Here is a 57,671-nt window from a genome sequence, read left to right as displayed (position 1 = left end):
TCCCCAAGATGCGGGACTAGGCGCATGAAGGCCTGGTCGTTCAGCACCGAAAGCCACCCCCGTGCCGAGCGGGCGGAAGCCTGGCGCGAGGCCATGGGGCGGCTGGGCCTTCCGATCGAAGGCCTTTCGGACGGCGAGCCGGCGGCGGCCTCGGTGGTTTGCCTGACCTCGCCGCTGGGGATCGAATTCGCCTTGGTCGAGGCTGGCGCCCAGACGATCTCGGGGCGCCTCTCGGGGCAGCCGGCGGCGGTCTGGCTGGCGGTGCTGCTTCACGGCGAGGCGACCCTGGTCACCGAGGACCTGGCCGCCAGCATATCGCCGGGCGACATCGCCTTTGGCCCGACCGGACACGCCGCGGCCCTCCGCCTTGAGACGCGCTCGCGCCTGCTGTTCGTGCGCGCGCCGCGCGTTGCGCTGGATCACCGCTTGATCAAGCCGTTCAATTTGCGTGTGGGTTGGCTTGAGGGCTCCCAAGGCGTGCCGCGCATTCTGTCCGACCTGTTGCGGGCGACGGCGGAGGAGCTGGAGAACCTTTCGGTCGATCAGCTGCGGCCGGTCGACCTGGCCCTGACCGAGTTCCTGGCGCAGTGCCTGCTGGAGCGCGGCGCGGCCAGCGCGGACGCCGCCGACGCCTCGACGCCGACGGCGCACCTGCAGCGGCTGTGCCAGACCATCGAGACCCTGTTGCCCGACCCGGACCTCTCCCTGCGCCGCGTCGCGGACGAGGAGGGCGTCTCGCCGCGTTACGTGCAGAAGCTGTTCGCCTCGGCCAACGAGACGTTCAGCCATTATCTGCGGTCGCGTCGGCTGGATCGCTGCCGCATCGACCTGGCCAGTCCGCAACACGCGCGGCTGTCGATCTCGGAGATCTGCTTCCGCTGGGGCTTCAACGGCTCGGCCCATTTCAGCCGGGCCTTCCGCGAGCAGTACGGCCAGTCGCCGAGGGAGTTTCGGCAGGGCCGAGAAATCCCCCGCGCCAGCGACGGCGCGCCTCGGCTTCCGCCTGAAATCTATTCGAGTCCGGCCTGACCGAGACGCCTCGAACCTGTGTTCTCTAGGCGCGTTGGGCGCGACCAAAGCGCCAGATCAAGGCCGGCAGCAGAACCAGGCTGGCCAGGGTCGAGCTGACCAGGCCGCCCAGGATGACGATGGCCATCGGTCCTTGGATCTCGCGCCCGGCCTGGCCCGTCTGGACCGCCAGCGGCAGCACGCCCAGGGCGGTGACCAGGGCGGTCATCAGGATCGGCGTGACGCGCTCGCGGGTCGCGCGGATCAGGGTCGCCAGCGACCAGGTCTGTCCCTCGGCGGTGATCAGGTGATCCAGGTGCGAGACCAGCAGGATCGCGTTGCGGGCCGCCACCCCGAACAAGGTGACGAAGCCAACCAGCGAGCCCAGCGAGAGACTGGCGCCGGTCAGGGCCACGGCTACTACCCCGCCCACGAGGGCGAAGGGCGCGGCGGCGACGATCAGCGCCACGGCCCGGCCGTCGCCGAACGCGATCAGCAGCACCGCGACGATGGCGCCCAGGGCGATGGCGATATTGAAGGCCAGTTCCCGTTGCGCCGCCCGCGCGCCCGCGGCCGCGCCGCCATAGTCAAGATAGACGCCGGGGGGCAGGACGACCTGCTTGGCGATCGCCTTCTGGACCGCGTCGGTGACCTTCTGGGCGTCCTTGGGCGCCGGATTGGCGGTGACGACCTGACGCTGGCGTCCGCCTTCGTGCGAGACGCTGGTTCGACCCTCGGCGAGGGCGACACGGGCGACCGATTTCAGCGGAACGACCATGCCCGAACTGGACCGCAGCAGCAGATCGCCGACGCTTTCGGGATCTTGGCGCAGCTCGGGCCGGGTGGTCACGGCGATGTCGATCGCCCGGGTCTCTTCGTAGATCTGAGCGGCGGTCGCGCCCTGATAGGCGGTCTGCACGGCTTGCAAGGCTTCTGCGGGCGTCAGGCCGTAGCGCGCCAGGGCGGGCAGGTCGAGATCGACGCGCACCACGGGCGTGCCGGGCGGGGTCTGGACCTTGACGTCGACCGCGCCCGGGACCTTTTCCATCACCGCCGCGATCTGGGCGGCCGTCCTGTCCAGGATGTCGAGGTCGGCGCCGTAGACGCCCACGCTGAGCGCGGCCGTTTCACCGGTCAGAGACTCGCCGATGCGGTCGCCCAGGAAGGTCATCACCTCGCTGCGCAAGCCTGGATAGGCGTCGAGCGTTTCGTGGATGGCCTTCTGAATGCGGTCCTGGTCCTTGCCCGACAGGTGCGGCTTCAGTTCGACGTGGAACTCGCTGCGCTCGGGGCCGAAGGTGTCTTCACCGCCCGGCGACCGGCCAATCTGTTGTTCGACGGTGGCGACGCCAGGAATGGCCAGCAGATCGCGGGTGACCCCCTCGCCGTATCGCCGCATGACATTCAGCGAGGTTCCTGGCGGCGTGGAGACGACCAGGACGAAATGTCCCTCGCGAAAGCTGGGCAGAAGCTCCGAATTGAACAGTAACAGACCGCCGGCGGTGAGCAGGGTCGCGACCACGGCGGCGATAAGAGCCCAGGTGGAGCGATCGCAGACGCGGGTCAGCACCCCTTCGTGCCAGGCCTTGGCGCGGGTCAGGAAGGCGGGTTCCTCGGGCAAGCGCGCCCTGTCCAGCATCAGCAGGGCCAGCGGCGGCGTGACCACGATGGCGACGGCCAAAGACGCCGCCGTCGCCACGATGAAGGCGGCGGCCAGCGGCGCGAAGAACGCGCCTTGCAGGCCATGCAGCAGCAGCACCGGGACCAGCACCAGGGCCACGACGAGCGTCGCGTAGATCACCGGCGCGCGCACCTCCAGCGAGGCGGCCAAAACGATGTCGGCGGCGGCTTCCTCGCCCCGCAGCCGCAAGCGGCGCACGATGTTCTCGACATCGATCACGGCGTCGTCGACCACCACGCCCAGGGCGACGGCCAGGCCGCCGAGGGTCATGGTGTTGATGGTCCAGCCCAGGCGGTCCAGCACGATCACGGCGGTCAGCAGCGACAGCGGGATCGAGACGAAGGACACCGCCACCGCGCGGAGACCTCGCATGAAGACGAGCAGGACCAACGCGATCAGCACCGCCCCGATCACCAGGTCCTCGGTGATGCCGGAAAGGGCGGTCCCAATGAAGTTGGCCGGACGGTGCAGCCCTGCCTCCATTCTGACGCCCTGGGCGTCCAGCGCGGGCCTCAGCTCGGCGAGCGAGGCCTCGACCGCGCGCGTGGCGTTCAGGGTGTTGGCTCCATATTGGCTGGAGAGGCTGACCAGCACGCCGGGCTTGCCCATGATCAGGGCTTCGCCGACATCGGGCGCCGGCGCGGAGACCACATCGGCGACGTCGCCGATCCGGACGGGCGCGCCCGATTGGCCCCCGACATTGATCGGCGCGGCGGCGATGTCGGAAGGCGAGCGCGCCTGGCCGCGCGCCTCGATCAGGATGCGCTGTTCGGGGGTGTCGATGAAGCCGCCGCCGCTGACGCCGGTGGCGGTCTTCACGGCGGCGACGAGATCACCGAGGGAAAGGTCGCGGGCCGCCAGATCGGCGGGACGGGCGCGAACCTCGAAACGGCGCACCTCGCCGCCATAGACCGTGGCGCGGGCCACGCCGGGCGTCGCCAGCAGGCGCGGCCGCACCGTCCATTGCACCAGATCGCGCAGCGCCATCGGGCTCAGCTTATCGGAGGTGAAGCCGATCTTCAGCAGGTCCATGGTCGATGAGGTCAGCGGGGCGACCTTGGGGGCGTCGACGCCCGCCGGCAGGGTTCCGTTGATCTCGCCCAGCGCCTCGGCCACGACCTGGCGGGCGCGATACGGATCTGAGCCTTCCGCGAACACCACATTGACCACCGACAGGCCCTGGATGGACTCCGAGCGCACGGCCGCGACGCCGGCGGCGCCGTTGACCGCTTGCTCGACCGGTCGCGTGACCAGCTGCTCGACCTGTTCGGCGGTGAGGCCCGGGGCCTCTGTCTGGACCTCGGCCTGGGCGGGTACGAAATCGGGGAAGACGTCGAACTTGGCGCGCGACAGGGTCAGGCCGCCGTACACCAGCAGCACCAGCGCCGTGACGGCGACCAGGCGAGGCCGATCCAGCGACCAGCGGACGATGGCGGAGAGCACGGTCTAGTCCTCGTCCTTCTTGGCGTCCGACTTGGGCGGCGCGGTTTCGGCCGCCAGAAGCGCCGCCGCGCCTTCGACGACGACGAGCTCGCCAGGCCTGAAGCCGGTCGGCGCGAACAGGCCGTCCATCTGGGGCGCGCCGCCGACCACTGGCCGGCGCTCGAACTGGTCGGCGCCCTTGCGGACATAGGCGAAGGTGAGTCCGCCGACGCGCACAAGGCCCGCGCGCGGCAGAACAGCCCCCGCCGCGCCATCGGCGCGATCCAGGATGGCGGTGGCGGTCATGCCGACCGAGAGCAAAGCGGCCTTGGGACCGGAGACCAGGCCGATCAGTCCGGCGGATTGGAGGCGTGGGTCGGCGACGCGGGCGACGCCGAGGACCGTGGCCCCCGCGCTGCCTTGCGGGCCGAGGTCCAGGCGCATGGTACGAACGCCTTCCAGGCTGGCGGCGGCGTCGACGCGCACCAGCGCCGCCCGCCCGGACGCGACGTCCGCGATCACGCGCGCGCGGCGAGCATCGGCGGCGAAAGCGGGGCCCCACTCCAGGGCCACCCGACGGCGCAACAGGGCCAGCTTGATAGCGTCGGCCCGCGCTTGCGCCCGAGCGGCCTCGGCCGCCTTGCGAGACACGGTGGCGTCTTCGGCGGCCAGGGCCTGGGTCCGAGCGGCTTCGGCCGACGAGGCGGCGGCGGCGGCGGCGGCCGTGGCCAGATCGGCGTCTAGCGTCGCCAGGGGGCTGACGTCCAGAACGCGGGCGAAGCCGGTCGCGGCGCCGGAGCGATGCGCGGCGGCGAGGGGGGCCACGACGACGCCGATGCGCTTCTGGGCGGCTGGGTCCAGCTTGATCGCCGGCTCCGCTTGAGCGGCCAGGGGCGCGACCAGCAGGGCGAGCGCCAAAAGGGCGGGCTTCATGGATGGACTTCCAGGGCTTTGATCGATTGATCGAGGATGGGCGTCTCGGCCGGATCGAAGGGCGCGCGCAGGGCGTCTTCCAGGTCGATGACGGCGAGGGCCGAGGCCTTGCGGGCGTTGCCGTCCGCGAGGCGCGCCTCGACGACGGCGGCCTCGGCTTGCAAGGCCTCGACCCGATCGGTCTCGCCAGCCTTGGCCGCGCGGTCGGCGGATGCGGCTTGGCGCAGAGCGTTGGGCAAGTCCCGCTGGACCGTCGCTTCCGAGGCTCGGGCGGCCTTCAGCGCCGCTGCGGCCTGATCCACGGCGCTCAGCGCGGCGGCTTGCACCGCTTCCAGCGTTCGGGCCGCCTCGGCGCGCTTGGCCTCGGCCTGGGCGATCGCGGCGCGGTTCATGTCCCAGGGCGGCAGCGCGAGGTTGAGGTTGAACGGCAGCTTGGTGAGGCCGCGTTCCCAGGTGTAGCCGGGCCCGAGGCGAACCTCCGGATACTGTTTGGCGACTTCCAGCCGCAGCGCGTTTTCGGCGATGTCGTAGTCGATGATCGCCTTGAGGACGTCGCGGCGGGAGAGGGCGGCGGACCGACGGCGGCCGGAGAGGTCGGACGGGTCTGGCGCCGCCGACCGTGGCGCGATGACCAGGCCCGTTACGGCGGCGGGCGTGACGCCCAAGGCCTGGGCCAGCGCCGCGTCGGCGGCCTGGCGTCGACCGGAGGCCTCGGTTTCTCGACGATGCGCCGCGTTGAGATCGGCCCGCGCGGCAAGCGCCAGAGCGCGGTCGTCGGCGCCGGCGGCGACACGGCGCTCCAGCCGGTCAAGCCGCTGTTGTCGAAGCGTGGTCCATTCGCTCGCCAGCACGCGCTCCGCGTCGGCCGCCGCGCGTTCCGCGACGGCCCGTTGCAGGGCGGTTCGAACGTTCCAGACCGTTTCGGCGTAGTCGTGCAGCGCCTGGACGGCGGCGAGATCCGCCATGCCGGTCCGCGTGGACCGCCGCGCGCCGACGTCCAGAGGGATGTCGGATCCTCCGCCCAACAGCCACGGCGAGGATGTGCTAGGATCGTTGGCGTATTCGGCTGTCAGCGTCAGGGACGCGCCCGGCGCGACGCGCGCGGCCTTCGCGGCCGCCAGCGCGGTGCGATATTTGGCGGCGGCCTCGGTGACGTTAGCATTGCGGGCGAGCGCGACGGCCAATAGGTCGGCCATCGTCCAGGCCGCCCCCGGCGGCTTCTGGTCCAGGCGCGCGGCCTCCAGGCGATCGGGCAGGGCCTCGGCGTGGATTGGCGCGGGCGCGTAGTGGGCGCAGCCCGCGACCAGACACGCGGCGGTCAGCAGGATGGCTTGGGCCGTGGGTCGTTTCATCGGCCGACGACGAGCAGATGGAACGTGCCCGGCGCGACGGCGCGCTTTCCGTCGCGCGTCGTCACCTCGGCCGAGGGCAACAGCACGTGGCCGCTGGCCGGATCGAAGGCGATCGTGCGGGCGCCGACCTCGGTCGGAACGGTCTCCTCTAGAGCCAGGACGCCGCCGGCGAAGCCGAACACGGCCAGCTGGCCAGTCTCGCCCGCCGGAACGAAGACGCGCTTGCCGGCCGGATCATAGGCGAGGCCGTCCGCGCCGCCGCCCGTCTTGACGGTTTGCAGTTGACGGCCGGTCTTGGCGTCGACGACGACGACGGAGCCATCGCAGGCCGCGACCAGACGCCCCTGGGCGTGGACGATGCCCGTCGGTCCGTCGCAGTCGGCCAGGGCGTAGTGGGCGATCGTCTTGCGTGCGGCGATATCCAAGGCGACGATCTCGTTCTTGTTCTCGACATTGACGAAGGCGCGCCCCTCGCCATCGACCGCCGCGGCCTCCAGGGCGCCGCCGATCGGGATCGCGCCCACGGCCTTGTGGGCCTTGGGATCGATCAGGGTCACGTCGCCGCCGGCATGGTCCATGACCAGGACGAGGCCCGAACGCGGATCGAAGGTCGCCGCGTCCGGCTTTTTGCCGGTGGCCACGGAGGCGATCGGCGCGCCCGAGATCGCGTCGACGAAGGTGACGGTGTCGGTTCCTCCGTTGGTGATCAAGACCTCCTTGCCGTCGTTCACGACCAAGGCCGCGTGACCTTTGGTCGCGGGGGCGAAAGCGGGGGTCACGGCGCGGGACTTGAGGTCCATAGCCGTGACGGCCGCGTTGCGGGCGATCAGGGCCCGACCAGCCTCAACGCTGACATAGTCCCAGCCGCCGTCAGGGCCGGCGATACGGTCGATGACGTGGAAGCCGGGCGTGGCGGCCTGGACGGCGCTGGACGCCAGAAGGGCGGCGAAGGCGAGGGGGGCGAGGCGCATGGTCGTCTCCTTGAAGGAGATTGCCCTAGGGGCGCTCGGCTGGCCGCCACATGGCTGGGGGATTGTGAAATGCCAATGTTCCGGTCGCGAAGCCGTCACAAAGCGGGGAATGAAACCCGGGCCTCAAGGCCCGGCCCCGCGTCGCGCAGGGTTGCTTCGCCGCCATGCAGCCTCGCGACGGCGGCCACCAGCGCCAGGCCAAGGCCGCTGCCGGGTGTCGAACGGCTGGCCTCCAGGCGGTGGAAGCGGTCGAAGACCCGCTCGCGCTCGGCCTCTGGAACGCCGGGACCATCGTCGATGACCGCCAAGGTCGGCTGGCCGTTTCGCCGCGAGGTCTGGACCACGATCCGCGCGCCGGCGGGGGTGTGGCGTAGCGCGTTCTCGACCAGATTGACCACCATCTGAGTCAGAAGTTCGGGGTCGCCCTCGATCAGCAAGGGGGAGGGAGCGTCGAGGACGATAATCCGCTGGACGTCCTCGGCGGAGGGCATGAAGGCGTCGGCGACATTGCCGGCGATCGCCGAGAGGTCGGTCGGCCGGAAGCCCGCGCGCCGCGCGCCGCCCTCGATCTGGGCGATGCGCAGCAGGGCGGCGAAGGTGTCGAGGATGGCGTCCAGGTCGGCCAGGGCGCCTTCGATGGCCGCGCCGCGCTCGGCCTCGGAGCCGAGGCTCATCTCCAGCCGTTGGCGGAGGCGCGTCAGGGGCGTGCGCAGGTCGTGGGCGACATCATTGGAAACCTGGCGCAGGCTCTCCATCAACTGGGCGATGCGGTCGAGCATCCGGTTGATGGTGATGGCCAAGCGGTCCAGGTCGTCGTCCGAGCCGCGCACCGGAACGCGACGGGCCAGATCGCCGTCGATGATGGCTTCCGCCGTGCCGGAGATCGCCGCCAGACGCCGGTGGACGTCTCGGCTCAGCGCGAATCCGCCCAGCACGCCCAGCACCACCAAGCCGACAAAGGCCCCGCCGAAGCCGCGCAGCACCGCGCCGTCGACCGCCTCGATCCGCTGCTCGTCGTCGCCGACTAGCAGCCAATGACCATCCGGAAGCCGGGTGGTCAGAATGCGGACCGGTTCGCGCCGGCCCTCGGTCGAGGGGAGGACCACGGTCGACCAGCCCGGGGGCGCGTCTGACTTGGCCAGGCTGCCGGCCAGCGGCTCGCCGCGCGGACCCCGCAGGCCATAGTCCAGGGCGCCCGGCGTGCGGTCGCGTTCCTGGATCGCCTGAAGGACGCCCGCGAAGCCCTCTGTCAGATATTCCTGCGCCAACGCCGCGGACTCGGACGCAATGCGCGCTTCGAACTGCTCGGATAGCGCCGCCCGCGTCGCGAACAGCGTCAAGGCCCCTAGCGCCGCCACGGAGACGGCGAAGACCGTGGTGTAGAGGGCGGCCAGGCGCAGGCTGGTCGAGCGGAACACCTCAGTCCGGCTCGCGCAGGCAGTATCCGGCGCCGCGCACCGTATGGATCAGTTCGTGCTTGTGGCCGCGATCGACCTTGCCGCGCAGGCGGCTCATATGGGTCTCGACGATGTTGGTCTTGGGGTCGAAGTGGAAGTCCCAAACGCTTTCAAGCAGCATGGTCCGGGTCACCACCCGGCCGGCGTGGCGCATCAGATATTCCAGCAGCTGGAACTCTCGCGGCTGCAGCTCGATGCGCTGGCCCGCGCGCGTGACCGAGCGCTTGAGAAGGTTCAGGGTGAGGTCCGAGACCCGCAGCACCGACGGAGTCTCCTGCGGCGGCGGCCGGCGAGCCAGGGCGTTCACCCGGGCCAGCAGTTCCGCGACGGCGTAGGGCTTGACCAGATAGTCGTCGCCGCCAGCCTCCAGGCCTTCGACCCGATCGTCGATGCCGCCCAGGGCTGTCAGGAGCAGAACCGGCGTCTTCACGCCCGCCGCCCGGATCGTCCGCAGAATCGCCAGACCGTCCAGCTGGGGCAACATCCGATCCAGCAGGATGACGTCATAGGGCTCGCCGGCCGCCAGCATCAGCCCTTCGCGACCGTCGGCGGCGAGATCAACCGTATGACCGGCCTCCGAAAGGGCGCGACGCAGATAGGCGCCGCCTTCCTTGTCGTCTTCGACAACCAAGAGCTTCATGCGGCGAGGGTGTCCCGATTTTTCAGACTTGTCAGGGCTCTTTAAGGCGTTCGCCGCCCTGGGATCGAGCCGAAAAGCAGGCGATCGCGCTCAATCCGCCAAGCTGTCGAGAACGAGTCTCACCTGGATGGGGAGGGCGCAAGACTTCTATAAAACCATCTCGCGATTTGCCCCATCGTGGCGAAAAGATTGATTTCCCCCAATGTGGATACTGTAAAAAAACAGACACTTAACTGTCACCAAAGCTTGGTTTGCCCCTAGCCGCGCCGCGCGGTTTCTCACCCGCCAACTGTCGAACACGGACCAAGCAACGGCCGGTCGATCAGGTCTAGGGGATCAATCATGCAAGCTTCTTTGTCGCGCTTTCGCGCTCGTAGGGCCGTCTGGCTGGCGGGTTCCATCCTGGCGGCGAGCGTCGTCGCCACCGGCGCCTTGGCCGCCGCGTCCGGCGACCCCGCCGACAGCACCCACCCCGTGAAGATCGACCCCGAAAACGCCGACTTCGGCACCCGGGTCGATGAGTTGGTCATCACGGCCGGCAGCAAGGCCGTTGACGCCGCGCCGACCAAGACCTCGCTGAACGCGACCCAGCCCCAGGCGATCATCGACCGCAAGACCATCGACCAGTTCGTGCCGACCACGGCCGACTACAACCAGATCATCAATCTCGCGCCCAGCATGTCGGGCACGTCATTCAACGGCCCGGGTCTGGGCGAGGCCAAGACCGTGCTGCGCGGCTTCAAGGACGGCGAATACAACATCACCTATGACGGCATCCCCTGGGGGGACGCCAACGGCCCGACCCACCACTCGACCTCGTTCTTCCCGTCGTCGACGGTCGGCGCGGTCGTGGTCGATCGCGGTCCGGGCGAAGCCAGCCAACTGGGCGTGGCGTCGTTCGGCGGCTCGGTCAACCTGTTCTCGCCGGAAGTGAGCGACGATCGCGGCGGCTCGCAGCTGATCACGGGCGGTTCGTGGAACACCTGGATGGCGGTGACCAAGCTGAGCACCGGCAAGATCGATCAGCTGAACGGCGCCAAGTTCCTGTTCAACTTCCAGGAACTGAGCACCGACGGCTATCTGAGCTACAACAAGGCCAAAGCCTACAACCAGTTGGTCCGCGGCGTGATCCCGCTGAAGGGCGACTGGGCCCTGACGTTGCTGGGCACCTGGAACTACACCAAGATCTATCAGAGCGACAACGCGGGCGCGACGCTGACCCAGGTGGCGCTGTACGGCAAGAACTACGCCCTGAACAATGATCCCACGACGCCGAACTACTACGGGTACAACGTCGTCAACAAGCACACCTATTTCAACTACGCGCGTCTCGCGGGCAGCATCACCGACACTCTGAAGCTCGAGAACACGCTCTACTCCTACTACTACAAGAACGATACGGAGTCGGCGCTGGACGTCACCCTGTCGCCGGCGGACATCGCCGCCAGCAAGGGTCTGCAGATCACCTACACGCCGGGCGGCAAACCCACGGTCAACGGTCACATTCCCGGCTACACCAAGCTGAACGTCTACAAGATCTACGGTGACGTCCTGCACCTGAACCAGCAGGTTCCGTTCGGCGAGATCAAGGCGGGCCTCTGGCTCGAACACGCCGACACCGGCCCCCGTTTCCGGTCGGACTATGACGCCACCCTGGGCATCGGCGCCAACGGCGGCCGCACGCCAGACTATCGTCAGAAGGTGCTGGCGGGCGTGCCCCAGTACCTGGAGTACAACCAGTTCTCGGGCTGGGATCAGTACGAGCCGTTCGTCGATGTCGTCTGGAAGGTCACGCCGGCGCTGACCATCACGCCGGGCGTCAAGTACGTGAACGAGAAGATCTTCGTCGACGCCGACGTCAATCAGAAGTCGCGTCTGCCGTTCCACGACTCCAAGCGCTTCGAGAAGACGCTCTATTTCCTGACCGCGAACTACAAGATCGCCGACAACCTGGCGGCCTATGCCCAGTATGCGACGGGCTTCCTGCTGCCGGACATCAGCGTCACCCAGGTGGTCAACCCGAACCTGTCGCAGCTGAAGCCGCAGGAATCCACCAACTATCAGGCTGGCGTTATCTATCACGGCGGCCGCGTCACCGTGGACGCCGACGTCTACTACATCGATTTCACCAACAAGCTGCAGACCACGACGGTCGGCACCGAGACGGTGAACTTCAACCTGGGCGGCGCCACCTACAAGGGCCTCGAGGGTTCGGTGACCTACGCGGCGCTGAACCACCTGTTCGTGTTCGCCAACGGTTCGTTGAACTCGGCCAAGGCTCAGGGCGCCTCGACCACGATCGCCGGGACGCCGGTCACCATCACCGGCGGCAAGCAGATCTCCGGCGCGCCGAAGTCTACGGCGGCGGTCGGCCTGCTGTACCGCCAGGGCGGATGGTCGGTGTCGCTGGCCGACAAGTACACCGGCGAGCAGTGGTCCGCGGAAGGCGAACCGGCGGCCTACCGGATCAAGCCCTATCAATCGGCTGACCTGAAGGTGGTCTACACCGTGGGGCGCTACCGTCTCGAGGGCGCGGTCTACAATCTGTTCGACAGCCAGCAGGCCACGAACATCAAGCAGGGCAAGACGACCGACTACGACCAATATTACTTCCAGCCCGAGCGGAATTTCCAGATTTCCGTCAAGGCCAACTTCTAGGCGAGAGAGATCATGACCAAGCCGCGCATCATTCTCTGCTCGCTCCTGCTGGCTACCGTCGCGGTCGGCGGCGCGCACGCTCAGGACGCCAAGCTCAAGGCCCATCTGCTGTCGTCCGCCGAACTGGACGCCAGCCGCATCCTGCCGCCGCCGCCGGCGGAAGGCTCGGCCGCCGCCGCTTCGGAGCTCTCCGAGCTGCGCGCGGTGGTCGCCGCGCGCACGCCGGCGACCCTGGCCCAGGCCAAGAGCGACGACGAGACCAAGAACGCCTCGATCTTCTCCGACGCCATGGGCGCGGGATTCGACCTTAAGGCCCTTCCGGCCACGGCCAAGCTGATGGCCGAGGTCCGGGCCGAGGAGAAGGCCGCCGCCGACGCCGCCAAGAACCGCTTCCAGCGCAAGCGGCCTTGGCTGATCGACAACAGCCTGGCCAGCTGCAGCCGCGAGGACGAGCCGCTGAGCTCCTATCCGAGCGGCCACGCCACCATGGGCTATTCCATGGCTGTCGTGCTGGCCGACATCGCCCCCAGCCACGCGCCGGCGCTGCTGGCGCGGGCCAAGACCTACGCCGAAAGCCGCCTGGTTTGCGGGATGCACTTCCGCGCCGACATCGTCGGCGGCCAGGTGCTGGGGACGGCGGTGGCCTTGGAGCTGCTGCGCAATCCGGCCTTCAAGGCCGATCGCGACGCGGCGGCGGCCGAACTGGCGGCGGCCAAGCTGGCCCCCTGAGCGTTCCGATCCGAAGGTCGTTCTCGTCAGGCCGGGAGAGGCTCATCCTCTTCCGGCCTCGACTTTTTGGCCCTATGCCGTCAACGGACCTGAAGACTTCGCTGACCTTCAATCGCGTGTCACCAAGGCGCCCGATAGTAAAGGATGGCGGCGCATGGCGGACGAGTTCACAAAGCTCTGGACGCGCGGCGCGTCATGCTCCGTTTGGGCGACCCTGAATTCCATTTTCTAGGCCGCTTCCGCCGTACAGGGTCATTGGATCCTCTCGACGTCGCGGGGTTGTCTTAGCAAGGGATCTAGGCCGTCGCGGCGGTAAGGAATGACGGATTTGGAACAGAAGTTCGATCTGGCCGTGGTCGGCGCGGGCATCGTGGGCTTGGCTCACGCTCTGGCGGCGGCGCGGCTTGGCAAACGAGTCCTCGTCCTGGACCGAGACGCCCAGGCCAATGGCGCCTCGGTGCGCAATTTTGGTTTCGTGACGGTGACGGGCCAGGCTCGGGGCGAGGTCTGGCGGCGCGCCCGTCGGTCGGCCCAGGTGTGGAGCGAGATCGCGCCCGCCGCCGGGATCGAGGTCTTGCAACGCGGCCTCACGATGGTCGCGCGTCGGCCAGAGGCCAAGACCCTTCTGAAGGCCTTTCTCGAGACCGAGATGGCGCAAGGGTGCCAATGGCTTGACGCCGGCGATCTCGGCGAGCGGCTGCCGGGCGGGGGGCGCGTGTTGGGAGCCCTGGCCAGCACGGTCGATCTGCGCGTCGAGTCGCGCACCGCCATCCCGCGTCTCGCCGCTTGGCTGGAGACCGCGCATGGGGTGACCTTCCGGCGCGGCGTCGCGGTGCGGAGCGTCGAGACCGGGCGTCTGGAGACTTCGGACGGGCCCGTCCGCGCCGAGAACATCATCGCTTGCCCAGGCGACGACCTGATCACCCTGTTTCCCGAGCACTTCGCGCGCGCCGAGGTGACGCGTTGCAAGCTGCAGATGCTGAGGCTGGCGGATCCGGGCTGGCGGCTGCCGGCGCCGGTGATGTCCGACCTCGGCCTGATCCGTTATCTCGGCTATGCCGATCTGCCACAGGCCGAACCGTTGCGCGCCCGGCTGGAGGCCGAACAGGCCGCTCATCTGGAGCACGGAATCCACCTGATCGTCGTGCAGAGCGCCGATGGTTCGCTGGTGGTCGGCGACAGCCACCACTATGCGCCGACGCCCGATCCCTTCGCCCGCGACGACGTCGACGCCCTGATCCTCGATGAGTTCGTCAAGGTGTTCGGCCAGGCGCCGCCGCCGGTGCTGGAGCGTTGGACCGGCACCTACGCCTCGGCCCGGGGGCATAGCCTGGTGGAAGCGCCGATGCCGCGCGTGCGGTTGGTCACCGTGACCAGCGGCACGGGCGCCTCGACCGCGTTCGGCCTGGCCGAGGAGGTCATCGCCGGCCTCTATGACCTGCCAAAACAAGGAACCGCCGCGTGAGCCAGAGCGCCATCCGGGCTGTCGTGTTCGACTGGGCCGGCACCATGATCGACTTCGGATGCCGAGCGCCCGTCGTGGCGCTCCGCGAGGTGTTCGCCGAGGCTGGGGTCGAGATCTCGAAGGCCGAGGCTCGCATGGACATGGGCAAGGCGAAGCGCGACCACGTTCGGGCTCTACTGGCCATGCCGCGCATCGCCGCCGTTTGGCGCGAGCGCCATGGCGCCGCCGCGACCGAGGCCGATGTCGACCGTCTGCATGACGCCGTCGAGCCGAAGATGCGGGCCGCCGCCCGCGACTGCGCCAAGCTGATTCCTGGCGCCGCCCGGGTCGTCGCCGACCTGCGAGCGCGGGGTGTCGGGATCGGCTCGACCACCGGCTACACCCGCCCGATGATGGCCGACATCTTGCCGCTGGCGGCGGAGCAGGGTTACGCGCCCGACGTCGTGGTTTGCGCCGGCGAGACGGCGGCGGGCCGGCCGTCGCCGCTGATGATGTGGAAGGCTTTGGTCGAACTCGGCGCCTGGCCCGCGCGGGCTTGCGTCAAGGTCGATGACGCCACGGTCGGCATAGGGGAGGGGCTGGAGGTCGGCGCCTGGACCATCGGACTGTCGGCCTCGGGCAATGGGGTCGGCCTGGAAGAGAGCGCCCTGGCCCTGCTGCCCAAGGTCGAGCGCGCCGCGCGGATCGAGGCGTCCGCCGAAGCCCTGCGCGCCGCCGGGGCGCACTATGTCGTCGAGACCGTCGCCGACCTGCCGCCCGTGCTGGCCGAAATCGAGGATCGGATCGCGCGTTGCGAGCGTCCTGACGACCGGCGCTAAAAAGGGCGCTCGCCGCTTGACGAGCGCCCTTGATCGGATGTCGCCGGCTAGATCCCAGAATGGGGCCTCAGGTCAAAGCGATCGGCGTTCATGACCTTGTTCCAGGCCGCCACGAAGTCGGTCGCGAACTTCTGTCGCGCGTCCGAGCTGCCATAGACCTCGGCGAAGGCGCGCAACTCGGCGTGCGAGCCGAAGATCAGATCGACGCGGGTGGCCGTCCAGCGCGCCTCGCCCGTGACGCGATCGCGACCGATGAACGCGTTGGCGGCCGTCGCGGTCCAGGTCACGCCCATGTCGAGCAGGTTGACGAAGAAGTCGTTCGTCAGCACGCCGGGACGATCGGTGAAGACGCCGTCCTTCGAGCCGCCGCTATTGGCGCCCAGGACCCGCAGGCCGCCGAGCAGAACCGTCATTTCGGGGCCCGACAGACCCAACAGTTGAGCCTTGTCGACCAAGGCCTCTTCGGGCGCCATGAATTGGGGACCGCCGCGACGATAGTTACGGAAGCCATCCGAAAGCGGCTCCAGCGGCTCGAACGACGCCGCGTCGGTCTGTTCGGCCGTGGCGTCGGCGCGACCCGGCGCGAAGGGAACCTGCACGGGCGCGCCCGCGTCCAGGGCGGCCTTCTCGATCGCCGCGGCGCCGCCCAGTACGATCAGGTCGGCCAGTGACACCTTTTTGCCGCCTCCCGCCGAAGCGTTGAACGCGGTCTGGACGGCCTCCAGCGCGCTCAGAACCTTGGCCAGAACGGGCGGATCGTTGACCTCCCAGTCCTTCTGCGGGGCCAGACGGACCCGCGCGCCGTTCGCGCCGCCGCGCTTGTCCGACTTGCGGTAGGTCGAGGCCGAGGCCCAGGCGGTCGAAACCAACTCCGAGACCGAAAGGCCCGTCGCCAAAATCCGCTCCTTCAGCGCCTTGACGTCTTCGGCGTCGACCAGCGGGTGGTCCACGGCGGGGATCGGATCCTGCCAGATCAGGGTTTCCTTCGGCGCCAGCGGGCCGAGATAGCGCTGAACCGGCCCCATGTCGCGGTGGGTCAGCTTGAACCAGGCGCGGGCGAAGGCGTCGGCGAACTGGTCGGGGTTCTCATAAAAGCGGCGCGAGATCTTCTCGTAGGCCGGGTCGAAGCGCAGGGCCAGGTCCGAGGTCAGCATCCTCGGCACGTGCTTTTTGGACGGGTCATAGGCGTCCGGAATGTCGGCCGCCGCGTTCTTGGCCCGCCATTGCTTGGCGCCGGCCGGGCTCTCGTCCAGCTCCCACTCGTATTTGAACAGGTTGTCGAAGAAGTGGTTGCTCCATCGGGTCGGCGTCTGGGTCCAGATCACCTCGGGACCGCCGGTGATGGCGTCGGCCCCGACGCCAGAGCCGTACTGGCTCTTCCAGCCCAGGCCCTGGTCCTCGATCGCGCCCGCTTCGGGTTCTGGGCCAATCAGCGAAGGATCGCCCGCGCCGTGGGTCTTGCCGAAGGTATGGCCGCCCGCGATCAGGGCGACGGTTTCCTCGTCGTTCATCGCCATCCGGGCGAAGGTCTCACGGATGTCGCGAGCCGAGGCCAGCGGGTCGGGATTGCCGTTGGGGCCTTCCGGATTGACGTAGATCAGCCCCATCTGCACCGCGCCCAAGGCGGGATGCAGCTGACGTTCGCCGCTATAGCGTTCATCGCCCAGCCAAGAGCCTTCCGGCCCCCAGTAGAGCTCCTCGGGCTCCCATTGATCGGCGCGACCGCCGGCGAAGCCGAACGTCTTGAAGCCCATGGACTCCAGGGCGACGTTGCCGGCCAGCACGTAGAGATCGGCCCAGGAAATCTTTTGGCCGTACTTCTGCTTGATGGGCCACAGCAGGCGGCGCGCCTTATCGAGGTTGGCGTTGTCCGGCCAGCTGTTCAAAGGCGCGAAGCGCTGTTGCCCGCCGCCCGCTCCGCCGCGGCCGTCGCTGACGCGATAGGTGCCGGCGCTATGCCAGGCCAGGCGAATGAAAAGACCGCCATAATGGCCGAAATCGGCCGGCCACCACGGCTGGCTGTCGGTCATCAGCGCGTGCAGATCCGCGATCACCGCGTCCAGGTCCAGGGCCTTGAACGCCTCGGCGTAATCGAAATCCTCGCCCATCGGGTTGGAGCGGGGCGCATGTTGATTGAGAGCGTCCAGCCGCAGATTTTGCGGCCACCAGTCTCGATTTCCCCGGCCGCCACGTCCGTGCCCCATCGGGCATTGGCCTCCGGCGCTGTCCTCGACCTTCGTCGTCATCGTCGTCTTTCTCCGCTTTTGGCGTCCGCCGGCTGTCGTTTCCCGACGGGACTAGAAAGCGCCTTCAACGCGTATAGGTAAAACTGATTGTTCTTATCGAAACCATAGAGGAAGTCTTGGTGTGATCGCGCTCGGATTGAATGGCCTTGTCCGCCGCGTCCGTGCTCGGTCGCGCGATTTGGCTACGGCGACGACATGATCCTGCAAACTAAGCGTCATAGAGCATCGTCCGCGATGGCGCTTTGGGGCAATTCGGTGGCGCGCGGCGCATGGCCGATGCCCTGGGACCGGGGAGGATTCGGCGGCTATAAGGCCGTCGTCGGTTCGGTCCGGACGTCATGAAAAACAAAGAGGTCGTCTTGTTTCATCACCGTCGGGTTGCGTCATACCGCGCCGCGTCCATATGCACGGCGCTCCTTCTCATGACGGCTCTCGCGGCCTGCGCGCCCAAGGGAGACGCCAAGAAGGGCGGGCCCGGCAAGGGACCGACGACGGTGGGCTATATCGTGGTTCAACCGACGGGCGTGCCGCTGACGACCGAACTGACCGGCCGCGCCGTGGCCTACCAGAGCTCGGAGGTGCGTCCGCAGATCTCGGGCGTGATCGAAAAGCGCCTGTTCACCGAAGGCGCCTTCGTCAAGCAGGGGCAGCCGCTATACCAGATCGATCCCAGCCTTTATCGCGCCTCGGTCAATCAGGCGCAGGCCGACGTCGATAACGCGCGCGCCAATCGCGAGGCGGCCGACGCCCTGGCCGAGCGCTACAAGCCGCTGGTCGCCATAGAGGCGGTGAGCAAGCAGGATTACACCAACGCCGTGGCCTCGGCCCGTCAAGCCGGCGCGGCCCTGGCTCAGAAGCAGGCCGCGCTGGAAACGGCCAAGATCAATTTGCGCTTCACGACCGTGCCGGCGCCGATCAGCGGACGCATCGGCCGGTCGCTCTATACGGTCGGCGCGCTGGTCAGCGCCAACCAGGCCAATCCGCTGGCGACCATCCAGCAACTGGATCCGATGTATGTCGACATCCAGCAATCGAGCGCCGACATGCTGGCCCTTCGTCGGGCCTTGGCGGCCGGCGGCGCGACCCCGGCCAGCGCCAAGGTCAGCCTGACCCTGGAAGACGGCAGTGACTATGGCCAGACGGGCGTGGTCGAATTTTCGGAAGTCGTCGTTGACCCGAGCACCGGCACGGTGACGCTTCGCGCCCGGATGCCCAATCCGCGGGGGCTGCTTCTGCCTGGCATGTTCGTGCGCGCCAGGTTCGCCCAGGCGGTCGACAACAGCGCCTTCCTGGTCCCGCAATCGGCGGTCTCGCGGGATCCGAAGGGCAACGCCACGGTCTTCGTCGTCGGCCAGAACAATACCGCCGAGGCGCGCAAGATCGTCGCCAGTCGCACCCAGGACAGCTTCTGGGTGGTGACCAAGGGCCTCAACCCAGGCGACAAGATCATCACCCAGGGGCTGGGCAAGATCAAACCGCACGCGCCCATCAAGCCGGTGCCGGCCGATGCGCCGCAGAAGATCAAGCCGCGCAAGGACGGCGACGGCAAGGGCGGCGAAAAGTCCGGCGCGAAGGGCGGCTGACGGATCATGCTGTCTCGCGTCTTCATCGACCGGCCGATCTTCGCCTGGGTCATCGCCATCATCGTCATGCTGGCCGGCGCCGGCGCGATCACGCGTCTGCCGATCGCCCAATATCCCGACGTGGCGCCGCCACAGGTCTCGGTGCGCGCCACCTATCCGGGGGCCTCGGCCGAGGCGATCCAGAACAGCGTCACCCAGGTCATCGAGCAGTCGCTGACCGGGATCGACGGGATGCTGTACTTCAGCTCGTCCTCGACCTCACGCGGGCAGGTGACGATCACCGTCACCTTCGAGAAGGGCGTCAATCCCGACATCGCCCAGGTCCAGGTTCAGAACCAGGTGCAACAGGCCGTCTCGCGCCTGCCGTCCCAGGTGCAGCAGCAGGGCCTGGTCGTTCGCAAGTCCAACCCCGACAACCTGTTGCTGGTCGGGGTCTACGACTCCACCGACAAGCTGACCAATCAGGACGTCTCCGACTACCTGGTCTCGCATCTGCAAGATGATCTGGCGCGGACGCCGGGCGTGGGCGACATCAACGTCTATGGCGCGCAGTACGCCATGCGCGTTTGGCTGAACCCGCAGAAGCTGGCCAGCTTTGGCCTGACGCCGGGCGACGTCGTCACGGCCATCCAGAACCAGAATACCGAGGTCGCCGCCGGCGAGTTGGGTGGTCAGCCCGTGCCCGACACCCAACTGTTGAACGCCACCGTCACGGCCCAGTCTCGCCTTCAGACACCCGACCAGTTCGCCAAGATCGTGCTGAAAGCCAACAGCAACGGCGCCAATGTCCGCCTCGCCGACGTCGCCCGCGTCGAGCTGGGGGCCGAGAACTACAATGCGCGCAGCCGCGTGAACCAGCATCCCGGCGCCGGCATCGCCGTGCTGCTGGCGCCCGGGGCGGACGCCCTGAAAACCGCGGAGCTGGTCAAGGCTCAGGTCGAGAAGGCGTCCAAGAGCTTCCCGCCGGGCCTCAAATTCGCCTACGCCAACGACACCACCGACTTCATCAAGCTCTCGATCGAGGAAGTGGTGAAGACGCTGATCGAAGCCATCGTGCTGGTCGTGGTGGTGATGTTCGTCTTCCTGCAGAGCTGGCGCGCCACCCTGGTGCCGGCCATCGCCGTGCCGGTGGTTCTGCTCGGCACCTTCGCCGTCTTCTACGTCGCGGGCTTCTCGATCAATACGCTGACGCTGTTTGGCCTGGTGCTGGCCATCGGCCTTCTGGTCGACGACGCCATCGTCGTGGTCGAGAACGTCGAGCGGCTGATGGAAGAGAACCCGGGCATGACCGCGCGGGAGGCCACCGTCCAGTCGATGAAGGAGATCAGCGTCGCCCTGGTCGCCATCGCCCTGGTGCTGTCCGCGGTGTTCCTGCCCATGGCCTTTTTCGGCGGCTCGACGGGCGTGATTTACCGGCAGTTCTCGCTGACCATCGTTTCGGCCATGGTGTTGTCGGTGCTGGTGGCCCTGATCCTCAGCCCGGCCCTGACCACGACGCTTCTGAAGCCTCGCAAGGAGCTGGAGGCGCACGAGGACGACCATTGGCTGGCGCGGACCTTCCCTGGTCCGACGCACATGGTCCGCTCCTGGGGCAAGCGCTTCAACACGGCCTTCGACGACGCCTCGCGCGCCTATCGGAACGCGGTGCGCGTGGTGATCGAACGCAAGGTGATCTTCCTGGCGATCTATGCCGTGGTCGGCGTGCTGCTGGTGCTGCTGTTCGTGCGGTTGCCCACCGGCTTCCTGCCGGTCGAGGACCAAGGCAGCGCCTCGCTGCAGATCCGTTTGCCGGCCGGGGCCACGCAGGGCCGGACCGCCGACGTTCAGCGCCAGGTCGAGCGCTATTTCGCCGAGAACGAAGGCGCCAACATCAAGACCATGTTCACGGTCAGCGGCGGCGGCGGCGGCGGGGTCAACGGCCAGAACACCGGCGCGGGCTTCCTGAACTTCACGGACTGGGACAAGCGCAAGGGCAAGGATAACGCGGCCGACGCCATCATCGCGCGCGCGACGTCGGCGTTCCGAGGCTTCCGCGACGCCCAGGTCTTCGCCCTGCTGCCGCCGGCCATCCGAGGTCTCGGCCAGTCAGACGGCTTCACCATGGAGCTGCTGAATTCGAGCGGCATGTCGCGCGCCGAGTTCAACGCCGCCCGCGACAAACTGCTGGCGGCGGCGAACAACGATCCGGATCTCAGCTCGGTGCGTCTGACCGAGTTGCCGGATGTGGCCACCTTCAAGGTCGATACCGACGCTCAGAAGCTGGCCTCGCTGGGCCTGACCCAGGCCGACGTCAACGCCACCCTATCGACGGCCTGGGGCGGCCGGTACGTCAATGATTTCGTCGATCGCGGACGGGTCAAGCGCGTCTATGTGCAGGGCGACGCGCCCTATCGCTCGCAGCCCTCGGACCTGGGACAGTGGTTCGTGCGGGGATCGTCCGGCCAGATGGCGCCGTTCTCGTCGTTCTCGACCACCTCATGGTCGCAGGCGCCGACGACGCTGTCGCGGTTCAACGGCATCCCGTCCTATGAGTTCAACGGTTCGGCGGGGAACGGCCGTAGCTCCGGCGACGCGATGAACCGGATCCAGGAGCTGGCCAGCCAGATTCCGGGCGTGACGATCGCCTGGTCGGGCCTGTCCTATCAGGAGCGGCTGTCCTCCGGTCAGGCGCCATTGCTCTACGCCCTGTCGCTGCTCGTCGTGTTCCTATGTCTGGCCGCGCTGTACGAGAGCTGGTCCATCCCGGTGGCCGTCCTGCTGGTCGTGCCCCTGGGCCTGGTGGGGGCGGTGTTGGCCGTGACGATCCGGGGCCTGATCAATGACGTCTATCTGCAGATCGGTCTGCTGACGACGATGGGCCTGGCCGCCAAGAACGCCATCCTGATCGTCGAATTCGCCGAGCAGGGCGAGCGGCGCGGTCAACCGGTCATGGAGGCCGCGCTGGAGGCTGCCCGCATCCGCCTGCGTCCGATCCTGATGACCAGCCTGGCCTTCATCTTCGGCGTACTGCCGCTGGCCATCTCTACCGGGGCCGGCGCCAACAGCCGGATCGCCATCGGCACGTCGGTGATCGGCGGGATGCTGACGGCGACGATCCTGGCGATCTTCTACATCCCGCTCTTCTTCATTCTGGTGCGTCGCGGATGGCGGCGGCATCGAGGTCATGGCGCGCCGCCGCCGGCCGCCGCCGGCCAAGAGGAGCTCGCCTGATGCGCCGCCTCCTGACCCTCGTGGCCGCCTCCAGCGTTCTGGCGGCCTGCGCGATGCAGACGCCCTATGCGCGTCCGAAGGCGCCGACCCCGGCGACCCTGCCAACCGGCGGCGTCTATCCGGTTCAGCCCGCCGATGCCGCGCCGCCGATCCGCTATGCCGACGTCTTCACCGATGCGCGGCTGCGCACGCTGGTCGATCAGGCGCTGGCCAATAATCGTGACCTGCGCGCGGCCGCCGACAACATCCTGGCCGCGCGCGCCCAGTACCGCGTTCAGCGCGCCTCTCGCTTTCCCGAGGTGGATCTTTCGAGCCGGTACAATCACGGGGGCGGCGACGGCGCCAGCCCGGCCACCCGCGGCGACGCCTATTCGGCCTCGCTCGGCGTCACCGGCTTCGAGCTGGATCTTTTCGGCCGCGTGGCTTCGCTAACCGAGGCCGCCCGGCAAAGGTATTTCGCCACCGAATACGCCGCCCGAGCGACGCGGCTGATCCTCGTGGCCGACGTCGCCGAGGCTTGGCTGACCTACGCCGCCGACAACAGCTTGCTGCGCATCGCGCAACAGACCGTCGACAACGCCCAGCGCAGCGTTCAATTGACCGACGCTCGCCTGAAGGGCGGCGTCGCGCCGCGCACCGACCTGCGGCAGGCCCAGACGATCCTGGCCGCGGCCCAGGCCGACATCGCCCGCCAGCGCACGGCGGTGGCCAAGGATATCAACGCCCTGCAACTTCTGGTCGGCGCGCCCATCGACCCGGCGCTCCTGCCGACGTCGATCGAGGAGGCCGCGCCGACCCTGACCCAGGTCGCCGCGGGCGTCGGCTCGGACGTCCTGCTGCGGCGTCCGGACATCGCCCAGGCGGAGCATCAACTGCGAGCTCTGGACGCCCAGGTCGGCGCCGCCCGCGCGGCGCTGTTTCCGCGCATCACGCTGACGGGGGCGGCGGGCTATGCCAGCTCGGCCCTCTCCTCGTTATTTCAAAGCGGAGCCTTCAGCTACTCGGCGGGCGGCGGCGTGTCCTATCCGATCTTCCAGGCCGGGGCGGGGAGGGCGGGCCTGGCCTACGCCAAGGCGCAACGCGACGCGGCCCTGGCCAGCTACGAGAAGGCGATCCAATCGGCGTTCCGCGAGACCGCCGACGCCTTGGCGCGCCAAGGCACGATCGACGACGAGCGCGCCGCCGACCAGCTTCAGCTTGACGCGGCCGCCGACAGCTACAGGTTGGCCGACGCGCGCTATCGGGTTGGCAATCAGTCTTTCCTTGCCAGCCTCGACGCCCAACGCACCTACTATTCCGCCCAGAAGACCTTCGTGGCCATCGAGTTGCAGGGCGCGATCAATCGGGTCGATCTCTATCGGGCGCTGGGCGGGGATACGGCCGAGGCGGTCGCGCCGGAATAGACGCCCCCCAACGACAAAAGCGCGCGGACCAAGGTCCGCGCGTCCAAGGCGCTAGCCAGGAGGCCGTCCTAGGCCGAGACTTCCTCGACGGGCCTGAAGCTCGCGGGGTCCAGGCCCTCCGGAACGCCCTTCACATAGAGGCCGTCCGAATGATGGTGGAAATCCTCCACCTCATAGACCTGTCCGGAAAAGACGCCGAGATGGGGCAGATCGACGCCGGTGCGCAGCAGCATGTCGCCCTGGCGAAAGACACGTTCGGTCATGGTGGGCTCCGTTCCACTCGAGGCGCAGCCTGCGGCGCCAGGGCGATAAACCCCAACACACGAATTCGTCAGATGACCAAGGGGAAGGTCTGGCGTCCTCGGTCGCCGGGAGCGAGGAGCCGCGGGGCTATGGCGCGGCGCGCGGCGCGAAGGCGGCTACGAACGTCCTGACCGCCGCGTCGACCTCGGCGTCGACTTCCTGGCGGGTGGGCTCGCTGGAATGGCCGACGAGACGCGACTTGAGCATCCGGTTCTGGCACAGACCGATGAACTGGTGCGCCGCGCTCAGGGGATCGGCGGCGTCGATCAGGCCCTTGTCTCGCATCCGCGCCAGAAAGCCGCCCAGCAAGCGCGCGCCGCGCAAGGGGCCGGCCTCGTAGAACGCCTTGCCTAGCTCCGGCGACCGCTCGGCCGCCGACACGATCAGGCGGAAATGGCGCATATTGCGGTCGGACATGACGTTGGTGACATAGCGTCGACCAATCCGGGTCAAGGCCGCGCTCACATCGTCGCCTTCGTCGTCCAGCAGGTGGAACATCTCTTCGCTCTGCCAGTTACAGTAGCGTTCGACGTGGGCCTGGAAGATTTCTTCCTTACTCTTGAAGTAGTTATAGAGCGTGCTTTTCGAGCCGCCGACCCGCGCGGCGATGGTCGACATCGATGTCGCTTCGAACCCTTCGTTCAAGAAGAGTTCCGCCGCGATGTCCAGAATGGCCTCACGACGCGAGTCGCGGTCTTTGCGGGGCTTGATGTCCATCAAAATATCTCTCGACCGTACGGTACGGTCTCCTTGACGGCGCCGCAAGCGGAGCCTACTTGCTGGCTACGCATATGACTATACCGTACGGTCACATCAAGGTTCTCCCCATGACGACCTTTCCCGCCGCCGCCTCGCGCCGTAACGGACCCTATCTCGCCGCGGCCAGCGCCTTGATCCTAGCCGCCTGCGCCAGTCTGCCCCCGGCTCAGGCGGCGCGGGTCGCCAAGGCCGCATCGGCCTACGAGACCGCCCAGACCCTGATCGCCGCGCCCGTCGCCGACTGGCCGGCGGACGCCTGGTGGAAAGGCTACGGCGACGCCCAGCTGAACGCTCTCGAGGATGAAGCCCTCAAAGGCTCGCCGACGCTGGCGGCCGCCGAGGCGCGTCTGCGTCGCGCCCAGAGCCTGGTCAGCCAGGCCAAGGCCGCCGACCTGCCGCGCATCGGCGCCAGCGCCGACGCCAACGAGGCCAAGCAGAGCTATAATCTCGGCATTCCGGCGCAGTTCGTGCCCCAGGGCTACAACAGCTACGGCCGCCTAGCGCTGGACGCCAGTTGGGAGCTGGACTTCTTCGGCAAGAACCGCGCCGCCATCGCCGCCGCCACGTCGGAGGTCAAGGCCGCCGAGGCCGACGCCGCCCAGGCCAGGCTCACCCTTTCGACCGCCGTCGCCTCGACCTATGCCGAGCTTTCGCGCCTTTACGCCCAGCGCGACGTCGCCGAACAGGCCGTGCGCCTCCGCCAGGAAACCAGCGACCTGGTGGCCAAGCGCGTCGCCAACGGGCTCGACACCAAGGCCGAAAGCGAACAGGCGGCCGCCGGTCCGCCGGCCTCGAAAGCGGAGCTTTCCGCGCTCGACGAGCAGATCGCCCTGACCCGCAACGCCTTGGCCGCCTTGGTCGGCGCGGGGCCGGATCGCGGCCTGGCTATCGTCCGTCCGGCGGCCGCCACGCTGAAGCCCTTCGGCCTGCCCGAGAACCTGCCGGCCAATCTGATCGGCCGACGTCCCGACGTCGTGGCCGCCAAGTGGCGCGCCGAGGCCGCGACCTCGCGGACCAGGCAGGCCAAGGCGGCGTTCTATCCCGACATCAACCTGACGGGCTTCATCGGCTATCAGTCGCTCTATCTCGACAAGCTGTTCGCCAGCGGTTCGGACATCGGCCAGGTCGGGCCGGCCCTGCGCCTGCCGATCTTCGAGGGCGGTCGTCTGCGCGCCGGGCTGCGCGGCGCGGAGGCCGATCGCGACGCGGCTGTCGCCAGCTATGACGGCGCCCTGACCCAAGCCTTGCGCGAGGTCGCCGACGTCGCCGCCAGCCAAAAGGCGTTGACCAGCCGCCTGGCCGACGCCCGCGCCGCCTTGACGGCCAACGAGAACGCCTACCGCATCGCTCGCCTACGCTACGAAGGCCAGCTGTCGACCTATCAATCGGTGCTGCTGGCCGAGCAGTCGGTACTGGCCCAGCGCCGGGTGGTCGCCGACCTGGAAAGCCGCGCCTTCGCCCTCGACATCGCCCTGGTCCGCGCCCTCGGCGGCGGTTTCACCGGCGCCTGAACCCTCCCGACATTCGCACTCTAGGACTTACGAACATGTCCGATCCCGCTCAGCCCGCTCCCGCGACACAGGTCGCTTCCAACGCCAAGCGCCGCCAGCAACTGACCCTGCTGGGCGGGGCCGTCGCCATCGGCGTCGTCGGCTATGGCGCCTGGTGGCTGGCTTTCGACAGCCACTATGTCGAGACCGACGACGCCTATGTCGGCGCCGAGACCGCCCAGGTCACGGCCCTGTCGCCCGGTCCGGTGGCCAAGATCTTCGTCTCGGAAACCCAGGCCGTGAAGGCCGGCGATCCTCTGGTGATCATCGACGACGCCGACGCCCGCATCGCCGTCGCCCAGGCCGAGGCCGCCTTGGGTCAGGCCGAGCGCAAGGTGAAGGGCTATTTCGCCTCCGATACGGCCCTTGCGGGGCAGTTCGAGGCCCGTCAGGCCGATGTGGCCCGCGCCGACGCCCAGATCACCGCCGCGAAAGCCGACGTCGAACGCGCCCGAGTGGACCTCTCGCGTCGCCAGGCCCTGGTGTCGCAGGGCGCCGTGTCGGGCGACGAGCTGACCGCCGCCCAGAACCGCTTCGCCAACGCCCAGGCCGCGCTGAACGCCGCCCAAGCCGTCCGCGCCCAGGCCCTAGCCAGCCGCGACGCCGCCCTGGGTTCTCGCGAAGCCAACACCGTGCTGATCTCTGGCGCTTCCGTTGGTGAGAACCCCGAGGTCCTGGCCGCGCGGGCGCGCCTCGAGGCGGCTCGCCTGAGCCTGGCCCGCACCGTGGTGCGCGCGCCGGTCGATGGCGTGGTGGCTCGCAAGTCGGTGCAGGTCGGCTAGCAGGTGGCGGTCGGCGCGCCGATGATGGCCGTGGTGCCGGTCCGCGAGGCCTATGTCGATGCCAACTTCAAGGAAGTGCAGCTGAAGAAGGTGGTCCCCGGCCAACCGGTCGTCCTGACCTCCGACCTCTACGGCGGCGGCGTGAAGTTCCACGGCAAGGTCAAGGGCCTGGCCGGCGGCAGCGGTTCGGCCTTCTCGCTGATCCCGGCCCAGAACGCCTCGGGAAACTGGATCAAGGTCGTTCAGCGCGTTCCCGTCCGCATCACCCTGGACCCGGCCGATCTCGCCAAGCACCCCCTCCGCGTGGGCCTGTCGATGAAGGCCAAGATCGACGTCGCGAAGTAATCCAGCGTTCGCAAGGAGACGTCCCATGGCGTCCGATCCCTCTCAAGCCTCAGGTCCGCCGCCCATGGCGGGCGGACTGCTGGCTGTCACCTCGATCGCCTTGGCGCTGGGCACCTTCATGCAGGTGCTGGACAGCACCATCGCCAACGTCTCGATCCCCACCATCGCCGGCAATCTGGGCGTCAGCTCCAGCCAGGGCACCTGGGTGATCACCGCCTTCGCCGTCGCCAACGGCGTTTCGGTGCCGCTGACGGGCTGGCTGATGGGCCGCTATGGCGTGGTCAAGACCTTCGTGGCCTCGGTGATCCTGTTCACGATCGCCTCGTTCTTGTGCGGCGTCTCCTGGAACCTGGAGTCGCTGATCTTCTTCCGCATCCTGCAAGGGGCGGTGTCGGGACCCATGATCCCCGGGTCGCAAGCCCTACTGATCATGATCTTCCCACCCAACAAGCGGGGCACGGCCCTGGCGATCTGGTCGATGACCACGCTGGTCGCGCCGATCTGTGGTCCGATCCTGGGCGGCTACATCTCCGATAACATCTCCTGGCCGTGGATCTTCCTGATCAACGTCCCCGTCGGCATCCTTTGCGCGGTCATCTGCTGGCGCAACATGGCCAGCCGCGAGACCCCGACCCGCAAGCTGCCGATCGATCGCACCGGTTTCATGCTGCTGCTGATCTGGGTCGGCGCTTTGCAGGTCATGCTGGACACCGGCAAGGAGGCCGACTGGTTCTCGTCGCCGGCCATCGTCGTGGAGCTGATCCTGGCGATCATCTTTTTCATCGCCTGGGTAATCTGGGAAGTGAACGAGAAGAACCCGATCGTCGACCTGTCGCTGTTCCGCTCCAGCAACTTCGTGATCGGCACGATCGCCTTCTGCCTGGGCTACGCGGTGTTCTTCGGCAACAACCTCTTGCTGCCGCTGTGGCTGCAGACTCGGATGGGCTACATCGCGACCTGGGCCGGTCTGGTGGCCGCGCCCAGCGGCGTGGTGGCGGTGTTCCTGACCCCGTTCATGGCCCGCCTGATGGGCAAGGTGGACGCCCGCTGGATGGCGACGCTGTCTCTGGCCGCGTTCGCTCTGTCGTTCTACATGCGCTCGGGCTACACGCCGGACGCCAACTTCTGGGCGCTGGTCATGCCGATGCTGGTGCAAGGCGTGGCGATGAGCACCTTCTTCATCTCGATGGTGACCATTTCGCTGAACGGCATTCCGCCGCAGCAGACGCCGCAGGCCTCGGGGTTGTCGAACTTCTCGCGGATCACCGCCGGCAGCTTCGCGGCTTCGTTGGCGACGACGATCTGGGATCGGGGCGAGTCCGTGCACCAGACGCGCCTGGCCGAAACGATGAGTTCGGGCAGCCCTGCGTGGATCGACGCGGTCGGCAAGCTACAGGCGACCGGGATGAGCCATCTGCAGGCGGTTGGGGCGGTCACTCAGCAGGTGATCAATCAGGCCTATTTGTTGGCGGCGCTCGACTTCTTCCGCGTCTCGGCCTGGCTCTGCGTGATCCTGATCCCGCTGATCTGGCTGACCAAGCGGGCGATGAGCGGCGGCGGGGCGCACGCCGCGGCCGACTGATCCTGACTGGCGAGCGCGGTCGCGCCGCGCTCGCCATGGGCTTTTAGATCTTTTGGGCGCGCAGGCGCTTCTGCCGATCGATGGTCAGGGCGACCAACGTGGCGACCGCGCCAGAGGCCAGATAGAGACCAACGGCCGGAAGGCCCCAGAAGCTGGCCAGGCTGAGGGCCGCCAACGGGGCGAAGCCCGCGCCGATCAGCCACGACAGGTCCGACGTCAGGGCCGCGCCCGAATAGCGGAAGCGCTTGGAGAACCGCGAGCTGACCGCGCCGGCGGCTTGACCGAAGGACAGGCCCAGGATCGCGAAACCGATCAGCACATAGGCGGTGCGGCCGCCGCTTCCGGCGTCCATCAGGCGCGGCGCGAGAAGGCTGAAGCCGCCGATCAGAATGGCCGAGAGGGCCAGTTGGTTCTGGCGATTGATCCGATCGGCGATCCAGCCCGAGATCATGATGGACACCACGCCCACCAGAGCGCCAACCAGCTCGATCCGCAGGAAGGTTAGGGCTTCGTCGGGCTGGTGCAGCGTCACCCACGACAGCGGGAACACCGTCACCAGATGGAACATGGCGAAGGTGGCCAGCGGGGCGAAGGCGCCGATGATTACGTTGCCGCCCTCGTGGCGGATCAGGTTGGTCAAGCGGGCAGGGCGTAGTTCGCGACGCTCGAACAGGGCGCCGAACTCGTCGGTGGCCACGATGCGCAGGCGGGCGAACAGCGCCACCACGTTGATGGCGAAGGCCGCGAAGAACGGATAGCGCCAGCCCCAGTCCAGAAAGTCCTTGGCCCCCAGGCTCGCGACGAAATAGGCGAAGAGGCCGCTGGCCAGCATGAAGCCGAACGGCGCGCCCAGTTGCGGGATCATGGCGTACCAGCCGCGCTTGTTCTCCGGCGCGTTCAGCGCCAGCAGCGAGGCCAGGCCGTCCCAGGCGCCGGCCAGCGCCAGGCCTTGTCCGACGCGGCAGGCCGCCAGGGCCCAGATGGCCAGAGGTCCAACCGCGGCGTAGCCAGGCAAGAAGCTGATGGCGGCGGTCGAGCCGCCCAGCAGGAACAGCGCGATGGTCAGCTTCACGCCTCGGCCGTGGCGGCGGTCGATCATGCCGAAGATCGCCGAGCCGATGGGACGGGCGATAAAGGCCAGGGCGAAGACGCCAAACGACAGCAGAACGCCCGTCAGTCGATCGACGAACGGGAAGAACAGCTGGGGAAACACCAGCACCGAGGCGATCGCGTAGACGAAGAAGTCGAAGAACTCGGAGGTGCGACCAATCACCACACCGATGGCGATCTCACCGGGGCGGACCCCCTTGTGGTCGGCGTGGAGTCTTCGGGCGTCGCGCTCCAGGCCCGACGACGTGGGGATTACGAATTGCTGAGCCATATGCGTTACGCGCCTTTTCCTGCCGTTCCGTCCCGTCGGTCCCGTCGCCTTTTCGGCGTTCTAAGGCGCAGCATGAGACCAAACGGACGGGTCTGGCAAACGTCTTGAACGGTGTTCGGCTCCGGCGCGCTGCGGGCGGCATTTTTTGACCTAGGACAAACCGTCCAATGTCGCGGCGCGGCGCCATCCATTATCGCGGCCGGCCATGCGTCCTAACCACCCGCCCGATCGTTACTCCCCCATGCAAGCGTTGAAGAAAATCGCCGTCGCGCCGCTCCTGCTGGCCCTCGGCGGCTGCAAGATGGTCGTGATGAACCCCTCCGGGGATATCGCGGCGCAGCAGCGCGACCTGATCATCATCGCCACCGTGCTGATGCTGCTGATCATCGTGCCGGTGATCATTCTCACGCTGCTGTTCGCGTGGAAGTACCGTCGCTCGAACGAAGCGGCGAAGTACGATCCCGATTGGCACCATTCGACGCGACTGGAGATCGTGATCTGGGCCGCGCCGCTGGTGATCATCACCATCCTGGGCGCGGTGACCTGGACCAGCACGCATCTGTTGGACCCCTATCGACCGCTGGACCGCATCGCGCCCGGCCGAGCCGCCGCCACGAAGCCTTTGAAGGTCCAGGTGGTCGCCCTCGATTGGAAATGGCTATTCATCTATCCGGAGCTGGGAATCGCCACGGTCAACGAACTGGCCGCGCCAGTCGACACGCCGATCGATTTCGACCTGACCAGCTCGTCGGTGATGAACTCGTTCTACGTTCCCGCCCTGGCCGGCCAGATCTACGCCATGCCCGGGATGCGGACCCAGCTGCATGCCGTGATCAACAAGCCCGGCGAGTACGAGGGCTTCTCGGCCAATTACAGCGGCGCGGGCTTCTCGGACATGCGCTTCAAGTTCCATGGCCTGAGCCAGGCCGACTTCCAGCAATGGGCGCGGGACGTCCGCGGCGGCAAGGGCGAGCTGAACCGTTCGGTCTATCTCGTCTTGGAAAAGCCGAGCCAGAAGACCCCCGTGCAGCGCTTCGCATCGGTCGATCGCGACCTGTTCGACGCGGCCGTCAATCGCTGTGTCGAGCCTGGCAAGATGTGTCAGCACGACATGATGCGCATCGACGCGGCCGGCGGCCTCGGCATGGCCGGCGTCTACAACGTCACCACCCTGGAATACGACAAGCGCGTCCGGCGCGGGGAGGGCGGTCTGCGCGCGTTCGTCGCCGCGCTCTGCGCCCCGCCCAAAGCCACGACCGCGTCTGTCGCCCGCTGATTCAGCCTAGAGACCTCAATGTCCCCGGATCTCGTCAAATTCCTCTTCGGCCGTCTCACCTGGGACGCCATTCCGTTCCACGAGCCGATCCTGCTCGCCACCTTCGCGGTCGTCGCCCTGGGCGGCGTCGCGGTGCTGGGCCTGCTGACCTACTACAAGGCCTGGGGCTATCTCTGGCGCGAGTGGCTGACCAGCGTGGATCACAAGAAGATCGGGGTGATGTACATCATCCTGGCGATCGTCATGCTGCTGCGCGGCTTCGCCGACGCGCTGATGATGCGGGCGCAGCAGGCGATCGCGTTCGGCGATCACGCCGGCTACCTGCCGCCTCACCACTATGACCAGATCTTCACAGCCCACGGCGTGATCATGATCTTCTTCGTGGCGATGCCGCTGGTGACGGGCCTGATGAACCTGGTCGTGCCGCTGCAGATCGGCGCGCGCGACGTGGCCTTTCCGTTCCTGAACAACTTCAGCTTCTGGATGACGGTCGGCGGCGCGGTGACGGTGATGCTGTCGCTGTTCGTCGGCGAGTTCGCCCGCACGGGCTGGCTGGCCTACCCGCCGCTCTCGAACCTGGCCTACAGTCCCGACGTCGGGGTCGACTACTACATCTGGGCGCTGCAGGTGGCGGGCGTGGGCACCACGCTGTCGGGCATCAACCTGATCGTCACGATCATCAAGATGCGCGCGCCCGGGCTCAGCCTGATGAAGATGCCGGTCTTCACCTGGACGTCGCTGTGCACGAACGTGCTGATCGTCGCGACCTTCCCGATCCTGACCGCCACCCTGGCCCTGCTGACGGCGGACCGTTACCTCTACACGAACTTCTTCACGAACGACTTCGGCGGCAACCCGATGATGTACGTGAACCTGATCTGGATCTGGGGCCACCCGGAAGTCTACATCCTGATCCTGCCGGCCTTCGGCGTTTTCTCGGAAGTGGTGTCCACCTTCTGCGGCAAGCGCCTGTTCGGCTACAGCTCGATGGTCTACGCCACCGTGGTCATCACCATCCTGTCGTACCTGGTGTGGCTGCACCACTTCTTCACGATGGGCTCGGGCGCCAGCGTGAACTCGTTCTTTGGGATCACCACGATGATCATCTCGATCCCGACGGGCGCGAAGATCTTCAACTGGCTGTTCACGATGTACCGCGGCCGTATCCGCTTCGAGACGCCCATGCTCTGGACGGTCGGCTTCATGGTCACCTTCGTGATCGGGGGCATGACCGGCGTGCTGCTGGCCGTTCCGCCCGCCGATTTCGTCCTGCACAACAGCCTGTTCCTGATCGCGCACTTCCATAACGTGATCATCGGCGGCGTGGTGTTCGGCATGTTCGCCGGCATCAACTACTGGTTCCCCAAGGCCTTTGGCTTCAAGCTCAATTCGTTCTGGGGCAAGGTCTCGTTCTGGTGCTGGCTGGTCGGCTTCTGGGTCGCCTTCGCGCCGCTCTACGTGCTGGGGCTGATGGGCGTCACCCGTCGCCTGAACCACTTCGAGGACCCCTCGCTGCAGATCTGGTTCGTGATCGCCGCCATCGGCGCCGTGATCATTCTGTTCGGCATCCTGGCGTTCCTGGTCCAGATCATCGTCAGCATCCGCGATCGCGAGGCGCTGCGCGACGTGACCGGCGATCCGTGGGGCGGCCGCACCCTGGAATGGGCGACCTCGTCGCCGCCGCCGGCCTACAACTTCGCCTTCACGCCGGTCATCCACCAGATCGACGCCTGGTGGGACATGAAACAGCGGGGGTATGAGCGCCCGACCAGCGGCTTCATCCCAATCCACATGCCCGCCAACACCGGCGCCGGCGTGGTGCTGGCCGGGATCAGCACGGTGCTGGGCTTCGCGATGATCTGGCACATCTGGTGGCTGGCGGCGCTGTCGTTCGTGGCGCTGATCGCCTCGACGATCGTCCACACCTTCAACTTCAAACGTGACTACTACATCCCGGCCGAGGAGGTCGTCCGCGTCGAGGACGAGCGCACCCAGGCCCTGCGGAGCCTCGCCTGACCATGGCCTCTCACGCTCAAACCCTGACCGCGGCCGACGCCGATCGGTTCCACATGACCGAGGAGCACCATCCGGAGAACGGGACCCTGCTGGGGTTCTGGATCTACCTGATGAGCGACTGCCTGATCTTCGCCGTGCTGTTCGCGGCCTATGCGGTGCTGGGGCGCAACTACGCGGCCGGCCCGTCGGGCGCGGACCTGTTCGAGCTGCCGGTCGTGGCGGTGAACACCGGGCTGTTGCTGTTCTCGTCCATCACCTACGGCTTCGCGATGCTGTCCGCCCAGGCGGGCCGCAAGACGCCGACCCTGGTCTGGCTGGCGATCACGGGTCTGTTCGGCGCCGGCTTCCTGACGCTGGAGCTGACCGAGTTCGCCCACCTGATTCACGAGGGCGCGGGGCCTCAGCGCAGCGCCTTCCTGTCGTCGTTCTTCACGCTGGTCGGCACGCACGGCCTGCACGTGACCTTCGGCATCATCTGGCTGGTCACCCTGATGGTCCAGGTCGGCCAGCGCGGGCTCGACGAGGCCATGCGTCGCCGTCTGATGTGCCTGTCGATGTTCTGGCACTTCCTCGACGTCATCTGGATCGGCGTCTTCTCGTTCGTCTATCTGCTGGGAGCCCTGAAATGACCGCCGCCGACACTCACGCCCCCGGCGCGCACGAAGGTCACGGCCACGACGCCGGTCACGGCAGCCTGAAGGACTATGTCATCGGCTTCGTCCTGGCGGTGATCCTGACGGCCATCCCGTTCTGGCTGGTCATGGGCCATGTGTTGCCGACCGCTCAGATGACCGCCGTGGCGGTGATGGGGCTGGCGGTGATCCAGGTGCTGGTCCACATGATCTATTTCCTGCACATGAACTCGCGTTCGGAAGGCGGATGGACCCTGCTGGCCCTGATGTTCACCCTGATCCTGGTCGTGATCACGCTGAGCGGATCGCTCTGGGTGATGCACAACCTCAATACCCACATGATGCCGGTGACCGCCCACGACATGCAGCAGATGCCTTGAGGCGGTCCGCGAGCGGCGGCGCCGGGGCTATCCTCTTCATCAGCCTCTGCGCCGTCCTCACCGTGCTGTTCCTGAGCTTGAGCGCTTGGCAGGTTCAGCGCCGGGCCTGGAAGCTTGATCTGATCGCGAGCGTCGAGCGGCGTATTCACGCCGCGCCCGTTCCCGCGCCTGGGCCGGCGACCTGGGCCGGGATCTCCGGCCAAGCCGACGCCTACCGCCGCGTGGCGCTGACCGGCGTCTACGATCACGCCCGCGAGACTCTGGTCCAGGCCGTGACCGAGAAGGGCGCGGGCTTCTGGGTCATGACGCCGTTGCGAGTCGACCAAGGTTTCACGGTCCTGGTGAACCGAGGCTTTGTTCCGGGCGACCTCAGGCTGGCCAGCACCCGGGCGGCCGGTCAGGTAAAGGGGCCCGTCTCCGTCATCGGACTGCTGCGCTTGAGCGAGCCCCATGGCGGGTTCCTACGCGCGAACCGGCCGAGAGAGGGCCGCTGGTATTCCCGTGATGTGCAGGCCATCGCGACCGCGAAGGGTCTTTCCGAAGTCGCGCCGTATTTCGTGGACGCCGATGGCGCGCCCAATCCAGGCGGCTGGCCGCTGGGCGGGTTGACGGTGGTGCGGTTCCCCAACAGTCATCTGGTCTACGCGCTGACGTGGTTTGGCCTGGCCTTGCTGACCGGCGGCGCGGGCGTCTACGTGTGGCGCGAGGCGAGGCGGGAGACGCGACGGGCATGACGCCGACGGCCAGCATGGTGATCTCCGGCGTCTCGGGATGGCTCTCGGGCGCGCGCGCGGCCGAAAACGCCAACGGTCCGGCCGACGCCATCGCCCGCCAGAACATGCTGCAGCTGATCCACCTGCGCTGGATCGCGGTGCTGGGCCAGGTCGTCACCATCCTGGCGGTTCATTTCAGCCTCGGCTTCAAGGTGCCGCTGGCGGCGATGATGCTGGTGCTGGCGGGCCTGGTGGCGTTGAACCTGTTCAGCCTGCTGCGGCTAAAGCGCGGCGCCCCGCTGGGACCGTATGACCTGTTCGCGGCCTTGGCTCTCGATGCTCTGGCCCTGACCGCTCAGCTCTATTTCAGCGGCGGCGCCACCAACCCGTTCACGACCCTCTATCTGCTGCACGTGATCCTCGGCGCGGTGCTGCTGGAGGCGTGGGCGACCTGGGCGATCGTGGCGCTGACCACGTTCTGCTTCGTGATGCTGCTGAGCTTCAATCGGCCGATTATCGCCTCTGGGCTAAGCGATCAGGCCTTTTTCGACCTCTTCCTGATGGGCATGTTGCTGGGCATCGTGCTCGACGCCCTGTTGCTGGTCACCTTCGTCGGGCGGATCAACGCCAACCTGCGTCGACACGACGCGCGGCTGGCCGAACTTCGGCAGCGGGCGGCCGAGGAGACCCACATCGTCCGCATGGGCCTCCTGGCGTCTGGCGCGGCCCACGAGTTGGGCACGCCCCTGGCGACCCTGGACGTGATCCTGGGCGACTGGCGGCGGATGCCGATCTTCGCGGGCAACCCGGAGCTGGCCCAGGAGCTTGAGGACATGCGCGGCGAGGTCCGGCGCTGCAAGTCGATCGTCACCGGCGTTCTGATGTCGGCGGGCGAGGCGCGCGGCGGCGAGGTCCGCGTCAGCACCCTGCGCGCCTTCATGGACGAGGTCGCGGGCGAGTGGCGAGCGACGCGCGGCGATCAGGCGCTGGTCTATGAAACCGACCTCGTCGCCAAGACGCCCATCGCAGCGGAATCCACCCTCAAGCAGGTGATCCACAACGTCCTCGACAACGCCTTGGAGGCCTCGCCCGGCGCGGTGCGGCTCTGGGTCGGGGCCAGCGAGGGCTGGTTGCGGATCCAGGTGGACGACGACGGCCCGGGCTTTACCGATGAGACCCTGGAAAACTTTGGCGCGCCTTACAACTCCACCAAGGGGCGGGCGGGGGGCGGCTTGGGTCTTTTCCTGGTCGTCAATGTTCTGCGCAAGCTGGGCGGCGCGGCGCGGGCCGAGAACCGAACCGAAGGCGGCGCGCGCGTCGTCCTGACCCTGCCGTTGGCGGCCCTGGAGATCGAGGATGGCCGCGATGCCTGACCGCAAGCTGATCATCGTCGAGGACGACGAGAAGTTCGCCGCCACCTTGAAGCGGTCGTTCGAGCGCCGCGATTACGAGGTCGTGCATGTTCGCGGCCTGGATGAGGCCCTGACGGCGCTGGAGACCTTCACGCCGCGCTACGCCGTGGTCGATCTGAAGTTGGCCGGCGAGTCCGGCTTGGCCTGCGTGCGGGCCTTGGCCCAGCGTGACCCGGACATGCTGATCGTGGTGCTGACGGGGTTCGCCAGCATCGCCACCGCCGTCGAGGCCATCAAGCTGGGCGCGCGCCACTACCTGGCCAAGCCTTCGAACACCGACGACATCGAAGCGGCGTTCCATAAGCGCGACGGTGACGTCGACGCCACGATCGGCGAGCGCGCCACCTCGATCAAGAACCTGGAGTGGGAGCGGATCCACCAGACCTTGGTCGAGACCGACTTCAATATCTCGGAAACGGCGCGGCGGCTGGGGATGCACCGCCGAACCCTGGCGCGCAAGCTGGAGAAACGCCGGATCAGCTGATCCGGCGCTCCAGACCTCAGCTCTTGATCAGGTCGCGCAGCTGCGCGACCGCCCGATCGGCCGGCGACTGGTAGCCGATCGGCCCAACGAACTGTCCCTTGGCGTCGAACAGATAGATCGCCGAGGAATGATCGATCGTGTACCCGCCGCCGTCCTGCGGGACCTTCTGATAGTAGATCCTGTATTCCTTGGCGGCCTTGGCGACGGCCGCTGGCGTTCCCGTGAAACCTCGGATGCGCGGATCGAAGTTCGACAGATAGGTCTTCAGTTGCCGTGGCGTGTCCCGCTCGGGGTCGACCGAGACGAAGACGACGTTCAGCTTGTCGGCGTCGGGCCCCAAGGTCTTTAGCCACGACGTCAGGTCCGCCATCGTCGTCGGACAGACCTCCGGGCAATAGGTGAAGCCGAAGAATATCGCCGTGGGTTTCCCAAGCAGCGACTTCTCGCTGACTGGTTTGCCGTCCTGGTCGATCAGGTTAAACGGCCCGCCGATCTGGAGCAGTGAGCGCCCGGCCTCGTCCTTGGGATGACAGGCGGCCAGGGGCATGGCGGCCAAGACCGCCAGGCCCGTCGCGATCAGCATCCGGCGCATCAGTGGTTCATGCCGGGCATGGATGGCATGGACGGCATACGCACCGTGGCCTCGACCTTCACCGGCGCGGCCTTCTGGAACTTCAAGACCATCGGGATCTTGGCGCCGTCCTTAAAGGCTACCTTGGGCGAAATCAGCATCAGGTGCTCGCCGCCCGGCTTCAGGGCCACGGCCTTGCCCGCGGGCAAGGGCAAGCCGTCCAGCTTGCGCATCCGCATGACGCCGCCGTCCATGGACATCGAGTGGATTTCGCCGTGATCGGCGGCCGTGGTCTCGACCGTGACCAAGCGATCGTCGGCGCTGGCGGTCAGGGTGACGTAGCATCCGCCGGCGAGGGCTCCGGCGGGCGCCGGGCGGCACCAGGCCTCGGTCGCGGTCACGACGGGCGCCGCCGCCTGGGCCGTGGACGCCGTCAGCAGGGCGGCGAGGGCGATGAGAGAGAGGGTCTTCATGTTCAGGCTCCGGTCTTGAAGAGCGGCGACGAGGTCAGCCGACGGTAAATGAGATCGAGGAGCAGCACCGTGATGAGCGAAGCTCCGACAAGGGGATAGAGAACGGCGAGGGGCAGCACGATGGCCAACAAGCCGGCATAGGCGCCGGGGCGAGTGGGGCGGGGCGGTGCGGCGAGGCGCCCTTTTGGGCGACGCTTCCACCACATGACCAGGGCCGAGCCGCCGAGAAGCCAGATGGCGACGCAGCCCGCCAGCATGACGAGCTTGTTGACCAGGCCGAACTCCTGCCCCTGGTGGACGGAGATGCTCCACTCGATGGCCTTGGCCGCCGGGCCGAACCGACGATAGCCGATATCGTCCAGGACGTGGCCGTCGCGGCCATCCAGATAGAGGGTCCGCGTTCGCTCGACATGGTCGGGCATATAGGACGCCGTCCACGTTCCGCCCGGCGCCTGGGGCAGGGTGAGGGTGAAGCCGTCCGTCAGACCGTCAGCCCGAGCCTTGGCGACGATGTCGTCGACGCCCAGGACCTTGGCCTGCATCATGCGGGCATGTTCGTTCGCGCTCATCCCGAGCATGGGCGACGGGTTGGGAGTGTTTGGCGGCGCGTGGGCGCCCAGGGCCCAGGGCACGCCGTCGCGCTCGACGGATTTGACGGGGTGATGCCGCTCGGCGATCGGCGGTTTGGGGCGTCCCCAACCGGCTTCGGTGGTCAATTGCCGCACTTCCTTGCCCCAGAAGATCGACCAGGGCATTCCGGTCGCCGCCAGGAAAACGATGACGATCCCCGCGAAGGCGCCCGTCACCGCGTGCAGGTCGCGCCAGAAGAGGCGCCTGGCCGGTCCGCCCCGCACCGTCACCACGCCGCCGTTCTGGCCGCGCGGCCACCACAGGAAGACGCCGGTGGCGACCAGCACGATGGCCCAACCCGCGACGACTTCGACAAGGCCATTCATCACGGGACCGGCGATGTCGAGGCTGTGTACGCGTTTGATCACGCCCATGACGCCGCCGGGCGTGGTGACCCCCAGATAGCCGCCGTCGTGCGGGTCGACATAGGCTGTCCTTTGATGCGCCTTGTCGCCGACCATCACCTGCACAGAGCGATCGCCCCGAGACGGGATGATGAGTTGGGTGGCCTTGGCGCCGGCTCCAGTTTCGGCGCTGGCGATCCAGGCGGAGGGCGGCGCCCGCGCGGGACGATCGGCCACGACCACCAGCGGACGATGAATGATCGCCGTCAGTTCGGTCTTGAACAGATAGACGCCTCCGGTCAGGGCCATCAGCATCAGAATGGGCAGGACGAGAAGGCCCGCGTAGAAGTGCCAGCGCCAGAAGGCGCGATACACTTCGCCGGCCGGAGTCCTGACCTCGGAGCTTGGAATTTCGCTCATCGTTATCTTCCCGATGGGCGCGGCGACCCAGGAGCCGCCGCGCCACGGATTAGAACGAGACGGTCACGCCGCCGAACACCGAACGCCCGTCGCCCGGCCACAAGGTGGCGGTCCCCGCGGTCCAGGTGATGGCGGCCTGGGTGTTGGAGACATAGGCCTTGTCGGCCAGGTTGCGGGCGTCGAGGAAAAGCGAGACCTCGGGCGTGACCTTCCATCCCGCGTTGAGGTTGAGGATCGCGTAGGACGGCGCGGTCTTGGTGTTGCTGTAATCGATCCACTGGTCCGTCGCCGACCACTCGACCGACGGCACCACGAACCAGCCGCGTGGGTCGTCGTAGCGCACTTCCGAGCGGTAGAAGTTCTTGGGCACGATCGGCAGTCGGTTATCGCGGTAGACCGCGTCGCCGTCGAAGTGGAAGTCGGAATAGGTCCAGCTCTGACGAACCCGCCAATGCGGGGCCACCGCCCAGTCCAGCGCCGCCTCGATCCCTTGGTGGATGGTCTTGTCGGCGTTGAAGGTCGAGGCCGGAATCGACGAACTGACCGCGTATTGCAGCATCTCGCCCTTCAGGTTGGCGCGATAGAGCGTCAGGTCGTAGGTGAACGGACCCCGATGGCCGCGCGCGCCGACCTCGCCGGTCCAAGCTTTCTGGGCCTTGACGGGCGCGAAGCCGATATTGGTGGGCGACATCGAGCCGAAATTGGGCGGTTCGACCGACCGCGTCAGGTTGGCGAAGACCTGGTTTCCCGCGTTGTCCTGCCACAAGAGGCCGATGCGGGGCGAAAGCCAGTCATAGGTCTTGGAGGCGGTTAGGTTGAAGGTGCTCTTCACGCCCGGAACGGCGACGCTGACATAGTCGCGCTCGGCTTGGCCCCAGGTCGCGCCGCCCACCACGGCGATGTGGTCGCTGACGAACACCCGGCCTTCGCCGAAGACGTCGATGGCCTTGGCGTTCTGGTAGGAGACCGACTGCAGCGCCCCGCGTCCCCCGCGATTGTTGATGTAGAAGTGGGAGTCCAGATCGCCCTGCCGATACCAGGCGCCGAAGAAGGCGTCGGCCTTCAGGTCGCCGACGCGGCCGTCCCAGTCGAACCGGCCAAAGGCGCCGTAGTTGCGGCTCTTCTGGTCGATGACCTGGAAGATCGGGTGGTCCAGATCTTTCCAGACGGCGTACAGAGAGCCTTGGAACACCAGGTCGTCATTCAGCCGCCAGGTTGTCGCCAGCGAACCGCGCACGCCACGTTGGTTACGACCCTGGTCGCCGGCCAGGTTGCCGGCGGGGGTCTGGCGCGGGTTGGCGTTGAACTGGTCGAGCGTCAGCGCGCCGGGGATTTCTTGATTGATGTTCGAACCGTTGACGATGAACCGCACCTCGCGGTCCTGGCCGAAGGCTCGGCCGATGTTGAGGCTGCCGAACTGGATGTTCTGCTGGCTCTGCGAGCGCCAGCCCTGGCTGGTCTGGTTCGTGCCAGCGGCGTAGATGTCCCAGTCGCCGATTTGGCGGGCGATGGCGACATGCTCCCGGATCATGCCGAACGAGCCGCCATCGAGTCGGAACTGGTTGGAGAAGCCCGCGTCCTTGCCCGTCGGCGTGACCATGTTGATCGCGCCGCCCAGCAGAGCGCCGCCGAAGCGCAGGGCGTTGCCGCCGCGATAGACCTCGGCGTAGCGGGTGTTGAGCGGATCGGCGATCTGACTGTCGCCATAGCCGTCGGCCTCGTTCAGCGGCACGCCGTCCTGGGCCAGCAGCAGACCCCGGTTGTGGTTGGCGTTGCCGATCCCCGAGCCTCGGATCGAGATGCGAACGTCGCCGCCCCACTTGCGCTGCGCATAGACGCCCGGCGCGTCGCGCAGCATGTCGTCCAGGGCCAGGGCCTCGCGGTTGATGTAGGATTCTTGTGAGATCACCGACACGGCGCCCGGGGTTTCGGACAGCCGCTTGCGCGCGGCCGCCACCACGGGCGGGTCCTCGGCGTTGGGGCGGGCGGTGACGATGACCGAGGAGACCTGGTTCTGATCAGGATCGGGATTGGCCCAGGCGGCGACCGGGGCGAGAAAAAGGGCGGCCGACGAGGCCAGCAGGAGAGATTTCATGGTCTGAGTCCTTCGACCGCGTGCGGCGGCCGTGCATGATCTGCGGCGCGCGGCGATCAGGTCGCGCGCACGATGTCAGGACCGGTCGCGAGCGACCGGCGGTCAGATCAGGAGGACGGGAGGACCAGTCGGGGGCGGCGGAGGCGCGGCCAGGCCTCGGCCGGGGGCGACCGCGCGCTCCAGAGGAGTCGGCGGCGCCAGATAGACGACAAGCTGGACGGCGTCGGTCGCGGTGACCGTGGGGGGCGGAGCGGCCGCGCCCTGGGAGGCGAAGGGGCAGCCGCCGTCGTGAGCGGCCTTCTTGTCTTGGCTGTCGCCCTTGTGCCCGGCCAGGCTTTGTCCGGGCTCGACCATCCTGGCGCCGTCGCCGGTGCAGAGCACCAGGGCGAATGGCAGGCCATTACGCGGCTCGGCGCCCGGCATGTAGCCGGCCGGAATCATGATCTTCAGCGCGATCGCCAGGGTCGCGAGCACCAGGAAGGCGTCGCGCGCAAGCAGTCTTGCGGTGGCGGTCAAGCGAGTCACGTCGGCCGCTTTAGCGCAGTCGCTCGCGCTTGTCTTCGGGACAATCGGTCCATGCCGCCCTTCGCGGAAGGTCGCGCCCGGATGGCGCGACGCCGTCGTTCCCGCTAAGACCCGCGCCATGCTGCGTATTTCGGAACTGAAGCTGCCGCTCGGCCACACGCCGGAAGCGATGAAGCCCGCGATTATCGAGCGCCTGGGGATCAAGGCCGACGATCTCGAGGGCTTTGAGATTGCCCGCCGGGCCCACGACGCGCGCCGCAAGTCGGCGATCCTGATGGTCTATACCGTCGATGTGAGTCTGCGCGACGAGGCCGCCGTACTGGCGCGGTTCGCCGGAGACCACCACGTGCGCGTTAGGCCGGACACGTCCTACAAGCTGGTGGCCAAGGCGCCCGAGGGCTTCGACGGTCCGCGCCCCGTGGTCATCGGCGCTGGCCCCTGCGGATTGTTCGCCGGTCTGATCCTGGCTCAGATGGGCCTCAAGCCCATCATCGTCGACCGCGGCAAGGTCGTGCGCGAGCGGACTAAGGACACCTGGGGCCTGTGGCGGCGCGGGGAGTTGAATCCCGAGTCCAACGTGCAGTTCGGCGAGGGCGGGGCGGGGACCTTCTCGGACGGCAAGCTCTACAGCCAGATCAAGGACCCGCGCTTCCTGGGACGCAAGGTTCTGGAGGAGTTCGTCAAGGCCGGCGCGCCCGAGGAGATCCTGACCGAGGCCCACCCGCATATCGGCACCTTCCGACTGGTGCACATGGTCGAGCAGATGCGGGCGCTCATCGAGAGCCTGGGCGGCGAGTATCGCTGGCGAAACAAGGTCGAGGACTTCGATATCGAGGTCGGCGCGGATGGTTCGCGCCGGTTGAAGGGCCTCCATATCGCCGGCGGTGACTACGTGCCCACGACCCACGTGGTCATGGCCCTGGGCCACAGCGCGCGCGACACCTTCCAGACCCTGTACGATCGCGGCGTTCATATCGAGGCCAAGCCCTTCTCGATCGGCGTGCGGATCGAGCATCCTCAGTCCTGGATGGACAGGGCGCGGTTCGGCGACTGCGCCGGCCACCCCGATCTGGGCGCGGCCGACTATAGCCTGTCGCACCACTGCGCGAACGGCCGCACGGTCTATAGCTTCTGCATGTGTCCGGGCGGCACGGTGGTGGCGGCGACTTCCGAGCCCGAGCGCGTCGTCACCAACGGCATGAGCCAATATTCGCGCAACGAACGGAACGCCAATTCCGGCTTCGTGGTCGGCATCGACCCGGAGCGCGACTATCCTGGCCACCCGCTGGCGGGCGTCGCGTTCCAGCGCAAGTGGGAGAGCCTGGCCTATGTGGCGGGCGGGTCCAGCTACCGGGCGCCGGGCCAGAAGGTCGGCGACTTCTTGGCTGGACGACCCTCGTCGGCGCTGGGCGAGGTCACCCCCTCCTACAAGCCGGGCGTGACGCTGACGGATCTGTCGACCTGCCTGCCGGACTTCGTGATCGAGGCCATGCGCGAAGCGCTGCCGGTCTTCGGGCGCCAGATCCCCGGCTATGACCATCCCGACGTCCTGCTGACCGGCGTCGAGACCCGCACGTCATCGCCGGTGCGGATCACGCGCGGCAAGGACTTCCAGAGCGTGAACACCGCCGGGCTCTATCCGGCCGGCGAGGGCGCGGGCTACGCCGGCGGGATCCTTTCGGCCGCGGTCGACGGGATCAAGGTGGCCGAGGCCGTCGCCCTGGCCTATGTGGCCGAGGGGCTGATCCCCGCGACGGCCTGACGGCCATCGCGGGGCTTCGCGCCTATTCGGCCGGAATGGCGGCCTGGGCCAGCGTCGGATAGTCCGTATAGCCTTCGGCGCCAGGGCCGTAGAAGGTGGCCGGAACCGGCGCGTTCAGCGGCGCGCCCGTCTTCAGGCGCTCGACCAGGTCCGGATTGGCGATGAAGGCCTTGCCGAACGCGATAGCGTCGGCCTTTCCGGCGTCCAGCGCGGCGTTGGCGCTGGCGAGGTCGAACTTCTCGTTGGCGATGTAGACGCCGCCGAAGGCCGCCTTCAGTCGCGGACCCAAGCTATCGGCGGCCTCGTATTCGCGGGCGGAAACGAAGCCGATCCTGCGCTCGCCCAGCGCCTTGGCGACATAGCCGAAGGTGGCCGGCAGGTCGCTGTCGCCCATCGAGTGGCTGTCCGCGCGCGGCGCCAGGTGGACGCCGACGCGGTCGGCGCCCCAGACGGAAATGGCCGCGTCCGTGGCTTCCAGCAGCAGGCGGACGCGGTTCTCGATCGAGCCGCCGTACTGGTCGGTGCGCTGGTTGGACCCGTCCTGCAGAAACTGGTCGAGCAGATAGCCGTTGGCGCCGTGCAGTTGCACGCCGTCGAAACCGGCGGCCTGGGCGTTCTCCGCGCCCTGGCGGAAGGCTTCCACGACGCCGGCGACCTCCTCGGTGGTCAGGGCGCGCGGCGTCGGATAGGGGCGTTCGGGGCGCAGCAGGCTGACGTGGCCCTTGGCCGCGATCGCGCTGGGCCCGACCGGGGCTTCGCCATTCAGCAGCGAGGGATCGGAAATGCGGCCGACGTGCCAGATTTGCATGAAGATGCGGCCGCCCTTGTTGTGGACGGCCTTGGTCACCTGCTTCCAGGCCTCGGCTTGATCCTTGGACCAGATGCCCGGAACGCCGGCGTAGCCGACGCCTTGCGGCGTGACCGGCACGCCTTCGGAAATGATCAGCCCGGCCGAGGCGCGCTGGCCGTAGTACTCGGCCATCAGGGCGTTGGGCGTGTGGGTCGGACCGGCGCGCAGACGCGTCAGGGGCGCCATGACCACGCGATTGGCCAGGGTCAGGTCGCCGATGCGCAGCGAGTCGAACAGGTTAGGCATGAAGGATGTCCGTCGAACAACGGCGCCGACCCTCCGTCGGCGTCTACGCGGCTATCTGGGGCTGGCCTTCCCAATCGCAACCGTAACTCGTTCTATTTCATCTAAAAGGCCGGGGCCTAAATCGGAAAATCTGGCTTGGCCGCCTCAGCGGGGCCGGCGGTGTTTGTCGAGGTCGAGTCCGTGGCGAGCGACCTTGTCATAGAAGGTCTTGCGGGGAATGCGCAGGACCTTCAGCGCCGAGCGGACGTCGCCGCCACAACCGGCCAGAACCTCCTCGATCACACGCGCCTCGTAGGTCGCCACCCGCGCGGGCAGCGAGGGTTGTTCGGCGATTGAGGGCGGCGCTGGGTCGGCGAGGCCGAGGGCCACGCGCTGAGCGTAGTGACCCAGCTCTCGAACATTGCCGGGCCAGTCGTGATTGTGCAAACGCCAGCGCACGCGCTCGTCGATCGAGGGCTGGGGCCCGTTTAGCCGCTCGCAGGCCCGCGCCAGGAAGTGGGCGAACAGCAGCGGAACGTCCTCGCGCCTTTCGCGCAGGGGCGGGATGCGAATACGCACGACGTCCAGACGGTGGAAGAGGTCCTGACGGAACGTTCCCGCCGCCACGGCCTCGGCCAGATCGCCCTTGGCGGCGGCGACGACACGGAGGTCCAGTGTATGGGCGCGGTTGGAGCCCAGCGGCGTGATCTCGCGCTCCTCGAGCACGCGGAGGAACTTGCCTTGGGCGTCGGGCGCGAGGGTTTCGATCTCGTCGAGGAACAGCGTGCCGCGATCCGCTTGCTGGATGCGCCCGACACGCTGACGCACCGCGCCGTTGAAGGCCCCCAGTTCATGGCCGAAGAGTTCGCTGTCCAGCGCCTGAACGGGCAAGGCGGCGCAGTCGACCGCGACAAACTCGCGATCGCGACGGCGTCCCCAGGCGTGGAGGGCGCGGGCCGCCAGCTCCTTGCCGACGCCGGTCTCGCCCTCCAACAGCACATCGACATCGGCCGAGGCGAGCTGGCGCAGCGTGGCGCGCAGGCGCTCCATGACGGGCGTCTGGCCGATCAGGGGCCAGTCGTCGCGCGCCTCGTCGGCGATGGTTCGCAACTGGCGATTTTCCAGGACGAGCCGGCGCTTCTCCAGGGCGCGACGCACGCTGCTGACCAGGCGATCGGGCGCGTAGGGCTTGGCGACGAAGTCGTAGACGCCGTCCCGCATGGCCTCGACCGCCTCGGAAACGTCGGCGTGGCCGGTGATCAGGATAACGGGGAGGTCCTCGTCCCGCGCCTTCAGGCGAACAAACAACTGGCGACCGTCCATGCGCGGCATCCGAATGTCGCTGACCACCACGCCGGCGAAGCCGTCGGGCAGGGCGGCCAGCGCCGCCTCGGCCGAGGCGAAGGCCAGAACCTCGAAGCCCGCCAAGCGCAGCGCCTGGATATTGGCTTCGCGCAAAGCCTCGTCGTCGTCGATGAAAGCGACCTGGTTCACGGAAAGCGGATGGGCGGAAGCGGGCATCACGAACGCGCCTTGGCCAGGGAAAGGACGAAGCACGCGCCGCGCGGCGCGGGCTCCAGGCTAAGCTCGCCGCCGAACGCCGCGACGATATCGCGGCTGATGACCAGGCCCAGGCCCAGACCTCGCGGCTTTGTGGTCGCGAACGGCGTGAACAGGGTCTCGGCGGCTTCCGCGGCGACGCCTGGGCCGTTGTCGGCGACCGCGACGCGAACCCTCGCCCGCTTGACCGAGACCGCTATGCGGATTTCGGGATCGGGCCGGTTCTCGAGGGCCTCAAGGGCGTTCTGCAGCAGGTTGACCAGCACCTGCTCCAGGCGGAACCGCTCGGCCATCACCTGGGCGGCTTCATTGGCCTCGTTTCGAACAACACGCACCCCCTGTTGGCGCAGGCGCGGGTCGAGCAGCAGCAGCGCGCCGTCGATCGCATCGCGCAGCAAAACCGGGGCGGGCGGGGAGCCCGACTTGCGGGCGAAGGCGCGCAACTCGTCGGTGATCCGGCCGATGCGGTCGGTCAGACCGGCGATCAGCCCTAGATTGGCCTTGACCGTCTTGTCGTCGCCGCGTTCCAGGAAGATCGCGGCGTTGTCGGCATAGGCGCGGATGGCCGCGACCGGCTGGTTGATCTCGTGCGCCACGCCCGCCGCGATCTGGCCCAGGGTGGCCAGCTTGTTGGATTGGATCAGTTCGTCCCGCATCAGGTGAACATGCGCTTCGGCGCGGCGCCGTTCTTCCATCTCGACCGTCAGGCGCTGGTTCGCGGCGCTTAGTTCGGCGGTGCGCTCCTGAACGCGGGTCTCCAGCTCCCGGCGCGCGGCGTCCTGGCGGGCGGCGCGAACGGCGCCCTGGCTTCGCCACCGCAGGATCGTCGCGGCGCCGGCGCAGAGCGCGAGCCCTGTCATCAGAGCGATCGCGCGCGCGCTGGTCTTGGCCGCTCGCAAAGCCGAACCGACGGGCGTGAGGGTGTAGATGGTCCACCCCGAAGTCGCCAGGCTGGCGCTAGCGGCCATATAGCGTCGCTTCGGCTGGCCGGGCGGCTCGATCTCGGTCAGCGTGGCGACGCGACTCGGCGCCAAGGCGGGTCTGGCGTCTAGCAAGGTGAAAGGCGCGTCGCCAAAGCGGTGTTCGGCGCGCAGTTGGTCTTGGTCGGCCAGCGGCAGCGGATGCAAGGTCCGAAACCGCCAGGCGGGGATCGAGGTGACCAGGATCACGCCCTGGGAATCCGCGGCGAAGGCGGGCTCCGACGTCGACCATTCGGCTTCCAGAGACTCGAACTCTACCTTGACGACGACCACGCCCAGCGGTCCGTCCGGCCCGTCGACCCGACGCGACATGAAAAGGCCTGGTCGGCGACTGACGGTGCCCAACGCGAAAAGCTCGGCCGTTCCGTCGGTCATGGCCTCTCTGAAATAGGGCCGGAAGCCATAGTCGGAACCGACGAAGCTGGTCGGCTGGCGCCAGTTGCTCGCGGCGATCGTCATGCCCTTGGCGTTCACGACATAGATCACCGCCGCCCGCGTTCCGCCGCTAAGGCTCTCCAGCTTGCGGTTCAGGGCGTCGACGTCACGCGGTTCTGTCGAGCGCAGGGTCCGGGCGACATCGGGGTCCTGGGCCAGAACGAAGGGCAGGGTCCGATGCTTGGCCAGTTCGCTGCGCAGCACCGCCGCGTGCAGGGCTGCGGACGCCTGGGCCTGACGCGCGAGATCCTCGGCGGCCCGCCTTCCGGCCAGCGAGTCCGCGAAGCCGATCGCGCCCGCCAGCAGCACAAGGCTGACCAGGCCGAAGATGATCCAGCGCCGGACGGTTGGGCCACCATGATCCGCCAAGACTTCAGAAGTCATTCAAATGCTCTTGTGGATTGCGCGAAATTTCGCACAAGTCGGATCGCTACGGTAGGGTTTTTCGCCCGAAGGGGCTTTGAGCCAATATGGCCGTACGTATGGAAGTCCAGAAAAATCAGAGGGATTTGGCTTTTTCCGATACCGCTTGCGCGGCGCCCTTCCCGCGAGGATCGTCTATCGAGGCGTCTCGACAAGGGGCGCGGAGGAAACGCGGCCGAACGGCCGGTCCAGGAGTCGACCGTGCAGACTATCCATCAGGGCGCGCCGGAGCGGCCGAAGCCCTTTTATCGACACCTCTATTTCCAGGTGCTGCTCGCGATCCTGCTGGGGGGGCTGATCGGCCACTTCCAGCCGGATCTGGGACAAGCGCTGAAGCCGTTGGGCGACGCCTTCATCAAGTTGGTGAAGATGGTCATCGCCCCCGTGATCTTCCTGACGGTCGTCACGGGCGTGGCCGGGATGCGCGACCTTGATAAGGTCGGCCGAGTGGCTCTCAAGGCCCTGGCCTATTTCCTGGTCTTTTCGACCTTGGCGCTGATCGTCGGCCTGATCGTGGCCAACGTCGTCCAGCCCGGCGCCGGCATGAACATCGACCCAGCCACGCTCAAGGCCGGCAAGGTCGCGCAGTACGCTGCCAAGGCCCACGATCAGACGGTCGTCGGTTTCCTGATGAACATCATTCCGGACACCTTCATGGGCGCCTTCGCCGAGGGCGAGATCCTGCAAGTGCTGCTGATCTCGCTGCTGTTTGGTCTGTCCCTGACCCTGGTCGGCGACCCGGCGAAGCCCGTCGTCGACTTCCTCGAGATCATCGCCCAGACCTTCTTCAAGTTCGTGCACATCGTCATGAAGGCCGCGCCGATCGGCGCTTTCGGGGCTTTCGCCTTCACCATCGGCAAGTACGGGGTCGGCGCCATCGCCAATCTGGCTTTGCTGGTCGGCGCCTTTTACCTGACCTCGCTGCTGTTCGTGATCGTCGTGCTGGGCGCGGTCGGCATCGCCAACGGCTTCTCCATCTTCGGTTTGATCCGCTACCTTAAGGCGGAACTGCTTCTGGTGCTGGGCACCAGCTCGTCGGAAGCGGCGCTGCCTAGCCTGATCGAGAAGCTGGAAAAGGCCGGCTGCCCGAAGTCCGTCGTCGGTCTGGTGGTGCCGCTGGGCTACTCGTTCAATCTGGATGGGACCAATATCTACATGACCCTGGCCGCGCTGTTCATCGCGCAGGCCACGGGCGTGCCGCTGTCGCTGGAGCAGCAGGCCCTGCTTCTGGGCGTGGCCATGCTGAGCAGCAAGGGCGCGGCGGGCGTCACCGGGGCCGGTTTCATCACCCTGGCGGCGACCCTGTCGGTGGTGCCGTCGGTTCCCGTGGCGGGGATGGCCCTGATCCTCGGCGTCGACCGTTTCATGTCGGAGTGCCGAGCCCTGACCAACTTCATGGGCAACGCCGTCGCGGCGATCGTGGTCTCCCGCTGGGAGCGCGGCCTGGACGCCGCCGCCCTCAAGGAAGCCCTCGATCCCGGCAAGACGCCGCGATCGCCCGGAGACTCCATTCCGGATGCGGCCAGCGTTTAGAACGCGTTAGTTTTAGTTTGAGCGGTTAAACCGGCTCTAAGCGGATCGCCAGGCCGCGAAACCCCGCTCCAGGTCGGCCTGAAGGTCCTCGACCGCCTCCAGGCCGACATGCAGCCGGAGCAGGGGGCCTCCGAGGTCGACGGGAATGGCGCGGTGCTTCAATTGCGGATCGCAATGGATGGCGAGGCTTTCGTAGCCGCCCCAGGAGAAGCCCAGGCCAAACAGCTTGAGCGCGTCGAGGAAGGCGTACACCGCGCGTTGCGAGCTTGGCTTCAGCACCACGCCGAACAGGCCGCAGGCGCCGGTGAAGTCGCGTGACCATAGCGCATGGCCGGGGTCGTCAGGCAGGGCGGGGTGCAGCACCCGCGCCACTTCTGGCCGATCCTGGAGCCAGCGCGCCACGGCGAGACCGTTCTGGTGGTGACGCGGCAGTCGAGTCGACAAGGTGCGTAGGCCGCGCAGCATGGTGTAGGCGTCGTCGGCCGAGACCGACCAACCGAGATCCCACATGGCGTCGCCCAGTTGGCTGGCGACCGCTGGGTCCGTGGTCGCGACCGAGCCCATGAAGCAGTCCGAATGGCCGCCGACATATTTGGTCAGGGCCTGGACGCTGAGGGTCACGCCGTGCGCCAGCGGCTTGAAATAGAGGCCCGCCGCCCAGGTGTTGTCGATCAGGGTCAGCACGCCGCGCGCCTTGGCCGCCGCGGCGATGGCCGGCACGTCTTGCATCTCGAACGTCAGGGAACCGGGCGTCTCCAGCAGGATCAGCCGCGTCCTCGGCGTGACGAGGTTCATCAGGCCCTCGGTCGTCAGAGCCGGGTCGTAATAGGTTGTCGAGACACCGAAGCGGGTCAGAACCCGATCGCAGAAGCGGCGCGTCGGCTTGTAGGCGCTGTCGACCACGAGGATCTCGTCGCCGGCTTTCAGCACCGCCAGGAGAGCCCCCGTGATCGCCGCGAGGCCCGACGGATAGAGCGTCACGTCCGAAGCGCCCTCCATCTCGGCCAGGGCGCGCTGCAGGGCGGCGGGCGACGCCAGCCCCGTGATGCCATAGGTGATCTGGTCGTCGTCATAGAGCGCGGCGGCGTTGGGCAGCAGCACGGTCGAGCCGCGCTGGATCGGCGGGTTGACCACGCGCGGCATGGACGTCGGTTCGGCGGCCGCGTGGATCAGGCGAGTCGATTCATTCATGGCGGTCAGGCCGCCGGACCGGTCGCGACAGGCGTGTCCGAGAGGCCGCCCCACTCGGTCCACGAGCCGTCGTAGACCGCCGAGCGCGGCTTGCCCAGGCGGGCCAGGGCCAGGGCCACGACCGAGGCGGTGATGCCCGAGCCGCAGGTCGAGACGATCGGCTTGTCGATATCGACGCCGGCCTTTTCGAACACGATCTTCAGCTGGTCGGCCGGCAGCATCGTGTTGTCCGAGGCCAGCATGGCCGATAGCGGGATGTTGCGGGCCCCGGGCATGTGGCCGCCGCGCAGGCCGGCTCGGGGTTCGGGGTCCTTGCCCTCGAAGCGGCCCGCGGCGCGCGCGTCGATGATCTGTTCGCGGCCGCTGGCGACGATGTCGCGCATCTGATCGACCGAGCGGTAGATGTCGGCCTGCCAGCGCGGGGTGAAGTGGCGCTCCTGCGGCGCGGCTGGGCCATCCTCGACCGGGCGACCCTCGGCGATCCATTTGGGCAGGCCGCCGTCCAGCACCACCACGTCCTCGTGGCCCATGGCGCGGAAGTGCCACCAGACGCGGGCGGCGGGCAGGATGCCCTGGCTGTCGTAGACCACGATGCGCGAGCCGTCGCCCAGGCCCAGCTTCCGGACCCGCGCGGCGAACTTGGCCGCCGTCGGGATCATGTGCGGCAGGTCGCTGGTCTCGTCGGCGATCTCATCAATGTCGAAGAACACCGCGCCGGGAATGTGCGCGGCCAGGAATTCCTTGGCGGGATCACGTTGGGCGGCCGGCATGTGCCACGAGGCGTCGACCACGCGCACGTCCGGCGCGTCGAGATGGTCGGCCAGCCAGGCGGTCGAGACCAGCGGATCGGACGGAGTGCTCATGGCGGCGCCTTTCGGAATCGGAGTCGCGCGAACCTTACATCCAAGGCGGGACGGGGAGACCCTTTTCCTTGAGGAATACGGGATTGAAGAGCTTCGACTGATAGCGCGAACCGTGATCGCACAGCACGGTCACGATGGTGTGGCCAGGACCCAGTTCCCGGGCAAGACGGACGGCGCCCGCGACATTGATGCCGGCCGAGCCGCCCAGGCACAGGCCCTCGTGCTGGACCAGGTCGAACAGCACCTCAAGCATCTCCTCGTCCGAGACGCGCAGCGGAACGTCGACGGTCAGGCCCTCGAGATTGGCCGTGACGCGCCCCTGGCCGATGCCCTCGCTGATCGAGCTCCCTTCGGACATCAGTTGGCCGTCCTTGTACCAGCTGTACAGCGCCGCGCCGCGCGGGTCGGCCAAGCCGATCGTCACGCCGGGCTTGCGCTCGCGCAACGCCTGGGCGACGCCCGCCAGGGTGCCACCCGAGCCGACCGCGCAGATGAAGGCGTCGACCTTGCCGTTTGTCTGCTCGAAGATTTCCGGGCCCGTGGTGCGGTAGTGAGCCTCGCGGTTGGCGACATTGTCGAACTGGTTCGCCCAGATCACGCCATTAGGCTCGGTTTCGGCGAGTTCTTCCGCCAAGCGTCCGGAATAGCGGACGTAATTGTCCGGATTGGAGTAAGGAACGGCGTCCACCTCGATCAGCTGGGCGCCAAGCAGGCGGATGGCGTCCTTCTTTTCCTGGCTCTGGGTGCGCGGAATAACGATGGTGGTCCTGTAGCCCAGGGCCGAGGCGACCATGGCCAGGCCTATGCCGGTATTGCCCGCCGTGCCTTCGACGATGCGCCCGCCCGGTTTCAACAAACCCTTGGCCTCGGCGTCGCGGATGATGCCGAGGGCCGCGCGGTCCTTGATCGACTGCCCCGGGTTCATGAACTCGGCCTTGCCCAGGATCTCGCAGCCCGTGGCCTCGCTGGCGCGCCGCAGGCGGATCAGCGGCGTATTGCCGATGGCGTCCAGAACAGTCGGGAGGACGCGGGCGGTGACGGTCATGGCGGGCCTTCGAGCGGGGCGTCTGGAGGATTGGTAGATCGTGCGGCGCGGCGCCGAGGCAACCCCAGATTTCCTGAAGGCGCGTCAAATCCGCGACAAATCCCGAGCCACCTCATGGGGATCGCGCGCTATCCACAATCCCCATTCTGGACGCTGAGCTCCTAGGCTCTGTATCAGCCCCGGCTCAGGCCCAGCTGGATCACGTTGGTTCGCTCGGTTCGGAACCCGGCCTCGCAGTAGCTGAGATAGAACCGCCAAAGGCGTCGGAATCGCTCGTCGAATCCGTCCTTGCGGATCTCGCTCCAAGCGGCCTCGAAGCGACGACCCCATTCGGCCAGGGTGTCGGCATAATTCTGGCCGAAGCGCTTGAGATCGCTCCATTCCAGACCCGCCCGCTCGGTCTCTTCCTTCAGGCGCGCCTCGCTGGGCAACATGCCGCCCGGGAAGATGTAGCGCTGAATGAAGTCCGTCCGTTCGCGGTAGTGGCTGAACAGCTCGTCGCGGATGGTGATGATCTGCAAACCGGCGCGGCCGCCGGGGTGCAGGACCTCACGGATCTTGCTGAAATAGGCGGGCCAATATTCCTCGCCCACGGCCTCGAACATCTCGATCGAGGCCACCGCGTCGAACCGGCCTTCGACGTCGCGATAGTCGACCAGGCGAATATCGGCTTTCTCGGCCAAGCCCTGGTCGAACAGGCGCTTTTTGGCGAATTCATACTGGGCTTGGGAGATGGTGATGCCGGTGACCTGGGCCCCCACCTCCTTGGCCGCGAACTCGGCGAAACCGCCCCAGCCGCAGCCGATCTCCAGCACGTGCTTGCCCGGCGCGAGGTCTATGGTCCGCGCCAGGGCCGCGTATTTCGCCTTCTGGGCCTCGGGCAGAGGCTGGTTCGGCCGTTCGTACAGCGCCGACGAATAGGTCATCGTCGGGTCCAGCCACCGCGAATAGAAGGCGTTGCCCAGGTCGTAGTGGGCGTGGATGTTCTTCTTGGACCCGGCGCGGCTGTTGCGATGAAAGAAATGGTAGAGCGCGTTGAAAATCCGCATGAACGGATTGCCGTCCACCAGCGCCGAGAGCTTGTCGAAGTTCAGCGAGAAAGCGCTCAGCACCGCGGAAAGGTCGGGAGTCTCCCACTCGCCGGCCACGAAGCCTTCCGCGAAGCCGATGTCGCCCGACGAGAACGCGCGGCGAATGAAATTGTAGTCATGGATCTTGATGAGCGCTTCGGGCCCAGCTTGCCGGCCGGTGACGGTCAACGGCTTGCCCGTCGGCAGGATGAAGGTGACGGAGCCGAACTCCCAGTTCGTCGCCGCGACGCGAAGCGCGGCGCGGAAGGCGGCCGGTGCGGCCGTCAGGTCGGGGTCGTTCCAGAGCGCGGTGTCCAAGGTCGGTCTCGCATCCGGTTGCGCGTTTATTAACGCTGTTAACGACCGGTTCGTAAAGCCCGCCGGCTAGAGGCTGTGATAGGCCTCCAAGGCCCTGGCCCGGGCGTGGTCGTGCTCGACGATCGGTCTTGAATAGAGACGTTTCGCCGCGGCCGGCAGATGCAACGGCCGGGTCCATGGCTTGTGGATAACATCGTCTGGAACGCCGGCGAGTTCCGGAACCCAACGTCGGACATAGGTCCCACGCGGATCGAACTTCTCGCCCTGCGCGATAGGGTTGAAGATTCGGAAGTAGGGCGAGGCGTCGGCGCCGCTGCCCGCCACCCACTGCCAATTGCCGGCGTTGTTCGCCAAATCGGCGTCGACCAGCGTGTCCCAGAACCAGGCCTCGCCCTCGCGCCAGTCGATCAGCAGATGCTTGATCAGGAACGAGGCGACGATCATGCGCACACGGTTGTGCATGAACCCGGTGGCCCACAGTTCGCGCATCCCGGCGTCGACGATGGGGTAGCCGGTCTGGCCTCGGGTCCAGGCCTTGAAGGCGGCGTCGTCACGAGCCCAGGGAAAGCCGTCGAACTCCGGCTTGAAATTCCGCGCGGGCAGGTCGGGCCAGTGAAACAGGATGGCGTGGTTGAACTCCCGCCAGCCCAACTCGGACAGGAACTTGTCGATCTCGCCGCGGGGGGCTTGGGCCTCGCGCGCGGCCAGCCAGACCTGCCTTGGTCCGATCTCGCCAAAATGCAGGTGCGGGGAAAGGCGGGATGTCGCCTCGACGCCGGGGAGGTCGCGCTTCTCGCCATAGCCGCTAACGGAGCCCGACAGGAAGTCGTCCAGCCGCGCCAAGGCGCCCGCTTCGCCGGGCGTCCAGAGGTCGAAACCCTTTGACCAGTCGGGCTTGGTCGGGTTCAGCCGCCAGTCCGCCAGTCTTTCGCTGGAAGGAAGATGCCCGAGCGATCTCAGGGACTTCGGCGCGTCTTCGACGACGACGTCGGTCAGGTGTTCGCGCGCCGCCTGCCAATAGGGCGTGAAGACCTTGTAGGGCTGTCCCGCGCCGTTCTTGATCTCCCAAGGCTCGGTCAGCAAGCTCGCGTTGAAGCTTTGGCAGTCGATCCCAGCCGCCCTTAGACGGGTCTTGATCGCCATGTCGCGATCCGTCGACGCCTTGTCATAGAGGCGGTTCCACAACACACCGGTCGCGCCGGTCTGTCGCAGGACCTCGTCCAAAACCTCAGCGGCGACGCCCCTGCGAAGCATGAGTTTATTGCCAAGCTTCTCAAGGCTTTCGTCCAGCGACTTGAGGGACTTGTCCAGCCACCAAAGCGAAGCCGCGCCCATCGGGCGGACGCCGGGCGTCTCGTCGAAAATGTAGAGGCAGATCACCGGCCGGCCGCTGTCGGCGGCATGGCGCAGGGCTGGATTGTCGGCTATGCGCAGGTCGTTGCGGAACCAGACGAGGATGGCCCCATGGTCGTCACGATCGTTCGGCACTTGCACCACCCAGCCCGAGGGAGCACCTCTTGGGCGCCTGAAATCCTAATACGCTGGAATACTCGCCTTGGATCAGCCGCAAGCCGTCGCCCCGAACGCCGTCGTCGAGATCAAGACCCCCAACGGCGCGGCCGTTCGCGTCGGGAACGGCGAGTCGCTGTCGATCATCGCCGGCCCCTGCCAGATGGAAAGCCGCCAGCACGCGCTGGAGACGGCGCAGGCGCTGAAGGAAATGGCCGAGCGCCTGGGCGTCGGGCTGATCTACAAGACCTCCTACGACAAGGCCAATCGCACCTCGGGCGCGGCCCAGCGCGGCATCGGCCTGAAGGACAGTTTGCCGATCTTCCAGGAGATCCGTGAGACCACCGGCCTGCCGACCCTGACCGACGTGCATGAGACCAGCCATTGCCCGATCGTGGCCGAGGCGGTCGACGTCATCCAGATTCCGGCCTTCCTCTGCCGCCAGACCGACCTGCTGGTCGCCGCCGCCCAGACAGGACGGGCGATCAACATCAAGAAAGGCCAATTCCTGGCCCCGTGGGACATGAAGAACGTCGTCGCCAAGGTGACGGGCGCCGGTAATCCCAATGTCATGGCCTGCGAGCGCGGGGTCTCGTTCGGTTACAACACCCTGGTCAGCGATATGCGGTCGTTGCCGATCATGCGCCAGATCGGCTGTCCGGTGGTGTTCGACGCCACCCACAGCGTCCAGCAGCCCGGCGGCCAGGGCGCCTCATCGGGCGGGCAGCGGGAGTTCGTTCCGACCCTGGCCCGGGCGGCCGTGGCCGTCGGCGTCGCCTGCGTGTTCATCGAGACCCATCCGGATCCGGACCACGCCCCGTCAGACGGTCCCAACATGGTGCCGATGAGCCAGTTCGAGGCCCTGGTGTCCAACCTGCTGAAATACGACGCCCTGACCAAGGCCGCCTTCCGCGAAGGGGCGAACTAGGGGCATGACCCGACGCATCGTTCTCGTCACCGGCGGCGCGGGCTTCATCGGTTCGAACGTCGTGGCCCGCCTCTGCGAGGACCCGGCTCTGGACGTGGTGGTCTGCGACCGTCTGCGCGACGCCGCCAGCGGCAAGTGGCGAAACATCGCCAAGCATCCCATCGCCGATTTCGTCGCGCCCGAACAGCTCAACGACTGGCTGGCCAGGCGCGGCGTCGAGGTCGAGCTGGTCGTCCACATGGGCGCTGTTTCCTCGACCACCGAGCAGGACGCCGACAAGATCGTGCAGTCCAACTTCGTGCTGTCCCGCGACCTGTGGGACTGGTGCGCCCGGCACGGCAAGCGGTTCATTTACGCCTCGTCGGCCGCGACCTATGGCGACGGAACCCAGGGTTTCGAGGGCAAGGACGACCTGGAGAGCTTGCGGGCCTTGCGACCGCTTAACGCCTATGGCTGGTCCAAGGCGCTGTTCGATATCTACGCGGTTCGCGAGGCCCATCGCGGCCACGCGCCCGCGCAATGGGCCGGGCTGAAGTTCTTCAACGTCTATGGTCCCAACGAGGGGCACAAGGGCGGCATGAAGTCGGTCGTGGCCCAGATCTGGCCGCGCATCGCCGCGGGCGAGGGCGTCAAGCTCTTCAAGTCGCATCATCCAGACTACGAGGACGGCGGCCAACTGCGCGACTTCGTCTATGTCCGCGACGTGGTCGACGTCATCGCCTGGCTGGCG

Annotated in this window: 47 protein-coding genes (2 of these 47 only partly in view); 24 read left to right on the top strand and 23 right to left on the bottom strand. The window is 67.4% G+C overall.

The genetic code is table 11. The features are described 5' to 3' along the window. Positions 1-20, top strand: the 3' end of a protein-coding gene (locus tag OR37_RS02105; RefSeq protein WP_004615501.1) for an acetamidase/formamidase family protein. Its footprint begins 1,057 nt before the window's first position; the window shows 20 of its 1,077 coding nt (coding positions 1,058-1,077); its start codon lies beyond the left edge, outside the window; its stop codon occupies positions 18-20. Positions 21-24: 4 nt separating this feature from the next. After that, positions 25-1,029 carry a helix-turn-helix domain-containing protein gene (locus OR37_RS02100; protein ID WP_004615500.1) on the top strand — a complete coding sequence of 335 codons (1,005 nt, stop codon included), beginning with the start codon at positions 25-27 and terminating at the stop codon, positions 1,027-1,029. A 25-nt stretch (positions 1,030-1,054) separates the two neighbouring features. Here OR37_RS02100 and OR37_RS02095 read toward each other — a convergent pair whose 3' ends face one another. The 6 genes from OR37_RS02095 to OR37_RS02070 all read right to left on the bottom strand — a co-directional run bounded on the left by OR37_RS02095 (position 1,055) and on the right by OR37_RS02070 (position 9,464). Further along, the gene (locus tag OR37_RS02095; RefSeq protein ID WP_004615499.1) at positions 1,055-4,132 is read right to left on the bottom strand and encodes an efflux RND transporter permease subunit; all 3,078 of its coding nucleotides are present in this window, start codon (positions 4,130-4,132) and stop codon (positions 1,055-1,057) included. 3 nt (positions 4,133-4,135) lie between these two features. Beyond that, on the bottom strand, positions 4,136-5,044 hold the full coding sequence (locus OR37_RS02090) for a hypothetical protein (RefSeq protein WP_004615497.1): 909 nt from the start codon (positions 5,042-5,044) through the stop codon (positions 4,136-4,138). Next, entirely contained in the window at positions 5,041-6,396 is a 1,356-nt protein-coding gene (locus OR37_RS02085; RefSeq protein WP_004615495.1) for a TolC family protein, read from the bottom strand. The genes OR37_RS02090 and OR37_RS02085 overlap by 4 nt, the downstream gene beginning before the upstream one ends. Next, the gene (locus OR37_RS02080) at positions 6,393-7,367 is read right to left on the bottom strand and encodes a YncE family protein (RefSeq protein ID WP_004615494.1); all 975 of its coding nucleotides are present in this window, start codon (positions 7,365-7,367) and stop codon (positions 6,393-6,395) included. Before OR37_RS02080 ends, OR37_RS02085 begins: the two co-directional genes overlap by 4 nt. 95 nt (positions 7,368-7,462) lie before the next feature. Then, the gene (locus OR37_RS02075) at positions 7,463-8,785 is read right to left on the bottom strand and encodes a sensor histidine kinase (RefSeq protein WP_004615493.1); all 1,323 of its coding nucleotides are present in this window, start codon (positions 8,783-8,785) and stop codon (positions 7,463-7,465) included. Between the two features lies 1 nt (position 8,786). Beyond that, a complete protein-coding gene (locus OR37_RS02070) occupies positions 8,787-9,464 on the bottom strand; it encodes a response regulator transcription factor (protein WP_004615492.1) in 678 nt (225 codons plus the stop codon). 342 nt (positions 9,465-9,806) lie between these two features. Here OR37_RS02070 and OR37_RS02065 point away from each other — a divergent pair, with 342 nt between their 5' ends. The 4 genes from OR37_RS02065 to phnX all read left to right on the top strand — a co-directional run bounded on the left by OR37_RS02065 (position 9,807) and on the right by phnX (position 15,134). Next, positions 9,807-12,122 carry a TonB-dependent receptor gene (locus OR37_RS02065; protein ID WP_004615491.1) on the top strand — a complete coding sequence of 772 codons (2,316 nt, stop codon included), beginning with the start codon at positions 9,807-9,809 and terminating at the stop codon, positions 12,120-12,122. 12 nt (positions 12,123-12,134) lie between these two features. Then, complete coding sequence (locus tag OR37_RS02060; RefSeq protein WP_004615490.1) at positions 12,135-12,851, top strand: phosphatase PAP2 family protein; 717 nt, start codon at positions 12,135-12,137, stop codon at positions 12,849-12,851. 319 nt (positions 12,852-13,170) lie between these two features. Further along, positions 13,171-14,316, top strand: coding sequence for a TIGR03364 family FAD-dependent oxidoreductase (locus tag OR37_RS02055; protein ID WP_004615489.1), 1,146 nt, complete (start codon positions 13,171-13,173; stop codon positions 14,314-14,316). Further along, positions 14,313-15,134 carry a phosphonoacetaldehyde hydrolase gene (phnX, locus tag OR37_RS02050; protein WP_004615488.1) on the top strand — a complete coding sequence of 274 codons (822 nt, stop codon included), beginning with the start codon at positions 14,313-14,315 and terminating at the stop codon, positions 15,132-15,134. The genes OR37_RS02055 and phnX overlap by 4 nt, the downstream gene beginning before the upstream one ends. A 47-nt stretch (positions 15,135-15,181) precedes the next feature. Here phnX and katG read toward each other — a convergent pair whose 3' ends face one another. Further along, the gene (katG, locus tag OR37_RS02045) at positions 15,182-17,380 is read right to left on the bottom strand and encodes a catalase/peroxidase HPI (protein ID WP_004615487.1); all 2,199 of its coding nucleotides are present in this window, start codon (positions 17,378-17,380) and stop codon (positions 15,182-15,184) included. 422 nt (positions 17,381-17,802) lie between these two features. Here katG and OR37_RS02040 point away from each other — a divergent pair, with 422 nt between their 5' ends. From OR37_RS02040 to OR37_RS02030, 3 genes are read left to right on the top strand one after another with little or no spacing between them, the layout of a single operon-like run. Further along, the gene (locus OR37_RS02040) at positions 17,803-18,963 is read left to right on the top strand and encodes an efflux RND transporter periplasmic adaptor subunit (protein WP_004615486.1); all 1,161 of its coding nucleotides are present in this window, start codon (positions 17,803-17,805) and stop codon (positions 18,961-18,963) included. A 6-nt stretch (positions 18,964-18,969) separates the two neighbouring features. Next, positions 18,970-22,173, top strand: coding sequence for a multidrug efflux RND transporter permease subunit (locus OR37_RS02035; protein ID WP_004615485.1), 3,204 nt, complete (start codon positions 18,970-18,972; stop codon positions 22,171-22,173). Then, a complete protein-coding gene (locus OR37_RS02030) occupies positions 22,173-23,576 on the top strand; it encodes an efflux transporter outer membrane subunit (protein ID WP_004615483.1) in 1,404 nt (467 codons plus the stop codon). Before OR37_RS02035 ends, OR37_RS02030 begins: the two co-directional genes overlap by 1 nt. A 68-nt stretch (positions 23,577-23,644) precedes the next feature. On the opposite strand, the gene OR37_RS02025 is transcribed toward OR37_RS02030, so the two are convergent. Continuing rightward, entirely contained in the window at positions 23,645-23,839 is a 195-nt protein-coding gene (locus tag OR37_RS02025) for a hypothetical protein (RefSeq protein ID WP_004615482.1), read from the bottom strand. A gap of 127 nt (positions 23,840-23,966) precedes the next feature. Beyond that, positions 23,967-24,596, bottom strand: a complete 630-nt coding sequence (locus OR37_RS02020) for a TetR/AcrR family transcriptional regulator (protein ID WP_004615481.1) — start codon at positions 24,594-24,596, stop codon at positions 23,967-23,969. Positions 24,597-24,706: 110 nt separating this feature from the next. Between OR37_RS02020 and OR37_RS02015 the strand changes: the two genes are divergently transcribed. From OR37_RS02015 to OR37_RS02005, 4 genes are read left to right on the top strand one after another with little or no spacing between them, the layout of a single operon-like run. Further along, positions 24,707-26,149 (top strand): efflux transporter outer membrane subunit, encoded by a 1,443-nt coding sequence (locus OR37_RS02015; protein WP_004615480.1) that lies wholly within the window; start codon positions 24,707-24,709, stop codon positions 26,147-26,149. A gap of 35 nt (positions 26,150-26,184) precedes the next feature. Beyond that, on the top strand, positions 26,185-26,970 hold the full coding sequence (locus OR37_RS02010) for a biotin/lipoyl-binding protein (RefSeq protein ID WP_004615479.1): 786 nt from the start codon (positions 26,185-26,187) through the stop codon (positions 26,968-26,970). A 3-nt stretch (positions 26,971-26,973) separates the two neighbouring features. Beyond that, a complete protein-coding gene (locus OR37_RS22370) occupies positions 26,974-27,315 on the top strand; it encodes an HlyD family secretion protein (protein ID WP_326929639.1) in 342 nt (113 codons plus the stop codon). Positions 27,316-27,340: 25 nt separating this feature from the next. Continuing rightward, positions 27,341-28,897, top strand: coding sequence for a DHA2 family efflux MFS transporter permease subunit (locus OR37_RS02005; protein ID WP_004615477.1), 1,557 nt, complete (start codon positions 27,341-27,343; stop codon positions 28,895-28,897). A 43-nt stretch (positions 28,898-28,940) separates the two neighbouring features. Here OR37_RS02005 and OR37_RS02000 read toward each other — a convergent pair whose 3' ends face one another. After that, positions 28,941-30,278, bottom strand: a complete 1,338-nt coding sequence (locus tag OR37_RS02000; protein ID WP_004615476.1) for an MFS transporter — start codon at positions 30,276-30,278, stop codon at positions 28,941-28,943. Between the two features lie 241 nt (positions 30,279-30,519). On the opposite strand from OR37_RS02000, the gene cyoA reads away from it, so the two are divergent. Genes cyoA through OR37_RS01965 form a run of 7 tightly spaced genes read left to right on the top strand, consistent with a single transcriptional unit; the run spans position 30,520 to position 37,191 of the window. Continuing rightward, positions 30,520-31,554, top strand: coding sequence for a ubiquinol oxidase subunit II (gene cyoA / locus OR37_RS01995; RefSeq protein WP_419144050.1), 1,035 nt, complete (start codon positions 30,520-30,522; stop codon positions 31,552-31,554). Positions 31,555-31,572: 18 nt separating this feature from the next. After that, positions 31,573-33,570, top strand: coding sequence for a cytochrome o ubiquinol oxidase subunit I (gene cyoB / locus OR37_RS01990; RefSeq protein ID WP_004615474.1), 1,998 nt, complete (start codon positions 31,573-31,575; stop codon positions 33,568-33,570). 2 nt (positions 33,571-33,572) lie between these two features. Next, positions 33,573-34,199, top strand: coding sequence for a cytochrome o ubiquinol oxidase subunit III (cyoC, locus tag OR37_RS01985; protein ID WP_004615473.1), 627 nt, complete (start codon positions 33,573-33,575; stop codon positions 34,197-34,199). Beyond that, positions 34,196-34,582 carry a cytochrome o ubiquinol oxidase subunit IV gene (cyoD, locus tag OR37_RS01980; RefSeq protein ID WP_004615472.1) on the top strand — a complete coding sequence of 129 codons (387 nt, stop codon included), beginning with the start codon at positions 34,196-34,198 and terminating at the stop codon, positions 34,580-34,582. The genes cyoC and cyoD overlap by 4 nt, the downstream gene beginning before the upstream one ends. Beyond that, the gene (locus tag OR37_RS01975; protein WP_004615471.1) at positions 34,579-35,316 is read left to right on the top strand and encodes an SURF1 family protein; all 738 of its coding nucleotides are present in this window, start codon (positions 34,579-34,581) and stop codon (positions 35,314-35,316) included. The genes cyoD and OR37_RS01975 overlap by 4 nt, the downstream gene beginning before the upstream one ends. After that, positions 35,313-36,668: an ATP-binding protein gene (locus OR37_RS01970; RefSeq protein ID WP_004615470.1), complete on the top strand. Its 1,356-nt coding sequence runs from the start codon at positions 35,313-35,315 to the stop codon at positions 36,666-36,668. The genes OR37_RS01975 and OR37_RS01970 overlap by 4 nt, the downstream gene beginning before the upstream one ends. Then, positions 36,661-37,191 carry a response regulator transcription factor gene (locus OR37_RS01965; RefSeq protein ID WP_419144049.1) on the top strand — a complete coding sequence of 177 codons (531 nt, stop codon included), beginning with the start codon at positions 36,661-36,663 and terminating at the stop codon, positions 37,189-37,191. Before OR37_RS01970 ends, OR37_RS01965 begins: the two co-directional genes overlap by 8 nt. Before the next feature lie 16 nt (positions 37,192-37,207). On the opposite strand, the gene OR37_RS01960 is transcribed toward OR37_RS01965, so the two are convergent. From OR37_RS01960 to OR37_RS01940, 5 genes are all read right to left on the bottom strand, one after another. Beyond that, complete coding sequence (locus OR37_RS01960) at positions 37,208-37,783, bottom strand: SCO family protein (protein WP_004615468.1); 576 nt, start codon at positions 37,781-37,783, stop codon at positions 37,208-37,210. Beyond that, positions 37,783-38,235: a copper chaperone PCu(A)C gene (locus OR37_RS01955; RefSeq protein ID WP_004615467.1), complete on the bottom strand. Its 453-nt coding sequence runs from the start codon at positions 38,233-38,235 to the stop codon at positions 37,783-37,785. The genes OR37_RS01960 and OR37_RS01955 overlap by 1 nt, the downstream gene beginning before the upstream one ends. Before the next feature lie 2 nt (positions 38,236-38,237). Continuing rightward, complete coding sequence (locus OR37_RS01950; RefSeq protein WP_004615466.1) at positions 38,238-39,629, bottom strand: PepSY-associated TM helix domain-containing protein; 1,392 nt, start codon at positions 39,627-39,629, stop codon at positions 38,238-38,240. A gap of 49 nt (positions 39,630-39,678) precedes the next feature. Continuing rightward, positions 39,679-41,724 (bottom strand): TonB-dependent receptor family protein, encoded by a 2,046-nt coding sequence (locus OR37_RS01945; protein WP_004615465.1) that lies wholly within the window; start codon positions 41,722-41,724, stop codon positions 39,679-39,681. Positions 41,725-41,826: 102 nt separating this feature from the next. Next, entirely contained in the window at positions 41,827-42,249 is a 423-nt protein-coding gene (locus tag OR37_RS01940; RefSeq protein ID WP_004615464.1) for a DUF2946 family protein, read from the bottom strand. 118 nt (positions 42,250-42,367) lie between these two features. Between OR37_RS01940 and OR37_RS01935 the strand changes: the two genes are divergently transcribed. After that, entirely contained in the window at positions 42,368-44,011 is a 1,644-nt protein-coding gene (locus OR37_RS01935) for an NAD(P)/FAD-dependent oxidoreductase (RefSeq protein ID WP_004615463.1), read from the top strand. A 22-nt stretch (positions 44,012-44,033) separates the two neighbouring features. Here OR37_RS01935 and OR37_RS01930 read toward each other — a convergent pair whose 3' ends face one another. The 3 genes from OR37_RS01930 to OR37_RS01920 form a co-directional block, all read right to left on the bottom strand. Then, entirely contained in the window at positions 44,034-45,107 is a 1,074-nt protein-coding gene (locus OR37_RS01930) for an alkene reductase (protein ID WP_004615462.1), read from the bottom strand. Positions 45,108-45,251: 144 nt separating this feature from the next. Next, positions 45,252-46,607, bottom strand: a complete 1,356-nt coding sequence (locus OR37_RS01925; protein WP_004615461.1) for a sigma-54-dependent transcriptional regulator — start codon at positions 46,605-46,607, stop codon at positions 45,252-45,254. Continuing rightward, a complete protein-coding gene (locus tag OR37_RS01920; RefSeq protein WP_004615460.1) occupies positions 46,607-48,445 on the bottom strand; it encodes a sensor histidine kinase in 1,839 nt (612 codons plus the stop codon). The genes OR37_RS01925 and OR37_RS01920 overlap by 1 nt, the downstream gene beginning before the upstream one ends. Before the next feature lie 240 nt (positions 48,446-48,685). On the opposite strand from OR37_RS01920, the gene OR37_RS01915 reads away from it, so the two are divergent. Further along, entirely contained in the window at positions 48,686-50,017 is a 1,332-nt protein-coding gene (locus OR37_RS01915) for a dicarboxylate/amino acid:cation symporter (protein WP_004615459.1), read from the top strand. 36 nt (positions 50,018-50,053) lie between these two features. Here the strand turns inward: OR37_RS01915 and metC are convergent, their stop codons facing one another. From metC to OR37_RS01890, 5 genes are all read right to left on the bottom strand, one after another. Beyond that, positions 50,054-51,208, bottom strand: a complete 1,155-nt coding sequence (gene metC, locus OR37_RS01910) for a cystathionine beta-lyase (RefSeq protein WP_004615458.1) — start codon at positions 51,206-51,208, stop codon at positions 50,054-50,056. A gap of 5 nt (positions 51,209-51,213) precedes the next feature. Next, positions 51,214-52,071 (bottom strand): 3-mercaptopyruvate sulfurtransferase, encoded by an 858-nt coding sequence (sseA, locus tag OR37_RS01905; protein WP_004615457.1) that lies wholly within the window; start codon positions 52,069-52,071, stop codon positions 51,214-51,216. Between the two features lie 34 nt (positions 52,072-52,105). Further along, entirely contained in the window at positions 52,106-53,116 is a 1,011-nt protein-coding gene (locus tag OR37_RS01900; RefSeq protein ID WP_004615456.1) for a cysteine synthase A, read from the bottom strand. 173 nt (positions 53,117-53,289) lie between these two features. Beyond that, positions 53,290-54,534 (bottom strand): SAM-dependent methyltransferase, encoded by a 1,245-nt coding sequence (locus OR37_RS01895; RefSeq protein WP_081612847.1) that lies wholly within the window; start codon positions 54,532-54,534, stop codon positions 53,290-53,292. 36 nt (positions 54,535-54,570) lie between these two features. After that, the gene (locus OR37_RS01890; RefSeq protein ID WP_035016803.1) at positions 54,571-55,998 is read right to left on the bottom strand and encodes a cryptochrome/photolyase family protein; all 1,428 of its coding nucleotides are present in this window, start codon (positions 55,996-55,998) and stop codon (positions 54,571-54,573) included. Positions 55,999-56,059: 61 nt separating this feature from the next. Here OR37_RS01890 and kdsA point away from each other — a divergent pair, with 61 nt between their 5' ends. Continuing rightward, positions 56,060-56,941 carry a 3-deoxy-8-phosphooctulonate synthase gene (gene kdsA, locus OR37_RS01885; protein ID WP_004615453.1) on the top strand — a complete coding sequence of 294 codons (882 nt, stop codon included), beginning with the start codon at positions 56,060-56,062 and terminating at the stop codon, positions 56,939-56,941. 4 nt (positions 56,942-56,945) lie between these two features. Next, a protein-coding gene (gene rfaD, locus OR37_RS01880; RefSeq protein ID WP_004615452.1) for an ADP-glyceromanno-heptose 6-epimerase crosses the window boundary here: on the top strand, positions 56,946-57,671 show its 5' portion. It continues 276 nt past the right edge of the window; the window shows 726 of its 1,002 coding nt (coding positions 1-726); it begins with the start codon at positions 56,946-56,948; its stop codon lies off the right edge, out of view.

Source organism: Caulobacter vibrioides OR37, from assembly GCF_000372645.1.
GTDB classification, from domain to species: Bacteria; Pseudomonadota; Alphaproteobacteria; order Caulobacterales; family Caulobacteraceae; genus Caulobacter; species Caulobacter vibrioides_E.
This window is presented reverse-complemented; position numbering and strand designations above follow the sequence as displayed.

Coding starts and splice junctions, on each gene's coding strand:
- OR37_RS02100 (WP_004615500.1), top strand. CDS start 25: ATGAAGGCCTGGTCGTTCAGCACCGAAAGCCACCCCCGTGCCGAGCGG.
- OR37_RS02090 (WP_004615497.1), bottom strand. CDS start 5,044: ATGAAGCCCGCCCTTTTGGCGCTCGCCCTGCTGGTCGCGCCCCTGGCC.
- OR37_RS02085 (WP_004615495.1), bottom strand. CDS start 6,396: ATGAAACGACCCACGGCCCAAGCCATCCTGCTGACCGCCGCGTGTCTG.
- OR37_RS02080 (WP_004615494.1), bottom strand. CDS start 7,367: ATGCGCCTCGCCCCCCTCGCCTTCGCCGCCCTTCTGGCGTCCAGCGCC.
- OR37_RS02070 (WP_004615492.1), bottom strand. CDS start 9,464: ATGAAGCTCTTGGTTGTCGAAGACGACAAGGAAGGCGGCGCCTATCTG.
- OR37_RS02065 (WP_004615491.1), top strand. CDS start 9,807: ATGCAAGCTTCTTTGTCGCGCTTTCGCGCTCGTAGGGCCGTCTGGCTG.
- OR37_RS02060 (WP_004615490.1), top strand. CDS start 12,135: ATGACCAAGCCGCGCATCATTCTCTGCTCGCTCCTGCTGGCTACCGTC.
- OR37_RS02055 (WP_004615489.1), top strand. CDS start 13,171: ATGACGGATTTGGAACAGAAGTTCGATCTGGCCGTGGTCGGCGCGGGC.
- katG (WP_004615487.1), bottom strand. CDS start 17,380: ATGACGACGAAGGTCGAGGACAGCGCCGGAGGCCAATGCCCGATGGGG.
- OR37_RS02040 (WP_004615486.1), top strand. CDS start 17,803: ATGACGGCTCTCGCGGCCTGCGCGCCCAAGGGAGACGCCAAGAAGGGC.
- OR37_RS02035 (WP_004615485.1), top strand. CDS start 18,970: ATGCTGTCTCGCGTCTTCATCGACCGGCCGATCTTCGCCTGGGTCATC.
- OR37_RS02030 (WP_004615483.1), top strand. CDS start 22,173: ATGCGCCGCCTCCTGACCCTCGTGGCCGCCTCCAGCGTTCTGGCGGCC.
- OR37_RS02025 (WP_004615482.1), bottom strand. CDS start 23,839: ATGACCGAACGTGTCTTTCGCCAGGGCGACATGCTGCTGCGCACCGGC.
- OR37_RS02020 (WP_004615481.1), bottom strand. CDS start 24,596: ATGGACATCAAGCCCCGCAAAGACCGCGACTCGCGTCGTGAGGCCATT.
- OR37_RS02015 (WP_004615480.1), top strand. CDS start 24,707: ATGACGACCTTTCCCGCCGCCGCCTCGCGCCGTAACGGACCCTATCTC.
- OR37_RS02010 (WP_004615479.1), top strand. CDS start 26,185: ATGTCCGATCCCGCTCAGCCCGCTCCCGCGACACAGGTCGCTTCCAAC.
- OR37_RS02005 (WP_004615477.1), top strand. CDS start 27,341: ATGGCGTCCGATCCCTCTCAAGCCTCAGGTCCGCCGCCCATGGCGGGC.
- OR37_RS02000 (WP_004615476.1), bottom strand. CDS start 30,278: ATGGCTCAGCAATTCGTAATCCCCACGTCGTCGGGCCTGGAGCGCGAC.
- cyoA (WP_419144050.1), top strand. CDS start 30,520: ATGCAAGCGTTGAAGAAAATCGCCGTCGCGCCGCTCCTGCTGGCCCTC.
- cyoB (WP_004615474.1), top strand. CDS start 31,573: ATGTCCCCGGATCTCGTCAAATTCCTCTTCGGCCGTCTCACCTGGGAC.
- cyoC (WP_004615473.1), top strand. CDS start 33,573: ATGGCCTCTCACGCTCAAACCCTGACCGCGGCCGACGCCGATCGGTTC.
- cyoD (WP_004615472.1), top strand. CDS start 34,196: ATGACCGCCGCCGACACTCACGCCCCCGGCGCGCACGAAGGTCACGGC.
- OR37_RS01970 (WP_004615470.1), top strand. CDS start 35,313: ATGACGCCGACGGCCAGCATGGTGATCTCCGGCGTCTCGGGATGGCTC.
- OR37_RS01965 (WP_419144049.1), top strand. CDS start 36,661: ATGCCTGACCGCAAGCTGATCATCGTCGAGGACGACGAGAAGTTCGCC.
- OR37_RS01960 (WP_004615468.1), bottom strand. CDS start 37,783: ATGCGCCGGATGCTGATCGCGACGGGCCTGGCGGTCTTGGCCGCCATG.
- OR37_RS01955 (WP_004615467.1), bottom strand. CDS start 38,235: ATGAAGACCCTCTCTCTCATCGCCCTCGCCGCCCTGCTGACGGCGTCC.
- OR37_RS01950 (WP_004615466.1), bottom strand. CDS start 39,629: ATGAGCGAAATTCCAAGCTCCGAGGTCAGGACTCCGGCCGGCGAAGTG.
- OR37_RS01945 (WP_004615465.1), bottom strand. CDS start 41,724: ATGAAATCTCTCCTGCTGGCCTCGTCGGCCGCCCTTTTTCTCGCCCCG.
- OR37_RS01935 (WP_004615463.1), top strand. CDS start 42,368: ATGCTGCGTATTTCGGAACTGAAGCTGCCGCTCGGCCACACGCCGGAA.
- OR37_RS01930 (WP_004615462.1), bottom strand. CDS start 45,107: ATGCCTAACCTGTTCGACTCGCTGCGCATCGGCGACCTGACCCTGGCC.
- OR37_RS01925 (WP_004615461.1), bottom strand. CDS start 46,607: ATGCCCGCTTCCGCCCATCCGCTTTCCGTGAACCAGGTCGCTTTCATC.
- OR37_RS01920 (WP_004615460.1), bottom strand. CDS start 48,445: ATGACTTCTGAAGTCTTGGCGGATCATGGTGGCCCAACCGTCCGGCGC.
- metC (WP_004615458.1), bottom strand. CDS start 51,208: ATGAATGAATCGACTCGCCTGATCCACGCGGCCGCCGAACCGACGTCC.
- sseA (WP_004615457.1), bottom strand. CDS start 52,071: ATGAGCACTCCGTCCGATCCGCTGGTCTCGACCGCCTGGCTGGCCGAC.
- OR37_RS01900 (WP_004615456.1), bottom strand. CDS start 53,116: ATGACCGTCACCGCCCGCGTCCTCCCGACTGTTCTGGACGCCATCGGC.